The sequence below is a fragment of the Luteococcus sp. genome, assembly GCF_043424415.1.
GTDB lineage: Bacteria > Actinomycetota > Actinomycetes > Propionibacteriales > Propionibacteriaceae > Luteococcus.
This window is the reverse complement of the sequence record NZ_JBHWOO010000238.1, coordinates 1-40,422: the sequence shown is the minus strand read 5'-3', so window position 1 is coordinate 40,422 and position 40,422 is coordinate 1. Positions and strand designations below refer to the sequence as shown.

Sequence of the window (40,422 nt, the reverse complement as noted above, 5' to 3'; positions counted from 1 at the left end):
GCCGGGGCAGTTGCCAGCACCCGCGCGGCCATCTCGATCTCGGCATGGGCGGCAGCAAGGTAGTCGGCGGTGCCGGTGCCCTGCAGCTCATTGGAGGTGTAGGTGTTGAAATCGCAGTAGCCACACCGGGTGGAGCAGAAGGGCACGTGCACGTAGACGCTCAGCGGCGTCGCCGGCACCTCGGCCAGGGCTGCGCCGGGCAGGGAACCGTCGCTGGGGACGGGTACTCCGTCGGGAAGGGTGGAAGCCACCACGACAGGCTATCCGGCATCTGCAAGGCCACGGCGCGGCGTGGTGAATGGGCCTAGGATCAGCCCATGAACTTCTCGCGTCGTCACTTCCTCACCCTGGCCGGCGCTGCCGTGGCCACCAGCACCCTCGCCGCGTGCGGCAGCAACTCGGGAGGACTCGACGCCGGCTCGTCGAGCACTCCCAGCGGCTCCGGCTCGGCCGCGGGCGGAAACAAGCCCACCCTCAAGCACTGGTACCACGAGTACGGCGAGGCAGGCACCCAGGAGGCCGTCAAGAAGTACGCCGCCGCCTATGACAAGGCCGACGTGCAGGTGAAGTGGAATGTGGGCGACTACGCCAAGCTGCTCAGTGCCGCGCTGCTCACCGAGGACGTGCCGGATGTCTTCGAGGCCGAGATGGGCCCCAGCATCGACATGATCAAGGCTGGCCAGGTGGCCGACCTCACCGACGTCGTCGGCACCGCCAAGGGCCGTTTCGACGAGGAGCTCATCGAGCGCATGACCTACGAGGGCAAGATCTACGGCATCCCTCAGGTCGCCGACATGCACCTGCTCTACTACCGCAAGAGCCTGCTGGAGAAGGCAGGCGTGAAGCCGCCGACCACCTTCGAAGAGCTCGCCGCAGCCGCCGCCAAGGTGCGCACCAAGGACGTCGGCGGTCTGTTCGTCGGCAATGACGGCATCGGCCCGATCCCCACCGCCCTGCTCTACGCCTCGGGCAATGACTGGCTGAACCAGGGCCGCACCGGCGCCGGCTTCCTCGACGAGAGCTTCTACCAGGCCCTGGTGAAGTACCGCGAGCTGTTCAACTCCGGCGACCTGCTGCAGAGCGCCAGCAAGGACTGGTTCGACGGCTCTGCCTTCGCCAATGGTGAGACGGCCATGCAGTGGGGCGGGCTGTGGTCGATGACCGACATCGAGAAGGTGCTCGGTGACGACTTCGGCGTCATCCCCTTCCCGGCAATCGGCAGCAAGGGGACCCAGGCCACCATGTTCGGTGCCTTCGGCGCCTGTGTCAGCGCCAAGGCCAGCAATGTCCAGGCGGCCAAGGATTATGTGAAGTGGCTGTGGGTCGACCAGGGCGAGTACCAGGTGGACTTCGCCAACAACTACGGCACCCACGTCCCCTCCCAGCCTGCCCTGGCACCGCAGTGCACCAAGCTGGCCAGCGGACCCGGCGCCGACGCCGCCCAGATCTTCACCGCCAACGGCCGTCCCGCCAGCCACATCCTGTGGTCGGGTGCCATGGGCGAGGCCTTCAACGCCGCGGTCAGCAATGTGATCAAGAAGAAGGCCGCTCCCGCCACCGAGTTCGCCACCGTCGGGAAGGTCGTAGCCTCGGAACTCAAGCGAATCAAGGGCTGATGCCGTTCCGCCGACGGTTGGGGGGCCACCAGGGACAGACTTGGTGGCTGCTCGCCTTCACCGCTCCCTTCATCGCGGGACTGCTGGTCTTCGTCTACGTCCCGATTGTGTGGAGCGCCTACCTGTCCTTCTTCGACGCCCGCAACACCGTCACGCCGACGCACTACGTGGGGCTGGCCAACTACCGCCAGTTGTTGGGCGACCCGCTCTTCCGCTCATCGATTCTCACCTTCGTGGGCTTTGCGGCCTTCATCGTGCCGGCCACCTACTGCGCTTCGCTGGGGCTGGCCCTGTTGCTCGACGGCATCAAGACCGGGCAGGCCTTCTTCCGCTCGGTCTTCTTCATCCCCACCGCCGTCAGCTATGTGGTGGCGGCCATGATCTGGCGGCTGGCCTTCTTCAGCGGCACCCGCTTCGGCCTGGCCAACTCTGTGCTGCGCCAGGTGGGCGGCGAGAACGTCAACTGGCTGGGCGGCACCAACTCCTGGTACTGGCTGGTGCTGGTGAGCCTCAGGCTGTGGCTGCAGGCCGGCTTCTACATGATCCTGTTCATCGCCGGGCTCAACCGCATCCCCGTCGAGACCTATGAGGCGGCGGCACTCGACGGCGCGACCGGCTGGCGACGCATCCGCCACATCACCCTGCCGCAGCTGCGCTCCACCAGCGTCGCGGTGCTGATGCTGCTGCTGATCGGCGCCTTCCAGGCCTTCGACGAGTTCTTCAACGTGCTCGGCTCGATGGGCTCCTACCCGCCCTACGGACGCCCGCCGCTGGTGCATCTGTACCTGATCAGCCTGGGCGGCGGCCAGCAGGACCTCGGTCTGGGCGGCGCCGGAACCATGATCATCACCGCGCTGATCGTCTGTTTCGGACTGGCACAGAACTGGCTGGTCACCCGCTCCGAACGCAAGGAGGTGGGCTGATGCGTCGCACCCTGTGGTGGCGCTACCTGGTGCTGGTGCCGCTGGCCGTGCTCTTCCTGTTGCCCTTCTACGTGCTGGTGCGCAATGCCTTCGCCTCACAGCAGCTGATCGTCGCCCCGCAGTGGCAGTGGCTGCCCGACCAGCTGGACGGCACCAACCTGCGGGCGCTGTTCGCCGACGACGCTGTCGGCATGGTGCCTTCGCTGCTGAACTCGGCGATCATGGCGATCAGTCAGACGGCCCTGACCGTACTGGTCGCACTGCTCGCCGGCTACGGTCTGGCCCGCTACAGCGGACGGCTGGCCCGCCTGCTGCTGGGGCTGACGGTCTTCACCCTGATGGTGCCTGCGGCGGTGACCTTCATCCCGATGTTCGTGATGACCGCCCAGTTCGGTTGGATCGACTCCTTCCGAGGACTGGTGGTGCCGGGCATGTTCAGCGCCTTCGCCACCTTCATGTTCCGCCAGTCCTTCCTGGGCTTCCCGAAGGAGCTCGAGGAGGCGGCCCTGATCGACGGCGCCAACCCGTGGACCAGCTTCTGGCGGGTGGTCGCGCCGAACTCGCTGGGCATCATCGGTGCTGTGGGCACGATCACCTTCATCGGCAGCTGGAATGCCTTCCTGTGGCCGCTGCTCGTCTCGCGGGAGAACACCCGCACCGCCCAGGTGACGCTGAGCCAGTTCATGACCAGCCAGGGCGTCAACTATCCGGTGCTGTTCACCGGAGCCCTGGTCTCGGTGGTGCCCGTGGTCGGTGTCTTCCTCTTCCTGCAGCGCTACCTGGTGCAGGGCGTGGAGACCTCCGGCCTGCGCTGAGCCACCTCCATTCCCGGACGACCAGCCATGCCGCGCTTGGACACATGACGCACACTTGGGGCATGAACGGCCACCGCCAGCATCTTCCCGTCACGCCCCCGGCCAGCGGCGCGACCGCCACGCACGGACGGGTCCGCAGCTCCGGAATGCTCGCCGCCGTGCCGGTGGGGATCATGTGGGTCCTGGAGGCAGTCGACACCACCAGCCCCAATGCCCTCGACCGCTTTGGCATCCAGTCCTGGAACCTCGACGGGCTGTGGGGACTGGCCACGGCGCCCTGGCTGCACCACGGCTGGCAGCACCTGGCCAACAACTCCGGCCCGCTGCTGGTGCTCGGTTCCCTCGTCGCCCTGTCCGGATTGCGACGGTGGCTGGTCACCACGCTCATGGTCGCCCTCACCTCCGGCATGGCTGCCTGGCTGCTGAGCCCTCCCGGAACCCTCACCCTGGGCGCATCGGGAATCGTCTTCGGCTGGCTCACCTACCTCGTGGCACGAGGACTGTGGAGCAGGAACCTGGTCCAGGTCCTCGTGGGCATCGGCGTCTTCATCGTCTACGGCGGCATCCTGTGGGGCGTGCTGCCCAGCACTCCCGGGATCTCCTGGCAGGCCCACCTCGGCGGGGCCATCGGAGGGCTGCTCAGCGCACGGGGTGGCCGTCCCGGCCTCCCCCGCTGAGCAGGGGGCCCGCGCGCGAAGTGCGCCGACGGCCCGGCGGTGTGGTCAAATTGTCTCCTTGACCGCCGCGGCAGCCGCGACCCGTCCCCTCATTCGGGCCCGTCGCCTGCCGGGCCCGACCAAGTAGGACCCCAATGGACCTCTCCCAGGTGATGGACCACGTCCACTCCGCCGTCGGATGGCTCAACACCCAGCTCAGCTGGGTCCTGATCGTCGCCATCATCGTCGCCGGCATCATCTTCACGATCTGGACGCGCGGACTGCAGTTCCGCCGCATCGGAACCATGTTCCGCATCGCGCTCGACTCCCGCACCGGCGCCGGTGAGGGCATCAGCTCCTTCCAGGCCTTCTGCATCTCGCTGGCCTCACGGGTCGGCACCGGCAACATCGCCGGCGTGGCCATCGCCCTGGCCCTCGGCGGGCCGGGTGCCATCTTCTGGATGTGGGTGATGGCCTCACTCGGCATGGCCACCGCCTTCATCGAGGCCACCCTCGCCCAGCTCTACAAGATCCCGCACGACGACGGCACCTTCCGCGGCGGCCCCGCCTACTACATGGAGCGCGGCATGAAGTCGCGCCCGCTGGGCATCCTGTTCGCCGTCTTCCTGCTGTTCACCTTCGGATTCGCCTACCAGATGGTGCAGGCCAACACCATCGCCCAGGTGATGCAGCAGACCTACCACGTCGCCCCGCTGTGGACCGGGCTCGCCCTGGCCGCCGCCACCGCCGCCGTCGTCATGGGCGGCGTGAAGTCGGTCGCGAAGGCCACCGAGTACATGGCGCCGCTGATGGCGCTGGCCTACCTGCTGCTCGCCCTGGCCGTCATCGCGGTGAACCTGCCCGAGGTGCCCGGCATGTTCATGCAGATCTTCAAGGGCGCCTTCGGCCTCGACGAGGCGCTGTCCGGTACCGCCGGTGGCCTGGCTGCCACCATGCTCAACGGCATCAAGCGCGGCCTGTACTCCAACGAGGCCGGCGAGGGATCGGCTCCCAATGCCGCCGCTGTCGCCACCACGAGCCACCCCGCCCATCAGGGCCTGATCCAGTCCCTCGGCGTCTTCGTCGACACCATCCTGGTCTGCACCGCCACCGCCCTGGTGATCATGCTCTCCGACCCGTCGCTCTACACCCCCGGAGTCACCACCAAGGACGATGCCGGCGCCACCCTCACCCAGCGCACCCTGGAGTTCTCGCTCGGCGGCTGGGTGGGACCGGTCTTCTCGATCATCCTGCTGACCTTCGTCTACTCCACGCTGATCGGCAACGAGTCCTATGCCGAGATCAACATGGACTTCCTCAAGGGCGGCAAGCCCGGCGCGGTCTTCATCCGCCTGCTCACCGTCGCCTCGGTGGTGCTGGGCGCGGTGGCCGAGCTGTCCTTCGTCTGGGACCTCGCCGATGTGGCGATGACGACCATGGCGCTCACCAACCTCGTCGCCCTGGCCTTCCTCGGCAAGAAGGCGATCCAGACGATGAGGCACTTCGAGGCGCAACCCGACGCGGTCACCGCCAGCTTCGACCTCGACCACAACGACTATGTCGCCGACGACATCCCCGGCGAGGTCTGGCACGCGCGTCACGGCCACGCGGCCGGCAAGTGGTTCCACCCGGAGAGCGGCTCGGCTGACGTGCCGGCGCACTGACCGGCGCGGCATCCGTGATGATGGGCCCGCGGTCGCAGGTGAGCGCGACGACGGGCCCATCCGTCTGTCGGTGGCACCGCCTACGCTCGGACCATGACGAAGACGCCGCCCGACACCAGCCCCCAGGACGAGCTCCTCGACCAGCTCAAGAACCTCCTCGACATCGTGCAGGAGCATCGTCCCCGACGGCACGGACCGAGCCTGATGACGGTGCTCTCCGAACACCTCGGCCGCCCCGCCACGGATGTGGCCGTGCTCACCGAGGACCTGCCGGGACACCGCTACGTGGACTACGACATTGCCCTGCAGCTGCTCGCCGAGACTGATCCACAGCACGCGATGGTGGGCGTCGGGGGCGGGGACATGCGCTACCACAACTCTTTGTCGGACTTGTTGCAGGGCGCCTACTTCGGAGAGGTCCCCGTGGCCCAGCCGGACTTCACCGTCCTGCCCGATTCGCCGACCACCGAACGCACCTGCATCGGTTTCGGCATTCGCCTGTTCCATCACGACGGCCAGCCGGTCGCCGTCCTGGAGCGCGAGGCCAACCCGCGGCGCGGGCAGGACATCGGCACCCTGGAGGTGCTGTGCCCCGAACGTGCCACCGCTGCCTCCGTGCTGGAGGAGCTCCGCACCCTGGCGACCACCCACAGCGTGCTGCGCCGGCAGGTGGTCACCCTGAAGGACACCGGCTACGAACAGACCAGCCGGGGTGTCACCTTCCTCCCCCGCCCCGAGGTTCGCACCGAGGACGTCATCCTGCCCGAAGGCACCCTCGAGCGGATCAAGCAGCATGTGTTGGGCATCGCCGAACACGCAGACGAACTGAGGGCCCGAGGCCAGCACCTCAAGCGTGGAGTCCTGCTCTACGGACCGCCCGGCACAGGCAAGACCCACACCCTGCGACACCTGGTCGCCGAGGCCACAGACCACACCGTGGTCCTGCTGTCCGGCAACACCCTCGGATGGGTCACCATGGCCGCCAAGATCGCCCGCGCCATGCAGCCGGCCATCGTCGTACTCGAGGACGTTGACCTGGTGGCCGAGGACCGGGACGTGTCCTATGGTGCACAACCGCTGCTCTTTGAGGTGATGGACGCGATGGACGGGCTCGACGGCGACGCAGATGTCACCTTCCTGCTCACGACGAACCGTGTCGCCGCGATGGAGCACGCCCTCACCCAGCGACCCGGCCGCGTCGACCTGGCTGCCGAGATTCCCCTGCCCGACCTCGTCGGCCGCATCGCGCTGCTGAAGCTCTACGCCCCCAGCGGAGCCTTCAGCCGCCAGGTCCTCGAGAGCACCGCCGCCCGCCTCGGCCAGACGACGGCCTCGCTGGCAAAGGAGCTGGTCCGTCGAGCGGTCCTGCTGGCAACCCTCGAGGGAGCCGAGCTGCACGACGGGCACCTGGTGCAGGCCACCGACCGCCTGCTGGACGACTCGGAGGAACTCTCCCGAGTCCTGCTGGGAGCGCGCGGGGGCCAGGGCTCCGACCTCGCCATCGGGTCCATCGACGCCCTGGGGAGCTGAGCACGCAGTCGGCCCGCCCCCGATGGGAGGACGGGCCGACTGGCGGGACGAGCGCTACTTCTTGTCCTTGCCGTCCTTGCCGCCACCCTCGCCGGTCTGCAGGGCCGCGACGAAGGCCTCCTGCGGCACCTCCACCGAGCCGACCATCTTCATCCGCTTCTTGCCGGCCTTCTGCTTCTCCAGCAGCTTGCGCTTGCGGGAGATGTCACCGCCGTAGCACTTGGCCAGCACATCCTTGCGGATGGCGCGGATGCTCTCGCGGGCGATCACCCGCGAACCGATCGCGGCCTGGATCGGCACCTCGAACTGCTGGCGCGGGATCAGTTCCTTGAGCTTGCCCACCATCGCCACGCCATAGGCGTAGGCGCGGTCCTTGTGGACGATGGAGCTGAAGGCATCCACCGGGTCGCCGTTGAGCAGGATGTCCACCTTCACCAGGTCTGCGGCCTGCTCGCCGGTGGGGTCGTAGTCGAGGCTGGCATAGCCCTTGGTGCGGCTCTTGAGCGCGTCGAAGAAGTCGAAGACGATCTCACCCATCGGCAGCACGTAGCGGATCTCGACGCGGTCCTCGCTGATGTAGTCCATGCCGGTCTGGATGCCCCGCTTGGCCTGGCACAGCTCCAGAATGGTGCCGATGTACTCGCTGGGGGCCAGGATCGTCGCCTTGGCCACCGGCTCGTAGACCGCCTGGATCTTGCCCTCGGGGTACTCCGACGGGTTGGTGACGCGGAACTCCTTGCCGTCCTCCATGACGACGCGGTAGACCACGCTCGGCGCGGTGGAGATCAGGTCCAGGTTGAACTCCTGCTCCAGGCGCTCACGGGTGATCTCCATGTGCAGCAGGCCCAGGAAGCCGATGCGGAAGCCGAAGCCAAGCGCGCCGGAGGTCTCCGGCTCGTAGGTGAGGGCGGCGTCGTTGAGCTGCAGCTTCTCCAGCGCCTCGCGCAGCACCGGGAAGTCCTTGCCGTCGATCGGGAAGAGGCCGGCGAAGACCATCGGGACCGGGGGGCGGTAGCCGCCCAGGTCCTCGGTGGCGGGACGGGAGTCGATGGTCACGGTGTCGCCGACGCGCGACTGGCGCACGTCCTTCACGCCGGTGATCAGGTAGCCCACCTCGCCCACGCCGATGGCATCCGACTTGAGCGGCTCGGGCGAGATGACGCCGACCTCGAGAACCTCGTGGGTCGCCCTGGTCGACATCATGCGGATCTTCTCGCGGTGGCGCAGCTCACCGTCGACCACCCGGACGTAGGTGACCACGCCGCGGTAGGTGTCGTAGACCGAGTCGAAGATCAGCGCACGGGCAGGGGCCGGGGCATCACCCTTCGGTGCCGGGATCTGCGCGACGATCTGGTCGAGCAGCTCGGCGACGCCCTCGCCGGTCTTTGCGGAACAGAGCAGCACGTCGGACGGGTCACAGCCGATCAGGCCGGCCAGCTCGGCGGCATACTTCTCCGGCTGGGCACCCGGCAGGTCGATCTTGTTCAGTACCGGGATGATGGTCAGGTCGGCCTCCATGGCCAGGTACAGGTTGGCCAGCGTCTGGGCCTCGATGCCCTGGGCGGCGTCGACCAGCAGCAGCGCACCCTCGCAGGCCTGCAGCGAGCGCGAGACCTCATAGGTGAAGTCGACGTGCCCGGGGGTGTCGATCATGTTCAGCACGTGGTCGGTGCCGTCCGCCTGCCAGGGCATACGCACCGCCTGGCTCTTGATGGTGATGCCGCGCTCGCGCTCGATGTCCATCCGGTCGAGGTACTGGGCGCGCATGGCGCGTTGCTCGACGACGCCGGTCATCTGCAGCATCCGGTCGGCAAGCGTGGACTTGCCGTGGTCGATGTGCGCAATGATGCAGAAGTTGCGGATGATCGCCGGTTCGGTCGATCCAGGCTGTGGCGTGTTCAAGACACTCCCCGTCGTCGTGGTGCGTGATGGTGGTGTCGCGCAGGTGCAGCAGTGGCAGCGCGGCGACGGTCCATCATCTCATGGGCCCACGTCCTGTCACATCTGCGGCGGCCACGGCCGGCAGCACATGACATCTGTCATCCCGAACTGGTGAGGCTGCGCACTGCCGCCGCGGCCGTCACGGCGAAAGCATGGAGACATGACGACGACCCTCCTGCAGCCCACCGCTGACCTCCGCGCCACCTCCGAGACCGTGATCGAGGCCCACGGCCTGCGCCGCCACCACGGCCGCGGCAAGGCCCGCTTCGAGGCGGTGCGTGGCATCAACCTCACTGTGCGACGCGGCGAGCTCTTCGCCCTGCTCGGCACCAATGGCGCCGGCAAGACCTCCACCCTCGAGGTGCTGGAGGGCCTGACTCCCGCCACCGGGGGCAGTGTCAGCGTCCTGGGCCACGATCCTTTTGCCCAGCGCGGCCGCATCGTCGAACGGATCGGCATCATGCTCCAGCAGGCCGGCTTCAACGACGACCTGACCGTCGCTGAGACCGCCGGGCTGTGGCACTCCACCCTCACCGCGCCGCGGCCCGTCGCCAGCGTGCTGGCCGACGTGCACCTCAGTGACCGTGCCGGTGTCATGGTCAAGAGCCTCTCGGGCGGCGAGAAGCGTCGCCTCGACCTGGGGCTGGCCCTGATGGGGCGTCCCGAACTGCTCTTCCTCGACGAGCCCACCACCGGCCTGGACCCGCAGAGCCGCCAGGTGACCTGGCAGCTGGTCCGCTCACTGCTCGACGACGGCACGACCGTCATGCTCACCACGCACTACCTCGCCGAGGCCGAGGAGCTCGCCACCCGCCTGGCGATCATGGACCACGGCCAGATCGCCGCCGAGGGCACCGTCGCCCAGATCCTGGCCAGCCAGAATGCCCGCATCAGCTTCGAGACCACCCAGTCCGAGCTGCTCGACCTGGCGCAGCTGCCCGCCCTGGCCCAGGCCCCGCGCCTTCGCAGCGTCGGCGATGCCCAGCACGTCGAGATCGAGACCCGCGACCTGCAGGCCAGCCTCACGGCCCTGATGGCTGGCGCCGGACGCCACGGCATCACCCTCGACCGGCTCGACGCCCGCAGCGCCACCCTCGAACAGGCCTTCCTGTCGATCGCCGACAACGCCGACGCACCCCGCTCGGCCGCCTGAGCCCCCGCCACCCACGACCACCCAGCCACACCGCACCGGAGGACTTCACGATGACCACCGCACCTGCCACCCACGACGCCCCCGCCCAGGGCCTTCCCTCCCCCGTCGCCCGCAGCCTTCGTCGCCTCACGGGCATGGCGACCGCCGAGATGCGCATGCTGCTGCGCAACAAGGTCGCCTTCTTCTATGCCGTCGCCATGGCGCCGCTGATGGTGCTGATGCTGATGAACCTGCCCATGGTGAAGACGCTGGCCGAATCCATGCCGCAGGGAGGCCTGGCCACCATGATCACCACGACCCTGGTGCTGATGGGCCTGAGCCTGGCCGTCTACTACAACCTGACCACCGCGGTGGTGGCCCGTCGCGAGTCACTGGTGCTCAAGCGGCTACGCTCCGGCTCCAGCCACCCCGCCGAGATCCTGGCCAGCGTCGCCCTGCCCAATGTCCTCGTGCTGGTGGTGCAGGCGGTCCTGGTACTGGCCGCCACCTGCGCCGCCTTCGGCGCACCCGCCTTCACCAATCCCCTGCTGGTGCTCGTCGGGCTCGGCCTGGGGGCGGCCTTCTTCTCCATCTGCGCCTTCCAGACCGGCGTCTCCACCCGAACGGTCGAGGCCTCGCAGCTCACCACGATGCCCGGCGTGCTGCTCTTCATGGGCATCTCGGGCATGGTCGTGCCCCTCTCGTCGATGCCCGAGCGCGTCGAGTCGCTGATGCACCTGCTGCCGGTGGTCCCGGTCTCGGAGCTGGTGATGCTGGGCCTCAACGGCACCACGATGGACGGACGCCACCTGGGCCTGGCCGAGACCTGGGCGGCAGCTGCGCAGCCGGTGGCCGTGATGGTGGCCTGGACGATCGCCTGCGGCTGGTACCTGCGCCGCACCATGGCGTGGGAGCCCCGCCGGTGACGGCCCGACAGGTGACAGGATCGGCTTCGTGAACCCCCACACGCCAGCCCGCCGAGCAACCGGACTGTCCAACCGGTTGCTCGGCAGCACGTCCACCGAGCGCTTCCACCGCTACACCCGCGCCTCGACGGCACTGGTCCTGCTGATCTGTCCCATGCTGCCGCTGAGTGGCCTCGCCCAGGTGGCGCGGGCCACCCCCGATCCACTGCTTTTGGCGATCGGTGCACTGGTCGTCGTCGGCGCGGTCGTGGCCGTCGCCTGGCTCGGACCCGCCCTCGATGTCTTCCTGGGCAGGGCAGTTCCCACCCGCCTCCAGTGGCTCAGCCTGTCGGTACCAGTGGTGGTGACCCTCCTGGTTGCCAGCCTCTTCGTGCCAATCGTCCCGCAGGTGAGCTGGGGAACCCCGCATGCGATCGCGGTCAGCAGCGTGATCGCCCCGGCCTGCGTGCTGGCCTGCCTGCTCGACCGGCGCCAGACCATCGTCCTGCTCTGCGCCCTGATCGGCCTTCCGCTGCTCATCGTGCTGCTGCGTGGCCTGGATCCCTTCACCGCCCTCGTGCTGGCCCTGGTGCCCAGCATCGTGATCGGCAGCCTCGTCTACACCTGCCGGCTGTCCGGCTGGATGCTCGGCGTCGTCGCCGAGCTGGAGGCCGCCCGCGCCACCGCCGCCCGACTGGCCGTCGCAGAGGAGCGCCTGCGCTTCAGCCGCGACCTGCACGACGTCGTCGGCCGGAGCCTGTCGGCCGTCGCCCTCAAGAGCCAGCTCGCCGCCGAGCTGGTGCGCCGGGATCGCACCGATCGGGCGGTCGCCGAGATGGAGTCGGTGCACACCGTGGCCAGCGAGGCACTGGAGGAGATGCGCGCCGTCGTGGCCGGCTACCGGCGGGCGGAGCTCGCGACCGAGCTGGCCGGCGCCCGCGCGATCCTGGGCACCAGCGGGGTGAGCACCCGTGTCAGTGGCGAGTCGGTCGTCGCCACCATCGACGCGCCACACCAGGAGGCGCTGGGCTGGGCGCTGCGGGAGGCGGTGACCAATGTGGTGCGGCACAGCGAGGCGACCTGGTGCACCATTGCCCTTGAGACCGGTGACCGGGTGCGGCTGACCGTCACCAATGACGGGGCCCGACGGACGCGCCACGGCGCCGGCTCGGGACTGGTCGGCCTGGCCGAACGGATCACGCCGCTGGGTGGGACGATCGAGACCGCCAGCGACGGATCCCAGTTCGTGGTGACCTTCACACTGCCGTTGGCCGCTGCCCCCGAAGGAGAACGATGATCCGCCTGCTGGTTGCCGACGACGAGACGCTGATCCGCGACGCCCTGGTCTCACTGCTGGAGCTGGAGGACGACGTGGAGGTGGTGACGGTGGCCGCCAGCGGCCAGGAGGCCGTCACGGCCGCCCGCCACCACCAGCCGGACGTGGCGATGCTGGACCTGCAGATGCCGGGCCTCGACGGCATCGACGCCGCCGTCGAGATCCTGCGGGAACAGCCGGACTGCCGCTGCATCATCGTCACCGGCCACGGCCGTCCAGGACACCTGAAGAAGGCACTCGCGGCGGGCGTGCGGGGCTTCCTGCCCAAGACGGTGGCGGCCAGCACCCTGGCCCGGGTGATCCGGGAGGTGGCCGCCGGCGGGCGCCACGTCGACCCGCAGCTGGCCGCTGAGGCGATGGCGGCCGGCGACTCACCGTTGACGGCGCGCGAGGCCGACGTGCTGGAGCTGGCTGCGGACGGGGCGCCGGTCGAGGAGATCGCCTTGCGCGCCCACCTGTCACCGGGGACGGTGCGCAACTACCTGTCCAGCGCGGTGGCCAAGCTGGGCACCAGCAATCGGCACGAGGCCATCCAGCGCGCCCAGCGGCAGGGCTGGCTCTGAGCCCTGCCGCTGGTCGCGCCTACGCTGGTGACGGCTTTGGCAGGTGGCTCAGCCAGCGCTGGGGCGGGTCATCTCGATCGGCACCACCCAGCGGTCGAAGTCCTCAGCGCTGACAAGGCCCAGCTCGACGGCGGCCTCCTTGAGGGTGCTGCCCTGCTTGTGTGCGGTCTTGGCGATCTTGGCCGCCTTGTCATAGCCGATGTGGCGGTTGAGGGCGGTGACCAGCATCAGGTCACTGTCCAGGTGCTCGGCGATCACCTCGCGGTTGGGCTCGATGCCCCGGGCGCAGTGCTCCTCGAAGCTGCGGCAGGCATCGGCCAGCAGCTGGATCGACTCCAGCACGCTCCAGGCCATCACCGGCTTGTAGACATTGAGCTGGAAGTTGCCCTGCGAGCCACTGAAGGCCACCGTCGCGTCATTGCCGAAGACCTTCGCGCAGACCATCGTCAGGGCCTCACACTGGGTGGGGTTCACCTTGCCCGGCATGATCGAGCTGCCCGGTTCGTTCTCGGGGATCAGCAGCTCGCCGATGCCCTCGCGCGGGCCGGAGGCATACCAGCGCACGTCATTGGCGATCTTGAACAGGGCCCCGGCCAGGGTGCGAAGCGCGGCCGACAGGGTGACCAGGGCGTCGTGGGCGCTCAACGCCGCGAACAGGTCGTCGGCCTGGCGGAAGTCGATGCCTGTCTGCTCACTGAGGAAGGAGGCGGTGCGGGGGCCGAAGTCGGGGTGGGAGTTGAGGCCGGTCCCCACGGCGGTGCCGCCGATGGCCAGGGCGCGGGTCTGCTCGTCGGCGAAGTGCACGGCCTGCAGCGCCTCGTCGATCTGGGCCACCCAGCCACCGATCACCTGGCCCAAGGTCACCGGGGTGGCGTCCTGCAGGTGGGTGCGGCCCACCATCACGAGGTCCTGGTGCTCCTCGGCCAGCGCGGCGAGCGTGTCGCGCAGCTGCCCGACACCGGGGTACAGCTCGGCGGTCAACTGGGTGCACACCGCCACGTGCATCGCGGTCGGGAAGGTGTCATTGGAGCTCTGGCCACGGTTGACGTGGTCATTGGGGTGGACGGGGCTCTTGCTGCCCATCTCGCCGCCGGCCAGCTCGATGGCCCGGTTGCTGATCACCTCGTTGGCGTTCATGTTGGACTGCGTTCCCGAGCCGGTCTGGAAGACCACCAGCGGGAAGTCCTCGTCCAGGGCGCCGGCGACGACCTCGTCGGCGGCCTTGACGACCAGCTCGGCGATGTCGGTGGGCAGCTCCCCCAGCTCGGCATTGGCGCGCGCCGCGGCCTTCTTCAGCTCGCCCAGGGCCTTGACCATGGGACGTCCCCACACGAAGGTCTCTCGGCCGATGTCGAAGTGGTGCAGGCTGCGCTCGGTCTGGGCGCCCCAGTGACGCGAGGCGTCCACCTGGATCTCGCCCATGCTGTCGGTCTCGGTTCGGGTCGTCCGGTTCTGGTTGCTCATGTCTCCAGCCTATGAAGTGCCGCCAAGCCGTCGAGTTGAGCGGCTAGCCGCTGGGCTGGTAGTGTGACCTGTCGCGTCCAAAAGGCGCACCAAGATTTCTTCTGCTTTCCAGATCCGACTCCAGTCAGAGGGTTATACACGTGGCAAACATCAAGTCCCAGATCAAGCGCAACAAGACGAACGAGAAGGCGCGTCTGCGCAACAAGGCCGTCAAGTCCGGTCTGCGTACCGCCGTCCGTCGTTTCAACGATGCCGCTGCCGCTGGTGAGACCGAGAAGGCCCAGACCCTGGCCAAGACCGCGAACCGCCTGCTGGACAAGGCTGTCTCCAAGGGCGTCATCCACAAGAACCAGGCCGCCAACCGCAAGTCGTCGATCTCGACCAAGGCTGCCTCGCTCTGATCCAGGCCTCGCGCCTGCTGCACTGACGTGCACCCGTGATCACCGTCGGCTCTGGCCGATGATGTGACAGATCTCCAGGACCAGCGTCCTGTCCCGACTGGGGGCCAGGGCGCTGGTTTCGTGCTACCTGCGCAGTGGTGCCCAGGCAAGGGGTGTGCGGCATTCCCCCGTCGAGCGGGCAGGCTCAGTCGCGTCCCACGCGGTGGGCGCGGTCGATGGCCAGCAGCATCTGCTCCAGGGCGAAATCCGGATCGCTGGCAGCGCCCTTCACCTGGGCATCCGCCTTCGCGACGGCCTGCACCGCCTGCGAAATGCCCTCGGCGCTCCAGCTGCGCGACAGCCGCGAGAGGTCCTTGAGCTTCCACGGCGGGACGCCAACCTCTCGGGCGAGCTGGCCCTCGGGCAGGCGGGCCGAACGGGCGTCGAGGTACTTGCCCAGGCCCCGCAGCGAGTTGGCGACGGCGCTGGTCACCAGGACATGGGCCACCCCGGTCGACAGCGCCCAGCGCAGCTTCTCCAGGGCCTGCCCGGGGTTGCCGGCCATGATGTCGTCGGCGACGGCGAAGCTGGTGACGTCGGCGCGCCCGGCGAAGTAGCGCTGGATCATGGCGGCGGTGATCGTCTGGTCCTGCCAGTCGCTTCCCAGCTGCGAGACCGCCCCGGCCAGGGCCCGCAGGTCGTGACCGACCGCGTCGACGAGGGCTTGCGCCGCCTCGGCGTCCATCTGGATGCGCAGCCGCCTGGCCTCGGTCGAGACCCAGCGGGGCAGTTCCCAAGCCTTGACGGGGGCGGCTTCGGCCACTTCCACCTTCGCCTTCTTGAGCTTGTCCAGCAGACCTTTGCCCTTCTGCCCTCCCCCGTGCACCAGCGTGAGGCAGAGCTCGGGCCCAGGATCCTTGGCGGTGGCGAGCACGGCGTCGAAGAGGTCCTGGGAGAGGTTCGCCAGGTCCTCCACCACCACGATGCTCGCGGCCGCGAAGAGCGAGCCTCCGGTGAGCTCGGCGAAGCGGTTGCCCTCCAGCTCGACGGCCACCACCTTCGTCACCTCGGCACTGGGCTCGGCCCGACGCGCCGCCGTGACCCGCTCGGCGACGATCCGCTCGGCGATGAGCTGTTCGGTGCCGGTCACCAGCAGCGCGCTGCCGAAGGTCTGCTGGGTGCTCGCGGGGCGGGAGGTGCGCTGGCTGGCCATGGCTCCAAGCATGCCAGTCGGCACCGACAGATCCGGCCACCGCAAGGGCGACGGCCGGGCGTGCGCGGCCGCAAGGCCCCACCGGTCATGGGGGCCCGTCGCGCTGGGCACGAACCTCCAGCCGCACGCCCTGGCGCCAGACGGTGACGGTGCCGCCCAGATCCGTGCGGGCCACGGTCATGCCGCAGCGCTCGGCCAGCTGCAGGGCAGTCGGGGTCGGGTGCCGGTAGCTGTTGCGCCAGCCCGCACTGGCGACGGCCAGGGAAGCGCCGGACTGGCACCAGAAGCGCTCGTCCTGGCGTCGTGACCCGTGGTGGGGCATCTTGAGGACCTGCGCCTGGGGCGCCCAGCCGCGCTCCACCAGTGGTTGCTGGCCCGGTGGCTCCACGTCGGCGGGCAGCACCACCCGCAGCTCCCCCACCTGGGCGACGGCCACGACAGCCCCGTCATTCTCCGCGGAGCTCTCCCCCTCCCCGCTGTCTGCCCCGCCGGTCGTCAGTGGCAGCCCTGCCCCGACCCCCACCGTCTGCCACGAGACGGCTCCCTCGGTGAAACCCTCCCCCAGCGTGGCGGGCTCGGCCTCGACGCCCGCCTCGCGCAGCATCTGCAGCGCACGATCCGCCCCGGGTGCGGCGGTGCGCGGGTCGACGAGGGCCCGCTCGACGCGCACCCGACGCAGCACCTCGGGCAGGCCACCGATGTGGTCGGCGTGGTAGTGGGTGAGCACCAGCGTGGTGATGCGCTCGATGCCCAGCGTCCGCAGGCAGTCGCGAGCGCCGCCGCCTGGCGGTCCTGCATCGACCAGGACGGCGCTGTGCTCGTCGACCCGCAGCACGGTGGCATCGCCCTGCCCGACATCGCAGAAGGCCACCTGCCACGGTCCGGGCCATCCGAGCGGCTGTGGGGAGCGCAGGCTGGTCAGGCAGAGCAGCAGCGCTGCCAGCAGGCACCACAAGCGAGAGGAGAGGACTGCCGGGACCACCCCACACAGGCACAGGCAGACCGCGGCCAGCAGCACCAGCATCGGTGTCGTCGCCGGCCAGCGCCAGGTGGCGGCAGGCAGGCCAGCCCCGGCGGTGGCGATCCAGATGACCGGCTGCACGCACCACCCCGCCAGCCACCCGGCCATGGCGGCAGCCGTGCCAGACATCGGCGCCAGGAGCACCGCCACCAGCCCGAGCACGGTCGCCGGCCCGACGAAGGGTCCGGCCAGGGCGTTGGCGGCCAGACCGACCATGGAGACCTGCCCGTTGAGGCTGGTGACGACCGGCTGGGTGGCGAGCTGGGCGGCCAAGGGGATGGCGACGGCCTCGGCCAGCCATCCCGGCGCCCAGCGCATCGACCGGCACCAGCGCCCGCCCCACCACAGGATCCCCGCCGTGGCCAGGGTCGACAGGACGAAGCCGAGCGAGCGCGCGAGCCACGGGTCGGCCAGCAGGAGCAACCAGACCGCCACGCACAGGTGCCGCAGGCCACGCTGCCGGCCGCCGGCCAGACCCAGCCCGGCCAAGGCCACCAGACCCATGGCGCCCGCGCGCAGCACGCTGGGCTCCGAGCGGCAGATGACGACGAAGACCACCACCCCGAACAGGCCGGTCCAGCGCACCGCCCAACCCCGCACCCCCGCCCAACGGACCGCCCCCAGCAGGGCCACCAGCATGAGCGACAGGTTCGTGCCCGAGACCGCAGTGAGGTGCGTCAGCCCGGTCGCCCGGAAGGACTCCTCCAGGGCTGGATCGAGCCCCTGCACGTCGCCCACCACGAGCGAGGGGACCAGACCGGTCTGCATCGGCGGTGACCAGCGCATCGACTCACGCAGGCCAGCCCGGAGATGGTTGGTGACGCGCGCTGCCCTGCCGGGTGGTTCAAGCACCCGCACCGGCGCTCGGATGGTCAGTTCTGCCGCTTCAGGACGTCCGGGCTGCGACGGCGCCAGTCGTCCCTCGAGCATGATCGTCGAACCCACGGGCGCATCCACCAGGGAGGCTGCCGCCGGGCCCGGGGCACGCACCCGCAGCGCGACTCGTTGCCGCACCGACGATCCGCGCCCGTCGACCTGGCGGAGCACGACGGTCGCCGTGGCCGATTCGGGCAGGTGTCCTCGGGCTGGATGGATCCTGGCCTCACTCGGCAGGCGGGCGGTGAGGCTGACCTGGGCCCGGTCGCGGGCGAGTTCGGCCGGCTGGCTGTTCTGGAGTTGGTGGTGTCGCATCCCGGCACCACCAGCGCCCACCAGGACGGCACACAGCACGGCGACGGCCTGCCAGCTCCTGCCACGACGTGCCAGCACCAGGCACACGACCAGGGTGATGGCCGTGATGACGAGCCCACTGCCCCATCCAGGGGCGCATCCCCACCAGCTGCCCGCCCAGCAGGCGGCGGCGACCGGGAGCAGCCGCAGGTCGGCCGGTTCGTGGTCATCCTCAGACTCGGACATGGGTCGACAACTGGGAGTAGGTCTTGGGACCGATTCCGTCGACCTCCTGGAGCTCCTCGACCCGGCTGAAGCGACCGTGCTCCTGGCGCCAGGCGAGGATCCTCTGGGCCGTCACCGGCCCGACCCCGGGCAGTTGGTCGAGCTGTTCGAGCGTTGCCTGGTTGAGGTCCACCTGCCGCGTCCCGTCTGCGCCACCCGTGGGCGTCCTACCGGGCGTCCCTGCCCCGGACTGCGCTGCCGCCCCCGGCCCGTCAGCCGGGGCAGTCTGCCCCGCCGGTCTCACCTCGCCCCCTGGCTGCCTGCTGTCGCCCACCCACACCTGGTCTCCATCTCCCAGAGGTGCGGCGAGGTTGAGCTGCCCCAGCCGGGAGTCCTGTCGCAGGCCTCCTGCCGCACCGACTGCATCGGCCACGCGGGCTCCGGCAGGCAGGGTGACCACGCCGGGACGCACCACCGCCCCGGCGACGTGGATGCGGATTCGTGCCGGGATGGCCGACGAGGCTGGCGCTGGCGAGGCCACCTGTCCGGTCGCAGGCTGCGCGGAAGGCGTCGCGACCGGCAGTGGCTGCTGGCTCAGCTCGACGGTGGTGGGGCGGGCACGCATCACCACCGCAGCGGTGAACAGCAGCCCGAGGGCCAGCACAAGACAGACCGCGCTCAGGTGCCCTTCGACGAAGCGTCGGCCACGCTCGAGCGCGTTGGTGCCCCACTGGCGGTGTCCGGCGATGTACTCGTCACCGGTGGCGACTGTCCCGATCCCTGGTTCGTCCTCGCCCTGCCGCGGGGTGGACGTCGTGACATCGGACCGCCCTCGCCCGTCGTGGCGTGCGAAGTCGTGTGGGGCCCAGTCCTCGAGGTCCTCGATGCCGACGCCTGACGGCTCGGCACCTTCGGGCGGATCGGCGGCACGCCGCGGTCCGGTGGGAACCAGCTGCCCGCCGGAGACCACGAAGGCCAGCCGGGCGCGCGCCAGTTCGTCGAGACGTTCGTCAGTTCTCCTCACACCAGGAGTGTGTGGGTGGGATAGCCGCGATGGTCACGCCCACCCGCTCCTGTGGATGACGGGCACCTGTGGACGGAGTCTTGGGATCGGCGCGGGCGGCTCAGCTGACCTTCACGATGCCATGGGCGCCGCGTTCGGCGTCGACCATCTGGTGGTTGACCATCGGGTAGTTCCCGGCTTCGGGAAAGACGGTCTCGACGAAGCCGCCCTGGCTGGCCAGCAGTCCGAGGGTCTGGCTCCCGCCGTCGGTGCCGGAGGACACCCCCGGTGAGGCGCCGCGTCGCAGCCGCCAAGCGCCCTCGCTCCAGACCGTGTCGAACTGGGCCCCGACGATGTGGAAGGCCAACGGGCGGTTCGGTCCGGCATCCAGCACCCAGAAGCGCACCCGCTCCCCAGCCGTCGCGGCCACGGGGCTGTGGTCGTACTGGTTGGGGTGGCCGTTGAAGACCACGGCATCGGGCCGTTCCTGGGCGATCTTGGCCGGATCGGCGACGCCCGGGGCCCCCTCTGCCTCGGCGCCGAAGTACTGCTCGCCCTGGACGAGGATGTACTCGCGGTCGACCTCGGGAAGGTCCGGCGGATCGATGACCACCGCGCCGTACATGCCATTGGCGATGTGCACGCTCATGGGGGCGGTGGAGCAGTGGTACATCCAGATGCCGGCCCGGGTGGCGGTGAAGCGGTAGACCAGTGACTCGCCGGGGGCGATGGTGCGCATCGGACGGTCGGGGGCCAGCGCCCCGGCGTGGAAGTCGATGCTGTGGCCCATGCCGCCGTCGTTGACCAGGGTGATCTCGAAGACGTCGCCGATGCGGCCCCGCAGCACCGGTCCGGGGGCCTGTTCGTTGAAGGTCCACATGGTCTGCTGCACGCCCGGCGCCACCTCCATGACCTCGTCGGTGACGCGCAGGGTCGTGCGGTGCAGCTTCGTCGCGGGGGCGGGATCGAGCCGGGCCTCGCGCGGGCTCCAGCCGGCCGAGTAGGCACGTCCGGGGGTGAAGGTGGGCGCGGCGGCCGGGCCGGAGGCCTGTTGGGCGGTGTCGGCGGCGGTGGCGGTGGCCGAGGGTTGCGCACCGGGGACGTCCACCTGGAAGGTCATGCCCATCGCCTGGTGGCCGGTCACCGAGCACCAGCCGGCGGTGGGTCCATCGATGATGCCGGCGTCGAACTCGGTGCTCTCCCCCGGCGCCAGGCGGCCGCTGGTGGCTCCGGTGTCGAGGATCAGGTCGTGGGTCAGGCCCTCGTCCTTGTTGGTGAGCCGGATCACCAGGCGGTTGCCGGCCGGCACCTCGATGCGGTCAGGGGTGAAGGTCATGTTCTGGGCGACGATGTCGACGGTGGTGGTCTGCCCGGTGGCAGCAACCCCCGACCCGCTGCGGGTCAGGCCTGCCATGGACTTGAAGGAGACCGGGTCGACGGCCAGCGCGACCACGCCGGTGGCCAGCAGCCAGGCCAGCCCGATGGCCACACCGCGCCCCAGTCGCTTCGGCGACGGCTCGTGCGTCGCCCTTTCGTCGGCCAGTCCTCGGCGACGGGCGCGGCGGGCGGCGACCAGGCGGACCACGAAGAGGGACAGGGCGACGAAGACGGCCAGCGAGCTGGTGACCTTCCACACCGAGGTGATCGGCAGCAGGAACAGGGCCAGGCCCAGGTTCACCACGGCCAGCCGCGCCACGGCGCCCTTCTCGAACAGGGCGGTGGTGGTGCGCACCATGGCCGGCCCACCACCCAGGACCACGGGCACCAGGTAGGCCAGCGCACCGCACAACACCTGCAGCACGAAGCCGACCAGCAGCACCGGGACGGTGGGTCGCAGACGCCCCACCATCACCGCGGGCGAGGTGCTCGACATCCACAGCCAGACGCACCAGCCGAGCCAGCCCAGCAGCCAGGCCATGCCCAGGCCGGTGGACAGGGCGGGGAAGGTCGCGGCCCGCTTGGCACGCCAGACGGCCAGCATCGGCCCGGTCTGGGTGAGCACCGCGGCGAGGAAGGTGACCATGCCCAGAGCCCCGATGATGCGCCACCACAGCGGCGCCACGGGATGCAGGAAGGGAGCCAGGGCACAGACCGCGATGCCCACCAAGGCCGTGGGCAGTGCCTTGGCAGCGGCCTGCTCCACGCCCTCGGGGGCGCGGGTGCGCAGCATGGTGGGCCACAGGGTGGCCAGGGTTCCGAGAATGGTCAGCCCGATCCACCCCAGCGCATTGAGCACCAGGTGGCTGGCGAGCAGCACGTCGGACCAGCGGCCGAAGGGAACGGCCATCAAGGCTCCGAGGACGACGCCGAGCACGAGGCAACAGGCGGCGGCCTGGTACCAGGCGATGGTCATCGAGAAGCGTGCCGGGAGGCTCTGGCGCGCCTGGCGTGCCAGGCCCACCACCGCCGTCGCCGCCAGGGACACCAGCAGGGCCGCGGCCAGCCACACCAGGATGCTCCACTGCCCCGCCACGCCCGCGACGAGGAGCACCAGCGCGGTGTTCAGCAGAATGAGCTGGACGGCCTCGCGGCGATGACCACGATCACGACTGCGCAGGACCGCATCGGCGAAGTGGTTGCTCCACACGACGATCGCATTGCTGGCGATCCCGAGGACGGTGCAGTGCACCATCAGCCAAGTGGCCACCGGCAGGAAGCGGTGGTTGACCACCACCAGGATCGTGACGATGGCCCACGCCAACATCGGCAGCGAGGCGCGGCCGTGCCAGGCTCGGCGAGTGAGACGGTGGGGACGGTCGAGCCCCCCGGAGGATGATTTTGCAATGTCCATGGCGTGACAAATGCTACCTGGCGGCGGTCAGCCCTTGGACAGTGCCCTCACTCCTGGGGTCTTGCCAGCGCCCCGACGCGCAGCACGCACCCCGCAGGGTCGCCCATCGGAGCCAGGTCGATGTCGTCGGGGTCACCACCGGCGGCCTCGACCATCGCCTCCACGAAGCCCAGGTGGACGGTGCACACGATCTCGGGATTGCGGCGTGCCGCGGACAGGATCGGGCAGGCACGCAGGACCAGGCGGCCAGTGGCATCGGGTTGGGTCGGCTCGAAACCGAGCCGCGCCACGTGTGGCCCCAGGTCGGTGGGGCGGACCCCGTCGGCCCCCGCCACCTGGGCATCGCCCCAGGTGCGCCCCGCCTGACGAGCCACCTCGACGCCATTGGGCATCGAGGCGATCTGCTCCGACAGGACCTTGGTGAGCAGTTCGTAGTCGCGGGCGACGTCCTCGGCGGCGCTGGTGGCCCGGTACATCAGGGCCGGGCGTCCGCGACCGGTGGGCCGGGCGGACTCGCGAGCGACCAGTCCCTGGTCGAGCAGGGCGTCGAGATGTTCGCGCACCGTGTTGGGGTGCAGCTCGAACTCCTCGGCGATTTCACGCACCGAACAGAGCCTGCCGCGCTCGCGCACGGCATCGAGCACCGCCGCCCGGGCCGAGGACATCGACATCTGCGCAGTGGGCTCTGGCGGTCCGCTCGGACCCTGTGTTGGCATGCGCAGGAGTTTACAAGGTCCCTCTCCGGAAGAATCGGCAAGGGGTCACCACAAGTCCCAGGAGCAGTCAGGCCCCCACGGCGGGCAGGACCTGGGCCAGGTCGGCGGGGCACCGCACATAGGCGGCCAGCAACCGTGCCACCGTCTGGCCGCGTCCCACGGGATCGTCAACGGTCCACTGGCCTGCCTGATCCTGGGTACGCCCATCCCCCTTGACCGCCACCACGTCGGTGTCCGAGAGCACCAGGACCAGCGCCAGGCCGTGCACCTGAGCCCACTGGGCCGCGAGCTCGGTGCGGTCGGCGGCGCTCAACCCATCTCCGCACAGCCGCACCAAGTCGTCGGCGGCCACGAAGAGCAATCCCCCAGTGGCTCCCACGACGGCGGCAATCTCGTCGACGAGCACCAGTGCCCCACCGGACTCGTCGGCAAACGGCACCTGGAGGTCACAGGAGGCCACTGCCGCACCCTCGCCGAGCCAGGACAGTCCGCCCTGGTCCAGGCCTGTCCCGGCATCGAGACGGGTGACCAGGTGCCGCCACTGCTCGTCCTGCGTCCTCGGTGAAGCGGTGGCCTCCTGCAGCACCGCAGGCATCCCGCCAGCGACCAGTGCGTCCCGAGTCGCTGTGGCAGAACCTTCGAGGTCACGGCTGGCACGGACGAGCAGGAACATGCCTCCCACGCTATCGGCCGCCGCGCCGGCTCAGGCAGGCACCCCGAAGACCTCTGCCGCACGCACCTGCTCCCAGCGCGAGGGCGCAACGGCGCACCGGTTGGCAATCTCCAGCACCTCCACCTGTGAGCCCTGGGCCCCCAACCTGGTGAGTCGCTCCAGGCAGGCCACGTGGAGCGCCCCCTGGCCGGCCAGCCAGGCGCTGAAGGCCATCATCACCAGCGGCCCGCTCGCCCAGGGCTCGGGCGTGGTGGCCACCACCTGGGTCCAGAAGTCGAGGGCTGGCTGGGCCTCCCGACGCCCCAGACGCATCCAGAGCCGCTCGCGGGTGACCTCGTCCCCCGCCAGCACTGCTGCCTGGGCCAGCAGGGCCTCCCATTCGAGAAGGTCGCCCTGCACCTCCACCGGGATCCGCTGCGACCCGGCAGCCTGGACTGCATCCAACCCTGCCTGCTGGAGTTCAAGTGCACGGGCCTCCCAGTGGGTCCAGTCCAAGGGGTGCAGCCGGTCCTCCGCGTCCAGCAGCCGGTCCTCGAGCCCCGACGACGGGTCGGGACCCTCGACCACGGCGACGGCATGGCCACGGTCCGGCGCACGCACCAGGCCGGCCACGATGGCCTGGGCCACCACCGGCAGCCCCTCCAGCTCCTCGACGTCACCGCCGGCATGGTCGGGCATGGCCCAGCGCGAGCGCCAGCGACGTGTACCGACGTGGATCGAATCGAGGACCCGCGACGGGTCGGCCCACACTTCCGCCCGTCCCAGCACCTGCTCGGCCAGGTCCTCGTCCTGGCTCCAGCAGGCGAGCAGCACCATGGGGTCGTCGAACTGGTCCAGTGCCGTGCTGATGCTGTCGCGGGTCGCTTCCTCGTGCAGTACACCCTCGGCCGCCACCGCGCCGGTGAGCACGAGGCGTCCCGAGGCGATCACGACGAAGACGAGCTGTTCGCAGGGTTGGTAGCCCAGAAGGTAGGGGGCCAGGGCCAGGAGGTCCTGGCTGTCGGAGAGTCGCAGGCGGGTGATGTCATCGTCCATGCCCCTCCATTGTCGAGGTGGCGCCGGCGAAACCGTCAGTGATCCACCGCCGAACCACCCTTGCAGCAGACCCGTCAATCTGTGGACAACAGGCTCCTGGGAGCGCAGCGCGTCACAACGGGCGACTAGGCTGGCCGCACCATGACCCAGCCCCCCAGCCGCGACCCGCGCCAGCCCTTCGGCCAACGCCCCAGCAATGAGCGCGATCCCCGCCAGCCCTTCGGACAGCCGGCCCCCACCCCGGGCAGCGAGCCTCATCCCGGGCAGCCACAGGCGCCGACCTCGTTGCCACCCGAACTCGCGGCACCGCCCCGCAGCCGGCTCCCCCTGCTCCTGTCGTTGCTCGCCCTGGCCATCGTCGGAGGCCTGCTGTGGGGGGTGGCGCGGATGGGTTCTGGGCCCGAACCGCAGACCACACGCCCGGCGCCGACCGCCAGCATCCCGACCGAAGGGGCCACCGCCGCGGACCCGACGCCCGGACGCGCCCCCGCCACCGGGAACCTGCGCTCGATCCCCTTCGCCAATGCCGAGGAGGCCAGCGCCGGCACCTTCGAGATCCTGCGCGACGAATGGACCAGCGAGGGCCTGGTGCTCACCATCCGGGTGAGCCTCACCCAGGGCCAGCAGCGACTGGACTTCTTCGCACTCGACAACGGGCCCACGGCACGCCAGTACGACCCGTCCTCAACGGGCAACGACTACCTGGCCGGGCAGCCGATCCGGGCCGGGCAGACACTCACCGGGCGCGTGCTGTTCGAGAAGGAGCGTGGCGACACCACCATCTTCCTGGCCGGCACGCACGGCCGCCAGGTGGCGGCCCTCAAGGTGGAGGGCTGACCAGCCCCCCGGCTCAACGGTGCACGACCACCCGATCACCGGTGCGGGCCTGGTTGAACAGGGAGGCGACCGCGTCGTAGTTGCGCACGTTGACACAGCCGTGGGACGCGCCGTTGTAGCCGCGCGCCGCGAAGTCGGCCGAGTAGTGGATCGCCTGGCCGCCCGAGAAGAACAACGCGAAGGGCATCTTGGTGTGGTACAGGGTGCTCACGTGGTCGCGGGACTTGAAGTTCACCTGGAAGGTCCCCTCCCGGGTGGGCGTCAGCTCGGACCCGAAACGCACGTCCATCGTGGAGCGCACCGTGCCGTCGACCACCCAGCTGAGGGTGCGGCTGGTCTTGGAGATGCAGATGACCCGGCCGGTCATGCAGCGCGGATCGAGACGTGCCGCCCGCGCCTTGGGCTGACGGTTGGCCAGCTCGTCGGCGGTCGGCTTGCGGGTCATGGCATTCAGCCGGTCCAGGGTGCGCTGGTCGACCTCTCCCGTGGTGGGGATGCCGCGCTTGGCCTGGAACTGCTCGACGGCGCTGACGGTGGCATCGCCGTAGGTGTCGGTGACCTTCCCGGAGAACCAGCCGATCTGCTTCAGGCGCGCCTGGAGGTCCTTCACCGAGGCGCCGGCGGCACCCTTCTTGAGCAGGGCCGGGCCGGGGCGAAGGATGTTGTGCATCTGGTCATGGGTGGGCTGCTTGGTACGGCCAACCAGTTCCTTCCAGGTCCTGTCATCGACGACACCGGTGGCCTGCAGTCCCCGCTTGGCCTGGAAGCCGCGCACCGCTGCAACCGTGTCCTCGCCCAGCTTCCCGGTGATCCTGCCCTCGAACCAGGCCAGCTGCTGCAGCCGGTGCTGCAGCTCGCGCACCTTCTCCTCGCCGCTGGCAGCACTCACCACGGCGCGGGGGGCGGCGCTGGGGGTGGGGCTCACCGAAGGGCTCGCAGTGACACTCGCCGAGGCACTCGCCGTCGCACCGGCGCTCGGGGGCTGGGACGGACCGGGCGATGCAGGCGCCGAGCTGACGGACCCACTGGCCGAGGGCGAGGCAGCGGTCGTGACGGTCACCGACGCTTTGCCGGGGGCCGCGGTGGGCTCCACGTGCGCGCAGCTCGTCAGGCCCGCGAGGGAGACGAGGCCGAGCAGGGCTGCGCCGCGGCGGAGGTGGGCTGGGGTGTCGGTCACGTCTCTCCTTGAGGGGCTTGGGTCCGGCTAGTCACCCTAGGCCAGATGGGGTCCATGACCGCCCCTGCCACGCCCGCCACAGCCAGCCTTCAGACGAGGACAGCCCTGAACGGCTGCAGCTGGCCCAGCAGTCGCCGTCGCAGCACTTGGGCCTGCTCGGAGAAGCCGCGCTGCCGTCGCACGTACTCGGCACGCCCCTCCGGGGTCTCGACGGCCACCGGCTCGTAGCCCCAGCCGGACAGGTCATAGGCACTGGCCTGCATGTCAAGCTCGCGGATCTCGAGCGCCAGCCCATAGCAGTCCAGCAGCAGGCCGGAGTCCACCAACGGCAGCATCTTGCCGCACCACTTGTAGAGATCCATGTTCGCGTGAAGACAACCCGGCTGGTCCATCTCAGCCTGGGTCTCACGCGTCGGCGAGAGGCTGTTGAGCGGCACCGCGTCTTCGGTGAAGAAGCGCAAGGCGTCGAAGTGGCTGCACCGCACGCCCACCTGCTCCACCACCTCCGCCACGCGCGCGGGGTCGAAGCGTAGCGGCAGGTGGCTGTGCCGGGTCTGGTCGGGCCGCAGGTGGTAGACCATCGCCCACTCGTGCATGCCGAAACAACCCAGCGCCGCCGGCCGCTCCGCAGTGCGCGAGAGCAGCTCCACGGTCCACTCCAGCGTCCGGCCGCGCCGCTCGAGGAAGGCCTCGACGTCCACCTGCGAGCGGCCGTCCTGGTGGCGATAGAACTTCAGCGCGAACTGGCCGTCCGGGTCGTCGAGCACCACGCCGGCACCGGGATGCCAACGCACCAGCTCACCGGGGCGCAGGGTGTAGTAGTCGAACAGGAAGTCCTCGACCGGATGGCGCTCGCCGCGACGGCGCCGCTCCGCCACCCCGGCCAGCAGCGCCTCGGCGCGCTCCCGATGTGCCCCGGCGCGCGCCTGCCAGTCCTCCTGCGACAACACCTGCGCGGCCTGGTCACAGGGGCCTGCGGGCACTCACACCACCTCGACGGTCGGGTAGTCGGGGGTCCACATCAGCTGGAGGATCTCCTGGATCGGGTCGGTCATCTTGTGCCGTGCCAGACCCTCCTGCTCGGCCCTCTCGGCAACGGCCTTGGCGACCCAGGCCGAGACCGCCCGCAGACGGCCCATGCTCGGCAGCAGCGAGGCACCGGGAGCGCGGGAGGTGACCATCTGGGCCACCGCCTCGGCCGCGGCGGCGATCATGCCGTCGCTGACCCGGCTCGCCTCGCAGGCTGCCACGCCCAGCCCCAGGCCGGGGAAGACGAGCGCATTGTTGGCCTGCGCGATGACGTGCCGCACACCGTCGTGGACCACGGGCTCGAAGGGCGAGCCGGTGGCGATCAGGGCGCGGCCATCGGTCCAGGCCAGCAGGTCTGCTGGGACGGCCTCCGCCTTGGCTGTCGGATTGCTCAGCGGCATGATGATCGGCGTCTCGCAGTGGCGCGCCATGTCGCGCACCAGCTTCTCGTCGAAGGCGCCGGCCTGGGCCGAGGCCCCGACCAGGATCGTCGGGTGGGTGTTGCGCACCACGTCGGCCAGCTCGTGGCGGCCCGGCGCATCGCAGATCCAGCTCTCCAGTTCCTCGGCGGAGCGGGCGTAGGGCTGCTGGAAGTCGCGCATCGGCAGCCCCTCGCGCAGCAGGCCGCGTGAGCCGAGCCCCCAGAAGCAGCCCAGCGCGTCCTTGCGCTCCATCCCCTGCAGCACCATCCCCTCCACCAGCAGGTCGGCGATACCGATGCCGGCGGTTCCGGCTCCGTGGATGACGATGCGCTGCTCGGCCAGCGACTGGCCGCTGCGACGCACGGCGCTGAGGATGGCGGCCACCACCACGGCCGCCGTGCCCTGGATGTCGTCGTTGAAGGTGCAGATCTCGTCGCGGTAGCGCTCCAGGATGCGGTGGGCATTGCTGGCCCCGAAGTCCTCCCAGTGCACCATGGCGCGCGGGTAGAGCTGGGTGACGGTCTCCACGAAGCGCTGCACGAACTCGTCATAGCGTTCGCCGCGCACGCGGGCGTGCCGGTAGCCGAGGTAGGTCTCGTCGGTGAGCAATTCGATGTTGTCGGTGCCCACGTCCAGCACGACGGGCAGCACCCGCCCGGGGTGGATGCCGGCCGCTGCGGTGTAGACGCTGAGCTTGCCGACGGTGATCGCCACGCCTCCGACGCCCTGGTCGCCGATGCCCAGGATCCCCTCGGAATCGGTCACCACCACCAGGTCGACGTCGTCCGGCCCGTGGCCGTAGCTCTTCAGCCCGGGCTCGATGCCGTCGGGGTCCTCGATGGACAGGAAGATGCCGCGTGGACAGTGGTACCAGTGGCTGTAGGTCTCGATCGCCTTGCCGATGGTCGGGGTGTAGACGATCGGCAGCATCTCCTCCAGATGGTCGGTCAGCAGGCGGTAGAAGAGCGTCTCGTTGCGGTCCTGCATCGTGTTCAGGTAGACGTACTTGGCCAGGTCGTCGTCCAGTTCGGTGTACTGCGAGTAGACGCGCTTGAGCTGCTGGTCCATCGTGACCACCTTGGGCGGCAGCAGCCCGTTCACGTTGAGGTCGATGCGTTCCTGTCGCGTGAAGGCGGTGCCGAAGTTGGTCAGCGGATCGGTGAGCACCTCGCGGCCGCGCGAGGCGATCCGCACCGTGTACGCGCCGTCGTCGCCCTTGACATAGCTGTAGTTGGCCATGGCACAAGACTAGGCCCGCCCACGGACAGGTGGTCGCGGCCCCTGCCCGGACGGTGGCTCAGTAGCCCAGGGTCGCCAGGCTCTGGCGCAGCGCGTCCGCCGAGGCGTGCAGCGAGGAGACCTCATGGGCGTCCATCGGGATCTCCAGCACCCGCTCGATTCCCGCTGAGCTGACCAGCGTCGGCAGCGAGAGGGCCACGTCATGGATGCCGTAGTAGCCCTGCAGCACGCTGGACAGCGGCAGCGAGGTGCGCGTCGGCGAGAGCAGGGCCTCCACCAGGCGGGCACCGGCCAGGCCGATGGCGTAGTTGGTGGCACCCTTGCCCTCGATCACGTCATAGGCCGCGTGCGCGGCCGTGTGCGCCAGCTCTGCCAGCACCTCGTCGGTGAAGACCTTCTTGCCGGCATGGCTCCACTCACGGATCGGCACCGACGAGATGTTCGCGCTGGACCAGACCGGGAACTCGGAGTCGCCGTGCTCGCCGACGATGGTGGCGTGCACATTGCTCTGCGCCACCTTGGTGCGCTGGGCGATCAGGTAGCGCAGGCGGGAGGTGTCGAGCAGGGTTCCGGTGGAGAAGACCTGCGCGGTGGGAAGACCGCTGACCTTCTGCGCGACGACGGTGAGCACGTCGCACGGGTTGGTGACCAGCACGAACATGGCATCGGGAGCCTGCTTCACCAGGTCGGGCATCATCTGCTCGAGGATCTTCGCATTCGTGGCGGCCAGCTCCAGCCGGGTCTGGCCCGGCTTCTGCTTCGCACCGGCGGTGATCACCACCACCGAGGAGTCCTTCACCACCGAGATGTCGTCGCCACCCATGACCGTGGAATGGGTGAACTGGGTGCCGTGGGCGAGGTCCTTGACCTCGGCGTCGACCTTCTTGGAGGCGATGTCGTAGAGGCTGACGACGCTTGCCGAGCCACGGATCAACGCGGCATAGGCCAGCGAGGTTCCCACCGCCCCCGCTCCGATGATGGACAGCTTCGACGGGTGACGGTTCGACTTTGCCATACCCCCAGACTAGTCCGCGACGGGAATGGTCATAGCTCGTCCCAGTTCCTGCCAGGCCTTCAGCAGCACATCCTCCGGCGGGGACTCGATGATGGTCACGCTGCCCTGTGCGCGCAGCCCCACCAGGCGCAGGGCGTCACCTCGGGCCTTCTTGTCCAGGCTCATCGTGGCGCGCACGGTCTCCCACTTCGCAGCGTTGTAGGCGATCGGGAGGCCCACCGATGCCAGCACCTCCCGGTGGCGTCGCACGACGGCCTCGTCCAGCCCAACCAGGCGGTGCGCCACCTCGGCGACGAAGACCATGCCGATCGCCACCGCCTCGCCGTGCCGCCAGGAGAAGTTCTGGTGCTTCTCGATGGCGTGGGCCAGCGTGTGGCCGTAGTTGAGCGCCTCGCGCCCCACGGCATCGACGGTGCTGGTGGCCTCGCGCAGGTCGGCCGAGACAGTGGTGGCCTTGACCTGCACGGCTCGGCGCACCAGTTCGGCGAAGCGCACGCTGGTCACGTCGATGCTCTCGTCCGGATCCTGCTCGACCAGCTCGAGGATGCGCTCGTCGGCGATGAAGCCGCACTTGATCACCTCGGCCAGGCCGGAGACCACCTCGGCGCGGGGCAGCCCCTGCAGCAGTTCGAGGTCGCAGATGACCCCCAGCGGCTCGTGGAAGGCGCCCACCAGGTTCTTGCCGGCCGAGACGTTGATGCCGGTCTTGCCGCCGACGGCCGCGTCCACCATGGCCAGCACCGTGCTGGGGATGCTGACGTAGCCCACGCCCCGCAGCCAGGTGGCCGCGACGAAGCCGGCCAGGTCAGTGGTCGCACCCCCGCCCAGGCCGATCACGACGTCGGAACGGGTCATGCCGAAGGCGGCCAGCTCGTCCCAGCAGTCCTGCAGCACGGCGGCGGTCTTGGCCTGTTCGCCGTCGGGCACCTCGACCGTGTGCATCTGGTACCGCTGGTCGAGACCGGCACACAGGCGTGCGGCCGCATCGGCCATGACGGGCGGGTGGATCACCACGACGCGGCTGGCCGGCCCCACCAGGCGCTCCAGCTGGTCGAGGGCTCCGGGTGAGATGTGCACCTCGTAGGGGCGTTCGGCCTGCACGGTGATCGTGGCCATCAGTTCTCCTCGTCGGTGACCGTGACGCCGTGGTGGGCCAGGATCTCGCGGACCACCGCCCCGGCCGAACGGTGGTTGGTGTCGACGGCCAGACTGGCCACCTCCTCGTAGAGCGGCGCGCGCTCGTTCATCAGCCGCACCATCGTGGAGTGGACATTCCCGCCGGCCATCAGGGGGCGGCCGTTGCCGGTGATGCCCACCCGGCGTCCGGCCTGGCGGGCATCGACCTTCAGCCACACGACATGGTGGCCGGCCAGCACCTGGCGGGTCCCCGCGTCCATCACGGCGCCACCGCCCAGGCTGACCACACCCGGGCGCTGCACGGCCTCGCGGGTCAATTCCGCCTCCAGGGCGCGGAAGGTGGGCTCGCCGTGGGTGATGAAGATCTCGCTGATCAGCATTGCGGCACGCTCTTCGACCAGCTGGTCGACGTCGACGAAGTCGACACCGAGGCGACGGGCCAGCTTGGCGCCAACCGTCGACTTGCCGGCTCCGGGGGCCCCGACCAGGACGATGGTCTCGGGCAGCTCGGTGCGGTCGAGGGGCTCAGCCATGGACCTGCAGCCCCCGCTCGGCCACCTCGGCCAGATAGGTGTCGAGGTTGCGGCGCGTCTCGGACACCTGGTCGCCGCCGAACTTCTCCAGCACCGCCTCGGCCAGCACCAGCGCCACCATGGCCTCGGCCACCACACCCGCGGCCGGGACGGCGCACACATCGCTGCGCTGGTGGTGGGCGCGGGCCTCGTCGCCGGTGGTGACGTCGATGGTGCGCAGCGCCTTCGGGACGGTGGCGATCGGCTTCATGGCCGCCCGCACGCGCAACAGCTCGCCGGTGCTCATGCCCGCCTCGGTGCCACCGGCATGGTGGCTCAGGCGACGGATCCCGTCCGGGCCGGAGGCAATCTCGTCGTGGGCCTGCGAGCCGCGCACCCGCGCCAGCTCGAAGCCGTCGCCCAGTTCGACGCCCTTGATCGCCTGGATGCCCATCAGCGCGCCGGCCAGGCGGGCGTCGAGGCGACGATCTCCCTGCGTGTGGGAGCCGAGGCCCGGCGGCAGGCCCCAGGCCAGCACCTCCACGACGCCACCCAGCGTGTCGCCCTCCTTGTGGCAGGCCGCCACCTCGTCCTGCATGCGCTGGCTGGCCTCGGAGTCGACGCAGCGCAGCGGGTCGGCGTCGATCGCCTCCAGCTGGTCGATGGTCGGGAAGTTCCGCGCCGCCTTCACCGGGCCGAGCTCGACGACGTGGCTGAGCACGGTGATGCCCGCGGCCTGTTCGAGGAAGTTCTTGGCGACCTGCCCGATGGCGACCCGGGCGGCGGTCTCGCGGGCGCTGGCGCGTTCCAGCAGCGGACGGGCCTCGTCGAAGCCGTACTTCTGCATGCCGGCCAGGTCGGCGTGGCCGGGACGCGGCCGAGTGAGCGGGGCATTGCGCGCCTGGGCGTCGAGCACCTCCTGCGGCACGGCGTCGGGACTCATCACCTCGGTCCACTTGGGCCATTCGGTGTTGCCCACCATGATCGCGATCGGTGAGCCGAGCGTCTCGCCGTGACGGAAACCGCCCAGCAGGCTCACCTCGTCGGCCTCGAACTTCATCCGGGCGCCACGTCCGGCCCCCAGGCGACGGCGGGCCAGGGCATGGCGGATGTCGTCGGAGGAGACCTTCACGTGGGCGGGGATGCCCTCCATCGTGGCGATCAGGGCCTGTCCGTGGGATTCACCGGCGGTGAGGTAGCGCAGCATGCCCACCAGTCTCTCAGAGTCCGGCCCTGCACCACAGCTCCTGCTAGCTCGCGGACACCCTCCGCAGCAGCTCGTCGTGGCCGGCCCTCCACAGCCGCTGGAAACCGACCTCTCCCCCGGTGATGAGGCGGACCTGTTCGACGGCCTGGCCCGCCAGCAGGTCAAGGCCGTTCAGCACCGTCGCGCCAGCCCGCTCGGCGGCGGAGGCGAGCGCGGTGGGCCACGGGTCGTAGATGCAGTCGAAGAGCACCGGCGCGCTGGCCGTCAGCTCCTCGGCCAGGTGGTCGGCCCCGCCGCCGGGCACCGTGGAGAGCAGCAGGTCTGCCTCCAGCACCTGGCCCGTCTCCAGGGGACGCACGGCTGCCAGCATGCCCAGCTGGTGGGAGCAGAAGGTGCGCAGCGACTGGGCACGTTCAGGGTCACGGGCCAGGATGACGGCACGCTCCACGCCCAGCTCGCGCAGGGCGACCACCGCCGAACGGGCCGTCGCCCCATTGCCGATGACCGTTGCCGAGTCGGCCGAGGTGATGCCACGTTCGGCCAGCGCCCGCAGGAAGCCACCGACGTCGGTGTTGCGCACGATCGCCTCGGAGCCGTCGCGCACCCACGTGTTCGCCGCACCGACCAGCTCGACCAGTTCGTCACCGGTGCCGTGGCGACGGATCGCCTCCTTGTGCGGCATGGTGACGCTCAGGCCTCGCCAGCTCTCGTCGAGACCCTCGACGAGGGAGTCCAGCTCCTCGGGGGCCACCTCGATCGCCTGGTAGGTCCAGTCCAGCCCCAGCTCGGCGAAGGCGGCCCGGTAGAGCGCCGGCGAGAGCGAGTGCGCGGCGGGGTCGCCGATCACCGCGCACTGCAGACCCGTGGTGGCAATCATCCGACCGGGCAACCCGACTTGTCCTTGGCCGTCTTGCACCAGGCCTCCCATTCGGCCTTGTTCTTCTGGTGCTCCTCGTAGGTCTCGGCGAACTTCGTCTCGCCGGTCTTGAAGTTGACCGTCAACCAGTACAGGTAGTCACTGTCCTCGGGGTTGAGGGCAGCCTTGATGGCGTCCTCACCCGGGGCATTCATCGGGTGCTTGGGCAGGCCGGCATTGGCATAGGTGTTGAAGGAGTTGTCGGTGCCCTTCTCCTTGAAGCCCTTGGGCAGCGGCTCGTTCATCGGGATCTGCAGCTGGTAGTGGGCCGTGGAGTCCAGCTGCAGCGGCATCCACCGGTCCAGACGGTTGTAGATGACGCCTGCCACCTTGGCCTGGTCCTTGCCCACGGCCTCGTCCTCCAGAATGGAGGCCACCGTCATGATCTCTTCCGGCTTGCGGTCCAGTTCCTTGGCACCGGCCTCAAGGTCATTGCGGTTCGCCACGGTGGTGAACTGCTTGGCCATCAGGGTCAGGATCGACTTGGCGGTCGGCTGCTGGCCGATCTCGTAGGTCGAGGGGAAGAGGTAGCCCTCGGCAGAGTCACCCACCCACTCCGGCAGGCCGAGCGCCTGCGGGTCCTTGGCGGCCGCCTCGAAGTCCTTCACCGGAATCTTGGTCCGCTTGCTGAGCAGCTCGAACTGCTCGCTCATCCACAGTCCCTCGGGGATGGTGACCTGGTTGCGCACGAGGTTCTTCGGCTCGAGGAGGCCCTCCACAGCCTGGGTGGCGGGGATCTGGGTCTGCAGGCGGTAGGTGCCGGCCTGGATCTTGTCCGCCTGCTCGTTCTTCTTGGAGGCCTTCAGGTAGGCCTTGCGTGACTTGACCACGTCCTGCTCCACCAGCACGTCGCCGATGTCGCCGCCGCTGGCACCGGCCGGGATGGTCACCAGCACGGCCTTGCCACCGGGCCCCGGGTAGTCGTCGGCAGTCTTGTACTCGGTGTAAGCCGTGTTCGCCTTGTCGTAGACGAACCAGGCGCCACCGACCAGCACCGCCAGGCTGAGCAGGACGGCGAAGGCGCTGCGCGCGTGGTAGCCGATCTTCTTCCAGTCCCGGTTGCCGTCATTGTCCATGAACAAACCGCTCACGGTGCCTCACCTTCTGCCTGGCTGTGGTCGCGACCCTCTGCGAGGGCCTGTTCCAGGATGGCGACTGCCGCCATCTGGTCGATCATCCCGCGCCGCTGGCGCGAGTTCTTGCCCGCCTGGGCGAGCTTGCGGTGAGCCGTGGCACTGGTCATGCGCTCGTCCACCAGGGTCAGCGGCAATTGCGGCTGCCGAGCGGCCAGCCTACCTGCCACCTCCCGCATCTGCTGTGCCGCAAGCCCCTCGTCACCCTTCAGGGAGACCGGCAGGCCCAGCAGCAATTCGACCGGCTCGTACTCGGCGACGAGCTGGTCGATCCGCCTCAGCACCTGTTCCGGGTCCTTCGGCGTGTTCGTCACCGTCTCGACCGGGTAGGCCAGGATCCGTTGCGCGTCGCACGCGGCGACGCCGATCCTGGCCTTGCCCCAATCGAGGGCCAGCAGCACTCCTGTGCGGGTCTGCACCCGCTCAGCCCCGCAGCGCCTGCTCGACGGCCGCCAGGGCCTGGGGCGCACCGGCACCATTGGTGCCACCGCCCTGCGCCAGGTCGTCCTTGCCACCGCCCTTGCCACCCAGCTGCTCGGCAGCCACCCTCACCAGCGCACCAGCCTTGGCGCCCTTCTCGCGCGCGGCCGGGCTGGTGGCCACGATCACGGCGGGCTTGTCCTGTGTGCCGCCCACCAGGGCGACGACGCTGGCGACCTCACCGAGGCGTCCGCGCAGCTCGGTGGCCATGGTGCGCAGCTCATTGCCGCCCACGCCGGGCACCTCGCGGGTGACCACGGCGATGCCGTTGACGTCATGGGCGGTGGCCAGCACCTCGGAGAGCCCCGCCATCAGCTGCTGTGCCTTGAGTGCGGCGATCTGCTTCTCGGCGGCCTTCAGGTCGGCGACCAGACGCTCCACCCGCTCGGTGAGCTGCTCGGGACGGGTCTTGAGGATGTCGGTCAGCCCGTTCACCAGGGCGCGCTCACCGGCCATGTGCTTGAAGGCGTCGGTGGAGACCAGCGCCTCGATGCGGCGCGCACCTGAGCCGATGGACTGCTCGCCCACGATGTCGATCATGCCGATCTGGGCCGATCCGGCCACATGGGTGCCGCCGCACAGCTCACGGCTCCACGCACCGCCCATCTCGACCATGCGCACCACGTCGGGGTACTTCTCGCCGAACATGGCCATGGCACCCAGCGCCTTGGCGTCGTCGAGCTTCATCTCGGTGGCGCTGACACCCAGGTTGTCGCGGATCGCGATGTTGCAGCGCTCCTCGATCTCTGCCCGCAGCGCCGGGCTCATGGCCTGCTGTGCCTGGTAGTCGAAGCGCAGGTAACCGGGCTTGTTGTAGGAGCCCGCCTGGGTGGCCGTGGGGCCCACCAGCTCGCGCAGTGCGGCGTGCACGACGTGGGTGGCGGTGTGCGCCTGGCAGGAGCCGAGGCGGTGCTGGGCATCCACCTGCGCCTGCACTCCGGCGCCGGTGCCGAACTCGACGCCCTCGGGCACGACCACCTTGTGCACCACCAGTCCGGGGACGGGACGCTGCACGTCGACCACGTCGAGGGCGGTGCCGTCGACGGTGATGGTGCCGGCATCGGAGTCCTGGCCGCCCGCCTCGGCATAGAAGGGGGTCTCGGCCAGCACCAGCTCGACCGTCTGGCCCGCGACGGCGCGGTCGCTGCTGGCGCCGTCGGCGATGATGCCGCGCAGCATGGTGGGCACCGACAGCTCGCTGTAGCCCAGGAAGGGCGTCTCGCCCTGCTCGCGCAGGCTGCGGTAGGCCTCGGTGGAGGCGACCGTGCCCTTCTTCGCCTTGGCATCGGCCTTGGCGCGGGTGCGCTGCTCGGTCATCAGCGCCTTGAACTGCTCGGTATCGACGCTCAGGCCCTGCTCGGCGGCCATCTCAAGGGTCAGGTCGATCGGGAAGCCATAGGTGTCGTGCAGTTGGAAGGCCTTGTCACCGCTCAGCACCGCAGCACCGGACTGCTTGGTCTGCCCGGCGGCCAGGTCGAAGAGCTGAGTGCCCTGGGTCAAGGTGCGACGGAAGGAGTCCTCCTCGTTCTTCGCGACGGGCAGCACCCGACTCCACTGGCTGGCCACGTCGGGATAGGAGGACTGCATCAGCTCCTTGGAGACGCCCATCAGCTCGGGCAGCACCGGATCGGTGACGCCCAGCAGGCGCATCGAGCGCACCGAGCGGCGCAGCAGGCGACGCAGCACATAGCCGCGCGCCTCATTGCCGGGGGTGACGCCGTCGGTCATCAGCATCAGCGAGGAGCGCACGTGGTCACCCACGACACGCAGCCGCACGTCGTCGGCGGCATCGGCGCCATAGCGCTTGCCGGCCATCTCGGCGGCGCGCTCGATGACGGGGAAGACCTCGTCGATCTCGTACATGTTGTTCTTGCCCTGCAGCAGGTAGGCGATGCGCTCCAGGCCTGCGCCGGTGTCGATGTTCTGGGTGGGCAGCTGGCGGGCGATGTCGAAGTCGTCCTTGGCGCGCACCGCCGAGAGGTCCTCCTGCTGGAAGACGAGGTTCCAGATCTCCAGGAAGCGGTCCTCGTCGGCCTCCGGGCCACCGTCGGCGCCGTATTCCGGGCCGCGGTCGATGTAGATCTCGCTGCACGGGCCACCGGGGCCGGGCACGCCCATGTTCCAGTAGTTGTCCTTGAGGCTGCGGCCCTGGATGTGGGCGGGGTTGATGCCGACCTTCTTCCAGTACTCGATCGCCTCAACGTCGCCGTCGGGGTAGTCGGGGTGGAAGCCGGGTCCTAGCACCGTCACCCAGACCTTCTCGGGGTCGAAGCCGAAGCCACCGTCGGCCTGCGAGGAGGTGACCAGCTCCCAGGCGTAGGCGATCGCCTCGGCCTTGAAGTAGTCGCCGAAGGAGAAGTTGCCCAGCATCTGGAAGAAGGTGCCGTGACGGGTGGTCTTGCCGACCTCCTCGATGTCCAGGGTGCGCACGCACTTCTGGTTGCTCACCGCACGCTTCCACGGGGCGGCCTCCTCACCGGTGAAGTACGGCTTGAAGGGCACCATGCCGGCATTGACGAACAGCAGCGTCGGGTCATTGTACAGCAGCGATGCGCTGGGGACCACGTTGTGGCCCTTGCCTGCGAAGAAGTCCAGGTAGCGACGACCGATCTCAGCGGCTCTCATCAAAGGTGTCCTTGCTCGTGTGGTCTGCAGTGGTGTCGGTGGGTGCAGCGTCGTCCAGCCTATCGGCTGGGCGCACACTCGCACCGGCGGTGAGCTGTGCGGAGGCTGCGCGGTGGCGCCGGGGACGTCGCCCCTGCACCCGGCGCTGCACGTCGCGGGCGGCCGAGGCCCCGCGCCCCACGACCTCGGCGGTCTTGACCAGCGGCGCGCTCATCACGGTCGAGACGTTCGCGGCCTGTTCGGTCATGGTCGAGGCATTCTGGCTCATCCGGGTCAGCTCCTCGGTCACCTGCGACAGGCGCGCAATCTCCTCGGTGGTCGTGGAGACGGTCCCCTTGAGCTCGTCGAGGATCGGGGTGGAGCTGTCCCCCAGCTTGCGCACCGCCAGGCGCAGCTCGTCCATCACCCCGCCCAGCTTCAGCAGCGGAACTGCGCTCAACGCGACGAAGACCACCGCGGCCGCAGCCGCGATCAGCCCGGCAATCTCACCCCAGGACATCCCACTCCTCTTCCGCAGCCCTGCCCTGCCCCCACCGGCACGCCCGGCCGGGTGGCGGGTACTGCGCTGGCCACTGTAGTGGAGGGCCCTGACAGTGGCCGGTGACTCGCGGTGTGCGTCCTGAGCGAACACTGGCGATCCGTACTGACACGGGGCGCGCTAAGGACACTAGGGTGAAGGCGCCATCTTCCCCGGGCGTGTGCCGTGCCGGGGCTGCCGTTGCACAGAAAGTTGGGCGCCACATGAATGACCAGCAGGACAAGCACCAGGAGACGAAGGCCAAGAAGGACGCACCGCATCCCGACGACCCACGCAAGCCCGCCTCCCCGAGCGAGGTCAACAAGCCCGGCTGGAAGTTCACCTTCAAGAACGCGGTGCGCGAGTTCGGCAACGACCACTGCACCGACCTGGCCGCAGCACTCACCTACTACACCGTGCTGGCGCTCTTCCCCGGCCTGCTGGCCCTGGTCTCGGTGCTGGCACTGATCGGGCAGTCCGAGGGCGGTGTCCAGGCACTGCTCGACGTGGTCAAGCAGCTGGCACCCGCCGACGCCTACGGCCAGATCGAGGCCCCGCTGAAGCAGATGGTCAACTCCCCCGGCACCGGCATCGCCTTGTTCATCGGTATCGCCTCGGCCTTGTGGTCGGCCTCGGGCTATGTCGGCGCCTTCGGCCGCGCCATGAACAAGGTCTACGAGATCGAGGAGGGACGCCCGGTCTGGAAGCTGCGCCCCGTCAACCTGCTCATCACCCTCTTCCTGGTGGTCACCGCCGCCCTGATGCTGGTGGCCCTCGTGGTCTCCGGCCCCATCGCCGAGGCGGTCGGTGGCGTGGTCGGCCTGGGCAGCACCACCGTCACGGTGTGGAACTGGGTCAAGTGGCCCGTCATGCTGGCCCTGGTGGTGCTGATGATCGCCGTGCTCTACCACTTCACCCCGAATGTGCGCCAGCCGAAGTTCCGCTGGCTCTCCACCGGTGCCGCCGTCGCGCTGGCGGTGTGGATCCTGGCCTCGGTGATCTTCGGCCTCTACGTCGCCAATGCCGGCAACTACTCCAAGACCTACGGGGCGCTGGCCGGCGTGATCGTCATGCTGCTGTGGATCTACCTGACCAACCTGGCCCTGCTCTTCGGCGCCGAGGTGGACTCCGAGCTCGAGCGCGCCCGCCAACTGCAGGCCGGCATGCGCGCCGAGGAGACGCTGCAGCTACCGCCGCGCGACACCCGCCAGTCCGACAAGGCCGAGCAGAAGGAGGCCGACGCCGTGGCCGAGGCCCGGGCCGTGCGACTTCAGGCCACCGGCGGGCTGCAGCCCGGTGACGAGCCGGCGCGCAAGCCCGACACCAAGGGTCCGGAGCTCGACTCCGACGGCTTCGTGAAGTAACCCCGGTCCGACGCCCGCTGGCGTGCCCGCAGCAGTACCC

34 protein-coding genes and 1 pseudogene are annotated in these 40,422 nt (G+C 69.6%); 13 read left to right on the top strand and 22 right to left on the bottom strand.

Annotated elements, in window-relative coordinates; genetic code table 11:
- Positions 1 to 251: pseudogene (locus ACHFFZ_RS13820) on the bottom strand (coproporphyrinogen III oxidase); the annotation flags it as partial.
- A 66-nt stretch (positions 252 to 317) separates the two neighbouring features.
- On the opposite strand from ACHFFZ_RS13820, the gene ACHFFZ_RS13815 reads away from it, so the two are divergent.
- From ACHFFZ_RS13815 to ACHFFZ_RS13790, 6 genes are all read left to right on the top strand, one after another.
- On the top strand, positions 318 to 1,616 hold the full coding sequence (locus ACHFFZ_RS13815; protein WP_394277184.1) for an ABC transporter substrate-binding protein: 1,299 nt from the start codon (positions 318 to 320) through the stop codon (positions 1,614 to 1,616).
- A complete protein-coding gene (locus tag ACHFFZ_RS13810) occupies positions 1,616 to 2,539 on the top strand; it encodes a carbohydrate ABC transporter permease (protein ID WP_394277183.1) in 924 nt (307 codons plus the stop codon). The genes ACHFFZ_RS13815 and ACHFFZ_RS13810 overlap by 1 nt, the downstream gene beginning before the upstream one ends.
- Positions 2,539 to 3,354 carry a carbohydrate ABC transporter permease gene (locus ACHFFZ_RS13805; protein ID WP_394277182.1) on the top strand — a complete coding sequence of 272 codons (816 nt, stop codon included), beginning with the start codon at positions 2,539 to 2,541 and terminating at the stop codon, positions 3,352 to 3,354. Before ACHFFZ_RS13810 ends, ACHFFZ_RS13805 begins: the two co-directional genes overlap by 1 nt.
- 146 nt (positions 3,355 to 3,500) lie before the next feature.
- Positions 3,501 to 4,031 carry a rhomboid family intramembrane serine protease gene (locus tag ACHFFZ_RS13800; RefSeq protein WP_394277185.1) on the top strand — a complete coding sequence of 177 codons (531 nt, stop codon included), beginning with the start codon at positions 3,501 to 3,503 and terminating at the stop codon, positions 4,029 to 4,031.
- Positions 4,032 to 4,165: 134 nt separating this feature from the next.
- A complete protein-coding gene (locus ACHFFZ_RS13795; protein WP_394277181.1) occupies positions 4,166 to 5,674 on the top strand; it encodes an alanine/glycine:cation symporter family protein in 1,509 nt (502 codons plus the stop codon).
- Positions 5,675 to 5,767: 93 nt separating this feature from the next.
- Entirely contained in the window at positions 5,768 to 7,204 is a 1,437-nt protein-coding gene (locus tag ACHFFZ_RS13790) for an AAA family ATPase (protein WP_394277180.1), read from the top strand.
- A 54-nt stretch (positions 7,205 to 7,258) separates the two neighbouring features.
- On the opposite strand, the gene lepA is transcribed toward ACHFFZ_RS13790, so the two are convergent.
- Positions 7,259 to 9,106, bottom strand: a complete 1,848-nt coding sequence (lepA, locus tag ACHFFZ_RS13785; RefSeq protein WP_394277179.1) for a translation elongation factor 4 — start codon at positions 9,104 to 9,106, stop codon at positions 7,259 to 7,261.
- 199 nt (positions 9,107 to 9,305) lie between these two features.
- On the opposite strand from lepA, the gene ACHFFZ_RS13780 reads away from it, so the two are divergent.
- The 4 genes from ACHFFZ_RS13780 to ACHFFZ_RS13765 are packed head-to-tail and all read left to right on the top strand — an operon-like array spanning position 9,306 to position 13,081.
- On the top strand, positions 9,306 to 10,298 hold the full coding sequence (locus ACHFFZ_RS13780) for an ABC transporter ATP-binding protein (RefSeq protein WP_394277178.1): 993 nt from the start codon (positions 9,306 to 9,308) through the stop codon (positions 10,296 to 10,298).
- A 50-nt stretch (positions 10,299 to 10,348) separates the two neighbouring features.
- Positions 10,349 to 11,203 (top strand): ABC transporter permease, encoded by an 855-nt coding sequence (locus ACHFFZ_RS13775; protein ID WP_394277177.1) that lies wholly within the window; start codon positions 10,349 to 10,351, stop codon positions 11,201 to 11,203.
- A 28-nt stretch (positions 11,204 to 11,231) separates the two neighbouring features.
- Positions 11,232 to 12,479, top strand: a complete 1,248-nt coding sequence (locus tag ACHFFZ_RS13770) for a sensor histidine kinase (protein WP_394277176.1) — start codon at positions 11,232 to 11,234, stop codon at positions 12,477 to 12,479.
- Entirely contained in the window at positions 12,476 to 13,081 is a 606-nt protein-coding gene (locus tag ACHFFZ_RS13765; protein ID WP_394277175.1) for a response regulator, read from the top strand. Before ACHFFZ_RS13770 ends, ACHFFZ_RS13765 begins: the two co-directional genes overlap by 4 nt.
- Before the next feature lie 48 nt (positions 13,082 to 13,129).
- Here the strand turns inward: ACHFFZ_RS13765 and fumC are convergent, their stop codons facing one another.
- Positions 13,130 to 14,545, bottom strand: coding sequence for a class II fumarate hydratase (fumC, locus tag ACHFFZ_RS13760; RefSeq protein ID WP_394277174.1), 1,416 nt, complete (start codon positions 14,543 to 14,545; stop codon positions 13,130 to 13,132).
- 140 nt (positions 14,546 to 14,685) lie between these two features.
- Between fumC and rpsT the strand changes: the two genes are divergently transcribed.
- Positions 14,686 to 14,946, top strand: a complete 261-nt coding sequence (rpsT, locus tag ACHFFZ_RS13755) for a 30S ribosomal protein S20 (protein ID WP_394277173.1) — start codon at positions 14,686 to 14,688, stop codon at positions 14,944 to 14,946.
- A gap of 184 nt (positions 14,947 to 15,130) precedes the next feature.
- Here rpsT and holA read toward each other — a convergent pair whose 3' ends face one another.
- From holA to ACHFFZ_RS13720, 7 genes are all read right to left on the bottom strand, one after another.
- Complete coding sequence (gene holA / locus ACHFFZ_RS13750) at positions 15,131 to 16,138, bottom strand: DNA polymerase III subunit delta (protein ID WP_394277172.1); 1,008 nt, start codon at positions 16,136 to 16,138, stop codon at positions 15,131 to 15,133.
- Positions 16,139 to 16,223: 85 nt separating this feature from the next.
- Positions 16,224 to 18,575 (bottom strand): ComEC/Rec2 family competence protein, encoded by a 2,352-nt coding sequence (locus ACHFFZ_RS13745; RefSeq protein WP_394277171.1) that lies wholly within the window; start codon positions 18,573 to 18,575, stop codon positions 16,224 to 16,226.
- On the bottom strand, positions 18,562 to 19,578 hold the full coding sequence (locus ACHFFZ_RS13740) for a helix-hairpin-helix domain-containing protein (RefSeq protein ID WP_394277170.1): 1,017 nt from the start codon (positions 19,576 to 19,578) through the stop codon (positions 18,562 to 18,564). The genes ACHFFZ_RS13745 and ACHFFZ_RS13740 overlap by 14 nt, the downstream gene beginning before the upstream one ends.
- A gap of 100 nt (positions 19,579 to 19,678) precedes the next feature.
- Positions 19,679 to 22,348 carry a multicopper oxidase domain-containing protein gene (locus ACHFFZ_RS13735; protein WP_394277169.1) on the bottom strand — a complete coding sequence of 890 codons (2,670 nt, stop codon included), beginning with the start codon at positions 22,346 to 22,348 and terminating at the stop codon, positions 19,679 to 19,681.
- A 47-nt stretch (positions 22,349 to 22,395) separates the two neighbouring features.
- The gene (locus ACHFFZ_RS13730; protein WP_394277168.1) at positions 22,396 to 23,064 is read right to left on the bottom strand and encodes a helix-turn-helix transcriptional regulator; all 669 of its coding nucleotides are present in this window, start codon (positions 23,062 to 23,064) and stop codon (positions 22,396 to 22,398) included.
- A 67-nt stretch (positions 23,065 to 23,131) separates the two neighbouring features.
- Positions 23,132 to 23,737, bottom strand: a complete 606-nt coding sequence (locus ACHFFZ_RS13725) for a hypothetical protein (protein WP_394277167.1) — start codon at positions 23,735 to 23,737, stop codon at positions 23,132 to 23,134.
- Positions 23,738 to 23,767: 30 nt separating this feature from the next.
- A complete protein-coding gene (locus ACHFFZ_RS13720) occupies positions 23,768 to 24,772 on the bottom strand; it encodes a DUF4192 family protein (protein WP_394277166.1) in 1,005 nt (334 codons plus the stop codon).
- A 141-nt stretch (positions 24,773 to 24,913) separates the two neighbouring features.
- On the opposite strand from ACHFFZ_RS13720, the gene ACHFFZ_RS13715 reads away from it, so the two are divergent.
- Positions 24,914 to 25,609 carry a hypothetical protein gene (locus tag ACHFFZ_RS13715; RefSeq protein ID WP_394277165.1) on the top strand — a complete coding sequence of 232 codons (696 nt, stop codon included), beginning with the start codon at positions 24,914 to 24,916 and terminating at the stop codon, positions 25,607 to 25,609.
- 13 nt (positions 25,610 to 25,622) lie between these two features.
- On the opposite strand, the gene ACHFFZ_RS13710 is transcribed toward ACHFFZ_RS13715, so the two are convergent.
- The 12 genes from ACHFFZ_RS13710 to ACHFFZ_RS13655 all read right to left on the bottom strand — a co-directional run bounded on the left by ACHFFZ_RS13710 (position 25,623) and on the right by ACHFFZ_RS13655 (position 39,000).
- The gene (locus tag ACHFFZ_RS13710) at positions 25,623 to 26,786 is read right to left on the bottom strand and encodes a peptidoglycan-binding protein (RefSeq protein ID WP_394277164.1); all 1,164 of its coding nucleotides are present in this window, start codon (positions 26,784 to 26,786) and stop codon (positions 25,623 to 25,625) included.
- A gap of 89 nt (positions 26,787 to 26,875) precedes the next feature.
- On the bottom strand, positions 26,876 to 27,769 hold the full coding sequence (locus ACHFFZ_RS13705; protein WP_394277163.1) for a 3-methyladenine DNA glycosylase: 894 nt from the start codon (positions 27,767 to 27,769) through the stop codon (positions 26,876 to 26,878).
- The gene (locus ACHFFZ_RS13700) at positions 27,770 to 29,476 is read right to left on the bottom strand and encodes an NAD-dependent malic enzyme (protein ID WP_394277162.1); all 1,707 of its coding nucleotides are present in this window, start codon (positions 29,474 to 29,476) and stop codon (positions 27,770 to 27,772) included.
- Between the two features lie 58 nt (positions 29,477 to 29,534).
- On the bottom strand, positions 29,535 to 30,491 hold the full coding sequence (locus tag ACHFFZ_RS13695; RefSeq protein WP_394277161.1) for an L-lactate dehydrogenase: 957 nt from the start codon (positions 30,489 to 30,491) through the stop codon (positions 29,535 to 29,537).
- Between the two features lie 9 nt (positions 30,492 to 30,500).
- The gene (gene aroB, locus ACHFFZ_RS13690; RefSeq protein ID WP_394277160.1) at positions 30,501 to 31,607 is read right to left on the bottom strand and encodes a 3-dehydroquinate synthase; all 1,107 of its coding nucleotides are present in this window, start codon (positions 31,605 to 31,607) and stop codon (positions 30,501 to 30,503) included.
- Complete coding sequence (locus ACHFFZ_RS13685) at positions 31,607 to 32,161, bottom strand: shikimate kinase (protein WP_394277159.1); 555 nt, start codon at positions 32,159 to 32,161, stop codon at positions 31,607 to 31,609. The genes aroB and ACHFFZ_RS13685 overlap by 1 nt, the downstream gene beginning before the upstream one ends.
- A complete protein-coding gene (gene aroC / locus ACHFFZ_RS13680) occupies positions 32,154 to 33,347 on the bottom strand; it encodes a chorismate synthase (protein ID WP_394277158.1) in 1,194 nt (397 codons plus the stop codon). The genes ACHFFZ_RS13685 and aroC overlap by 8 nt, the downstream gene beginning before the upstream one ends.
- A 43-nt stretch (positions 33,348 to 33,390) precedes the next feature.
- Entirely contained in the window at positions 33,391 to 34,224 is an 834-nt protein-coding gene (locus tag ACHFFZ_RS13675) for a shikimate dehydrogenase (RefSeq protein WP_394277157.1), read from the bottom strand.
- Positions 34,221 to 35,354 (bottom strand): endolytic transglycosylase MltG, encoded by a 1,134-nt coding sequence (gene mltG / locus ACHFFZ_RS13670; RefSeq protein WP_394277156.1) that lies wholly within the window; start codon positions 35,352 to 35,354, stop codon positions 34,221 to 34,223. Before mltG ends, ACHFFZ_RS13675 begins: the two co-directional genes overlap by 4 nt.
- Complete coding sequence (ruvX, locus tag ACHFFZ_RS13665; RefSeq protein ID WP_394277155.1) at positions 35,351 to 35,797, bottom strand: Holliday junction resolvase RuvX; 447 nt, start codon at positions 35,795 to 35,797, stop codon at positions 35,351 to 35,353. The genes mltG and ruvX overlap by 4 nt, the downstream gene beginning before the upstream one ends.
- Before the next feature lie 22 nt (positions 35,798 to 35,819).
- Positions 35,820 to 38,501, bottom strand: coding sequence for an alanine--tRNA ligase (gene alaS / locus ACHFFZ_RS13660; protein WP_394277154.1), 2,682 nt, complete (start codon positions 38,499 to 38,501; stop codon positions 35,820 to 35,822).
- The gene (locus tag ACHFFZ_RS13655; protein ID WP_394277153.1) at positions 38,488 to 39,000 is read right to left on the bottom strand and encodes a DUF948 domain-containing protein; all 513 of its coding nucleotides are present in this window, start codon (positions 38,998 to 39,000) and stop codon (positions 38,488 to 38,490) included. Before ACHFFZ_RS13655 ends, alaS begins: the two co-directional genes overlap by 14 nt.
- A 242-nt stretch (positions 39,001 to 39,242) precedes the next feature.
- Between ACHFFZ_RS13655 and ACHFFZ_RS13650 the strand changes: the two genes are divergently transcribed.
- Positions 39,243 to 40,382: a YihY/virulence factor BrkB family protein gene (locus ACHFFZ_RS13650; RefSeq protein WP_394277152.1), complete on the top strand. Its 1,140-nt coding sequence runs from the start codon at positions 39,243 to 39,245 to the stop codon at positions 40,380 to 40,382.
- Positions 40,383 to 40,422 lie beyond the last annotated feature (40 nt).

What these genes read in the sequence shown, in the direction of transcription:
- ACHFFZ_RS13745 (WP_394277171.1), bottom strand. Translation starts at nt 18,575, where the DNA reads ATGTCCGAGTCTGAGGATGACCACGAACCGGCCGACCTGCGGCTGCTC.
- holA (WP_394277172.1), bottom strand. Translation starts at nt 16,138, where the DNA reads ATGGCCAGCCAGCGCACCTCCCGCCCCGCGAGCACCCAGCAGACCTTC.
- ACHFFZ_RS13725 (WP_394277167.1), bottom strand. Translation starts at nt 23,737, where the DNA reads ATGTTCCTGCTCGTCCGTGCCAGCCGTGACCTCGAAGGTTCTGCCACA.
- ACHFFZ_RS13775 (WP_394277177.1), top strand. Translation starts at nt 10,349, where the DNA reads ATGACCACCGCACCTGCCACCCACGACGCCCCCGCCCAGGGCCTTCCC.
- ACHFFZ_RS13810 (WP_394277183.1), top strand. Translation starts at nt 1,616, where the DNA reads ATGCCGTTCCGCCGACGGTTGGGGGGCCACCAGGGACAGACTTGGTGG.
- ACHFFZ_RS13695 (WP_394277161.1), bottom strand. Translation starts at nt 30,491, where the DNA reads ATGGCAAAGTCGAACCGTCACCCGTCGAAGCTGTCCATCATCGGAGCG.
- ACHFFZ_RS13765 (WP_394277175.1), top strand. Translation starts at nt 12,476, where the DNA reads ATGATCCGCCTGCTGGTTGCCGACGACGAGACGCTGATCCGCGACGCC.
- ACHFFZ_RS13730 (WP_394277168.1), bottom strand. Translation starts at nt 23,064, where the DNA reads ATGCCAACACAGGGTCCGAGCGGACCGCCAGAGCCCACTGCGCAGATG.
- ACHFFZ_RS13805 (WP_394277182.1), top strand. Translation starts at nt 2,539, where the DNA reads ATGCGTCGCACCCTGTGGTGGCGCTACCTGGTGCTGGTGCCGCTGGCC.
- ACHFFZ_RS13790 (WP_394277180.1), top strand. Translation starts at nt 5,768, where the DNA reads ATGACGAAGACGCCGCCCGACACCAGCCCCCAGGACGAGCTCCTCGAC.
- ACHFFZ_RS13685 (WP_394277159.1), bottom strand. Translation starts at nt 32,161, where the DNA reads ATGGCTGAGCCCCTCGACCGCACCGAGCTGCCCGAGACCATCGTCCTG.
- ACHFFZ_RS13715 (WP_394277165.1), top strand. Translation starts at nt 24,914, where the DNA reads ATGACCCAGCCCCCCAGCCGCGACCCGCGCCAGCCCTTCGGCCAACGC.
- ACHFFZ_RS13795 (WP_394277181.1), top strand. Translation starts at nt 4,166, where the DNA reads ATGGACCTCTCCCAGGTGATGGACCACGTCCACTCCGCCGTCGGATGG.
- ACHFFZ_RS13675 (WP_394277157.1), bottom strand. Translation starts at nt 34,224, where the DNA reads ATGATTGCCACCACGGGTCTGCAGTGCGCGGTGATCGGCGACCCCGCC.
- ACHFFZ_RS13815 (WP_394277184.1), top strand. Translation starts at nt 318, where the DNA reads ATGAACTTCTCGCGTCGTCACTTCCTCACCCTGGCCGGCGCTGCCGTG.
- ACHFFZ_RS13655 (WP_394277153.1), bottom strand. Translation starts at nt 39,000, where the DNA reads ATGTCCTGGGGTGAGATTGCCGGGCTGATCGCGGCTGCGGCCGCGGTG.
- ACHFFZ_RS13780 (WP_394277178.1), top strand. Translation starts at nt 9,306, where the DNA reads ATGACGACGACCCTCCTGCAGCCCACCGCTGACCTCCGCGCCACCTCC.
- aroC (WP_394277158.1), bottom strand. Translation starts at nt 33,347, where the DNA reads ATGCTGCGCTACCTCACCGCCGGTGAATCCCACGGACAGGCCCTGATC.
- ACHFFZ_RS13735 (WP_394277169.1), bottom strand. Translation starts at nt 22,348, where the DNA reads ATGGACATTGCAAAATCATCCTCCGGGGGGCTCGACCGTCCCCACCGT.
- fumC (WP_394277174.1), bottom strand. Translation starts at nt 14,545, where the DNA reads ATGAGCAACCAGAACCGGACGACCCGAACCGAGACCGACAGCATGGGC.
- ACHFFZ_RS13650 (WP_394277152.1), top strand. Translation starts at nt 39,243, where the DNA reads ATGAATGACCAGCAGGACAAGCACCAGGAGACGAAGGCCAAGAAGGAC.
- alaS (WP_394277154.1), bottom strand. Translation starts at nt 38,501, where the DNA reads ATGAGAGCCGCTGAGATCGGTCGTCGCTACCTGGACTTCTTCGCAGGC.
- ACHFFZ_RS13720 (WP_394277166.1), bottom strand. Translation starts at nt 24,772, where the DNA reads ATGGACGATGACATCACCCGCCTGCGACTCTCCGACAGCCAGGACCTC.
- aroB (WP_394277160.1), bottom strand. Translation starts at nt 31,607, where the DNA reads ATGGCCACGATCACCGTGCAGGCCGAACGCCCCTACGAGGTGCACATC.
- ACHFFZ_RS13700 (WP_394277162.1), bottom strand. Translation starts at nt 29,476, where the DNA reads ATGGCCAACTACAGCTATGTCAAGGGCGACGACGGCGCGTACACGGTG.
- ACHFFZ_RS13800 (WP_394277185.1), top strand. Translation starts at nt 3,501, where the DNA reads ATGCTCGCCGCCGTGCCGGTGGGGATCATGTGGGTCCTGGAGGCAGTC.